The sequence below is a fragment of the Methylobacterium isbiliense genome (assembly GCF_022179325.1).
Classification (GTDB): domain Bacteria; phylum Pseudomonadota; class Alphaproteobacteria; order Rhizobiales; family Beijerinckiaceae; genus Methylobacterium; species Methylobacterium isbiliense.
Genome location: NZ_BPQQ01000044.1, coordinates 1 through 56053, shown reverse-complemented (window position 1 = coordinate 56053; position 56053 = coordinate 1). Strand labels below are relative to the sequence as shown.

Below are 56053 nucleotides of genomic sequence, written 5' to 3'. Positions count from 1 at the left end.
CTGCTCCAGCACCGCGAAGTTAGAGCGGTGCTGCTGAGTTCCGGCGCCTTCTTCGCGTTGCTGTTCTGCTGGGCTTGGCTGATTTCCTGACTAAAAGCCAAGCTTGATTGATTGTCGACGGGATCTTGTTCCTGCTGAATGCGTTGGCTCCCGGACCGTGCCGGCTCTCGGCCGGCCAGCCTGTTCAGGGAGAACGCCTGATGACGAAGATCGCGACCCTCGGTGCCATCCTGATGCTCGTGGCGGGTCCTGCGCTGGCGCAGGGCCGCCCGGCCAACAGTTCGGCCGGGGCGGCCAGCAACGCCGAATCGAACAACAAGCCGACCTCGAACAGCGCGGGCGGCGGCGGCGGCGGCAGCGGCCGCTGAGATCGTCCCAGGACGGACCGCTCCAACGAGAAGGGCGGCGGGATCGCTCCCGCCGCCCTTCTTTGGCGTTCCGTTCAGGGGCGCCTCACGCCTGGGGCTGAGGCTCGTAGCCGCCGTCGTTCTCCCGCGGCCGGCCGCGGCCGGCGGAGGGGACGGGGGAGCCGCGGGCCGGCGTCGGCGGGTAATCGCCGGTGTCGCGCACGGGCGGCTTGCCGTCGAGGAGGTCGCGGATCTCGTCGCCGCTGAGGGTCTCGTATTCGAGCAGCCCGCGGGCGAGGGCCTCCAGGTCGTCGCGGTGCTCCTCGAGGATCCGGCGGGCATCCTGCAGGCCGGCCTCGACGAGGCGGCGCACCTCGGCGTCGATCTTCTGGGCGGTGGCCTCCGACACGTTCTGCTGCCGGTTGACCTGCATGCCGAGGAAGACCTCGTCGTTGTTCTCGCCGTACGCGACGGTGCCGAGTTCGGGCGAGAAGCCCCAGCGCGTCACCATCATGCGGGCGAGCCGCGTCGCCTGCTCGATGTCGGATTGCGCCCCCGACGTCACCTTGTCGTGGCCGAAGATCATCTCCTCGGCCACGCGGCCGCCCATCATGATGGCGAGGCGCGAGGTCATCTGCTCGAAGGACATCGAGAGCTTGTCGCGCTCGGGCAGCTGCATGACCATGCCGAGGGCCCGGCCGCGCGGGATGATCGTCGCCTTGTGGACGGGATCGGTCGCCGGCACGTTGAGCGCCACGATGGCGTGCCCGCCCTCGTGATAGGCGGTGAGCCGCTTCTCGTCGTCGGTCATGACGAGGGTGCGCCGCTCGGCCCCCATCATCACCTTGTCCTTCGAATCCTCGAACTCGTGCATCGTGACGATGCGCTTGCCGCGCCGGGCGGCCAGCAGCGCCGCCTCGTTGACGAGGTTCATCAGGTCGGCGCCCGAGAAGCCGGGGGTGCCGCGGGCGATCACCTTCAGGTCGACGTCGGGAGCGAGCGGCACCTTGCGCACGTGAACGCGCAGGATGCGCTCGCGGCCGATCACGTCCGGGTTCGGCACGATGATCTGGCGGTCGAAGCGGCCGGGACGCAGCAGGGCCGGGTCGAGCACGTCGGGGCGGTTGGTCGCCGCGATGATGATGATGCCCTCGTTGGCCTCGAAGCCGTCCATCTCGACGAGGAGCTGGTTGAGGGTCTGCTCGCGCTCGTCGTTGCCGCCGCCCAGGCCCGCGCCGCGGTGACGGCCGACCGCATCGATCTCGTCGATGAAGATGATGCAGGGCGCGTTCTTCTTCGCCTGGTCGAACATGTCGCGCACGCGCGAGGCGCCGACGCCCACGAACATCTCGACGAAGTCCGAGCCCGAGATGGTGAAGAAGGGCACGTTTGCCTCGCCGGCGACCGCGCGGGCGATGAGCGTCTTACCCGTACCGGGCGGGCCGACCAGCAGCACGCCGCGCGGGATGCGCCCGCCGAGACGCTGGAACTTCTGCGGATCGCGCAGGAACTCGACGATCTCCTGCAGGTCCTCCTTGGCCTCGTCGACGCCGGCCACGTCCTCGAAGGTGACGCGGCCATGGGCCTCGGTCAGGAGCTTGGCTTTCGACTTGCCGAAGCCCATGGCCCGGCCCGCGCCGGACTGCATCTGGCGGCTGAGGAAGATCCAGGCGCCGATGAAGACGAGGATCGGCAGCCAGTTCACGAGGAGCGCGATGAACCACGGGGTGTTGTCCGAGGGAGGACGGGCCGTGATGGTCACGCCCTTGCCCTGGAGCTTCGACACCAGCGACGGATCGTTCGGCGCGTAGGTCGTGAAGGTGCCACCGCCCGTGTAGGTGCCGCTCACCTCCTGGCCGGAGATCACGACGCTCTGGATGCGGCCGGCATCGGCGTCGTTGAGGAGCTGGCTGTAGGCGATCTCGCTGCCGCCGGAGCGGTGACCCGGGTTCTGGAACAGGGTCACCAGCGCGAGCACCAGCAGGAAGATGACCACCCACAGGGCGAAGTTGCGGAAATTGGGGTTCATCGAACAGACATTCCTTGAGGAGGGCGGCACCAGCGGGCGCGCCGGGACGGCCGCTCACCCTCGGGGTCCAATGTAGGCGTCGCCTCCCCCCTTGCCAAGTAAATCGGCCGGGAGTGCGGCGGCCCGTCCGGGGGAGGACCCGGGAGGGGTCATCGCCGGCGGGGCGGCTCCGCCCTGAGCGTCAGGAGCCCCTGCGACACCGTGATCAGGGCGCCGCCGAGGGTGAGGCGCAGCGCCCGCCCCTCGGCGGCGGCCGGAAGCAGCCGGCCGAGCAGGGCCGCTTCGAGGCGCTCCAGCCGCACCGCAGGGGCGCCCGCGCCCGCCGCGGCGGCGATCGCCCGCACCGTCACCCGCAGCGCCACGGCTTGGGGCAGCGCGGCGAGACCCGGCGCGTCGAGGGCGACGGCCGAGGGGAGAGCGGGCGGCCGGGTCAGATCGCGCAGGGCCGCATCCGCGGCCGCCGCGAGCGCCGCCTCGTTGCGGCGCGTACGCTCGGCGAGCCGTCCGAGACGGGCGGGCGTGAGCCCCTCGGCGGCGAGCAGCGGCATCACGCGCCGCAGCCGGGCGCGGGCGAAGCGCGGGTCGCGGTTGCCGGGATCCGTCGCGAAGGCCCAGCCCCGCGCCGCGCAGGTCGCGACGAGCCGGGCCTTGGGGATGTCGAGGAAGGGCCGCACCAGGGCGATCCCGCCGAGATCGCGCACCGGATCGATGCCCCCGAGCCCGGCCGGCCCCGACCCGGCGCAGAGCCGCATCAGCACCGTCTCGGCCTGGTCGTCGAGGGTGTGGGCGGTGAGGATGGCCCCGGCGCCGACCTCGCGCGCGAGGTCGACGAGCAGGCGGTAGCGCGCCGCGCGGGCCGCCGCCTGCAGGCCGGTGCGGGGCTTGTCGCCGAGCCAGGCGATGCGGCGATGCGGCAAACCGTGCGCCTGCGCGGCGCGCGCCACGCCGTCCGCCTCCGCGGCGGATTCGGGCCGCAGCCCGTGATCGACCGTGGCGACCAGCACCGGCACCGCGGGGGGCAGCGACGCGGCGCAGCCCATCAGCGCGGTCGAATCGGGGCCGCCCGAGACCGCCAGCACCACGCCGGCCCGCGCCTCCCGCCCGAGCCAGGGCGCGAGGCGCTGCGCGCTCTCCGCGGGGTCGAGCGCGGCCTCGCCCGCCGCGGGTCCCGGCCTCACGCGGCGCAGCGCGCCCGCTTCTGCTCGCGGTCGACGCCCTGCTTCACCGCCGCCGAGGCCTGCGGGAACTTGCGCTCCAGCTCGGCCAGGGTGGCGCAGGCCTGCTCGCGGGCGCCGAGCGCGTTGAGCGAGGCCCCGAGCTTCAGCATCGCGTCGGGCGCCTTGCGGGAGCGGGCGTAGTCGGTGGAGACCTTGAGGAACTGCTCGGCGGCCTCGCGGGTGCGGTTGCGCTGCAGGTAGCTCTCGCCGAGCCAGTAGGTGGCGTCCGGCACCAGCGCGTCGCGCGGATGCGACTGGATGAACTGGCGCAGGCTCATCTCGGCCTGCTCGTACTGCCGCTGCAGCACGTAGGCGTAGGCCGCCTCGTAATCGGCCCTGGCGTCGCCCGTGCCGGTGGCGGCGATGCTCTCGCGCGCCCGCACCGGCGGGGCGACCGCCACGGGCGCGCGCGGCGGCGCGAGGTCCACGGGCTCGCCGAAGCCCGGGGCCGCCTCGTCGTCGAGGGCGGCGGCGGGGGGCGCGAGGGTCGCGGTGGCGCTCGGCGTCGCGGGCGCGGCGGCGACCACCCGCGGGGTCGAGGGCGCCGTGGCGCCGAGCGGCTGCGGCGCGCCCGGGGCGGAGGGGGAGAGGGTCGGGTCGAAGGCGTCGCTGCGCTTCTGCGGCTTGGCGGGCGTGCCGCCCGCCGCGGGCGCGGCCGGCCGGCCCTTGCCTTCCTGGAAGCGGTACTCGACGTCCTCCTGGAACTTGCGCAGCTGCTCCTTGAGCTGGCGGTTCTCGTACTGGAGGGTCTCGATCTGGCCCGCCATCTGGCGCGACTGATTTTCGAGGCGGTTGAGCCGCACCACGAGGTCGGCGGCATCCTGCGCCCGGCCCGGCAGAGCCGCGGCGAGAAGGAGACCCGTGGCGAGGAGCAGGCGGCGGAGCATCATGGCTGGCGGTTCGGCTGTCGCGATGGCGGCGCGCTTACCAGATGCGCCGCCTTCCGGCAAAAGTACGGCCGGCGATCCTTACGACCCGGCGGCGCCGTCGAGGACCGTGACGGCGCGGCGGTTCTGGGACCAGCAGGAGATGTCGTTGCAGACCGCCACCGGACGCTCCTTGCCGTAGGACACGGTGCGCATGCGCGAGGCTCCGATCCCGCGCGAGGCGAGATAGTCGCGCACCGCCTGCGCACGCCGGGCGCCGAGCGAGAAGTTGTACTCGCGGGTGCCGCGCTCGTCGGCATGGCCCTCGATCAGGAACGTGTAGCGCGGATAGCGCGACAGCCACTGCGCCTGCTTGTCGAGGGTCGCAGTCGCGGTCGGCGTGAGGTCGGTGGAATCGCTGTCGAAGAAGACGCGGTCGCCGACATTGACCACGAAGTCCTGGGCGCTGCCGGGCGTGGCGGCGCCCGCGCCGGCCGCGTAGGCGGAGGCGTCGGCGAGGTCCTTGCTGGACGAGCAGGCGGCGATCGACAGGGCGAGGCCGAGCGCGGCGGCGGCCTTCAGCGCGCGCAGCGAGGCGAGCGGCAGCGACATCGTTTCGGTACTCCTCTGGCGGGCGATGCGCCGCGTCGCGGCCCCGTGCCCGCCTCTCACGCTTGCGTCCTCATAGGTCCCGGCCGGTTAAGCGAAGGTTCCGTCAACCTTGACGAGCCCTTGCGGCGAAGCCTCGAAGGGCCGGCGCCGCCGGAAACCGTGGCTGAGGGTTAATCAGGCGTGAAATGCGGCCACGCTGCGGCGCCGGGCCTCGGTCGCGCCGACCGCACGCGCGTGTTGCATTGCAGCAACGCCCGCGGGCCAGTCCGGCCGACACAGCGGCCTTCAGGCATCCTTAACCATGCGGCTGCAGCCTGGACCTCGCCCTCCGGGAGCCGAGCGATGTCCGGGCCGACCGCTGACCAGACCACGATCCTCATCGTCGAGGACAACTACCTGCTGCTGGAGATGCTGGTCGCCCTGTTCGAGCAGGAGGGCCTGCGGACGCTGACGGCATCGAGCGGGGAGGCGGCCCTGACGCTGCTGCGCGAGCGCGGCACGGCGATCGGCTGGCTGTTCACGGACATCCGGCTGCCGGGGCTCATCGACGGCTGGATGGTGGCCGAGGCCTACCGATCGCTGCATCCGGGCCGGCCGGTGATCTACTCGACCACCAGCGCCACCGCCGACCAGCGCCGGACGCAGGGCGGCATCGTGCTGCAGAAACCCTTCGTGCTCGCCGACGTGATGCAGCTCGCGCTGATGATGCGCGGCGGGAGCGTCGCGGACGGCCTGCGCTGCGCCTGACCCCCGCCCGCGGCGTCAGCCGGCGTCGAACAGGGCCGTCACGGCCGGATCCGCCGCCCAGGCCCGCATCCGCGGGCCGTCGAGACGCGCCCGGGGCGTGGCGCGGTAGACCGAGAAGGAGGCCGCCAGGAAACCCGGCAAGTCGTGGAGCCGGGCCGGGCCGCGGCCCCGGACCTTGTCCTTGAACAGGTAGGAGCCCGGCAGGCCGTAGCGCTCGGCCAGCGGCGGGTAGACCGGCCAGACCACGTCGCGCACGAGGTCGTCCGGCAGGTACGCGTCCGGTTCCACGTCGCGCGCGGGCAGCCCCGCCTCGACGAGCAGGCGGCGGGCGATGTCGCCGAGGACGAACAGCTTGGGGTGGTTGATGCCGTGCATGAAGCAGCCGCGGCGGCTCCAGAGCAGGAACTCCCGCTCGACCGGGCAGCCGTCGGCCGCCGCCGCGGCGAGGAGCGCGCGCGCCGAGGCGTCCCAGCCGTCGAGGTAGCCGAGCCGGGCGAAGACGTCCTCGCGGAACAGGCGCAGGGTGCGCGCCTCGTCGAGGCCGCGCAGGAAGCCGAACACCGCGATGGCCGAGTGGTAGAGGCCGAGCGGGGAGGGCGCGAAGCCCTCGCGGCTGCCGCCCTCGCCGACGTAGATCTGGTCCGGGTGGAAGGCCGAGAACACGAAGGTCGGATAGACCGCCAGCCGCGGCAGGCCCGCCCGCACCGTCCGGAAGCCACCCGGCAGGAGCCCGTCCGGAAAGGCCTGGGCGACGACGAGGTCGTGGCCTTCGAGCGCCCGCGTCAGCGTGCCGGCGTCGCGGAAATCGCGCCTGAGGCGCGCGGTGGGCAGCGAGGTCACGCGGCTGCCGGGGCAGAGGAGTTCGATCGCCCGGGCGACTCCGCGTCCCTGGCAATTGCCGATCACGGCGATCGCCGGACCGTCGCGACGCGCCCCGCGCCGCCACGCTCCGGCCCAGGATCGGGCGGAGAACAGCGCCCGGGCCAGCGGATGCGGCGGCGCGAGCCTCAGGCGGGCGGCAACGGGCGGGAGGATCGAAATGGCGCGCAACCCCTACACGGACCTGCCTGACGCACGGTTCTGGCGCCGGGCGGTGGCCGGCGTCGCGCCCTTCGCGGTGGACCCGCGGCCGGCCGCGCCGTTCCCGATCCTGCCGACCGACCGGGTGGCGACCGGCGGCAGCTGCTTTGCTCAGCGCGTGGCCCAGGCGCTGCGCGATGCCGGCTACCATTACTACATCACCGAGGCCGCGCCAGCCGGGACTCCGCCCGAGGAGGCGGCGCAGCGCCAGTTCGGCACCTTCTCGGCCCGCTACGGCAACCTCTACTACACGCGCCAGTTCGTGCAGCTGTTCGACCGGGCCTACGGCGCCTTCCGGCCCGCCTTGCGGGTCTGGCCGCGCGAGGACGGGCGCCTCGTCGATCCCTTCCGGCCGACCGTGGAGCCGCAGGGCTTCGCGCATCCCGACGAGGTCGAGGCGGCGCGCGAGGCGCATCTCGCGCGGGTGCGCGACCTGTTCGAGACGCTGGACGTGTTCGTGATGACGCTCGGCCTCACGGAGGGCTGGCGCCACCGGGCGGACGGGGCGGCGCTGCCGCTCGCGCCCGGGGTCGCGGGCGGCGTGTTCGACCCGGCCGAGTACGCCTTCGTGAATGCGGGCGCGGCGGAGGTCACGGCCGACCTGCGCGGCTTCCTCGACCGGCTCTGGAGCGTGAACGCGGCGGCCCGGGTGATCCTGACCGTCTCGCCGGTGCCGATGATCGCGACCTACGAGAACCGCCACGTGCTGGAATCGAACCTCTACACCAAGTCGGTGCTGCGGGTCGCGGCGGGCGAGGCCGCGGCGGGCGACCCGCGGGCGGTCTACTTCCCGGCCTACGACATCGTCGCGAGCAACATCAATGCGGGCCGCTACTACGCGGACGACCTGCGCTCAATCAACGACGCGGGCGTGCGCCACGTCATGCGCTGCTTCCTCGACACCTTCACGCCGGACGAGGCCCCGCGGGCCGCCGCCCCGCCGATCGCCTCCGAGTTCGTCGGCGCGGCGGGCGTGATCTGCGACGAGGAGGAGATCGAGCGCAGCGTGGCGTGACGGCGGGTGCCTCGGCCTCACTCCGGCGGCAGGGCGGTGGCTTCGAGGGCGCGGGGCGGGCGGATGCCGGGGAAGAGCAGCGCCCGCAGCGCCGCCGCCCCCGGCCGGTCGAGCGCGGCGGCGAGCGCGTCGCGCAATCTGCCGCATCCGAGGTGGCGCGTGGGCGAGGCGATCCCGCGGCGGCGCGGGTGCGGCGGCGCCAACGCCGCATTGCTGCGCCCGGCCAGTGCACGCTCGACGAGAGTGCGGGCGGTCCCGTCCCCGGAGAGCCCGCGACGCGACAGGACCTCCTCCGCTCCCGCCAAGTCGACCTCGCGGACCAGGGCCGCGCACGCCTCGTCGTCGGGCGGCAGCGCCGTCAGCGCCGCGAGGACGAGCCGGCCGAGATCGATCACCACCGCGTCCGGCGCTCCGGCCAGCACGGGCGCGATTCCCCGGGCGCTCTCCCGCCGGATCAGGTCGAGGCCGTGCGCCTCGCTGCGGCCCTGCCGGTAGGCGGCGAGATACGCGGCGGCCACCGCGTCGAGCAGCGAGGGCGCGACGTCGGCGACGGGCCGCATCGGCGGCACGGCCCGCAGCACCGCGGCGCGCGCGCCGGCCAGCGTCGGATCGTCGTCGAGGGTCGAGTCCGGCAGGGCCTCGGTGCCGACCACCGCCGTCACCGCTCCGGCCGCGCGCAGGCGCCCGAGCGGGGGAATCCAGATCTCGGTCGCCCGCACCCGCAGGGCCTCGTCCACGAAGTCGGGCGCCACGCCGGTGGCGAGATAGATGCGGCGCTCCGCGGCGCTGTCCATCTCGAAGACCTCGCCGAACACACCCGTCTCGTAGGGCGCATGGAAGCCGAGGCGGGCCTGCGTCCCCGCGATCCGATCGCGACCGTGCAGGAAGACGAGGGTGCAGGCGGAGACGCAGTAATCCGGCACGTAGGTGGTGAGGCCGTGCGCCGCCACGAGGGCGCCGAGCGCCTCGCCCTCGTCGACGAGCCCGCCCTCGCTCGTGAGGTGGAGGCGGGTCACGCCCGGATGCGCGGCGAGGAGCGCGGCGAGGCGATCGGCGCTCCCGCGCGCGAGCGGGCCGGACAGACGGACGTCGCGGCCGTGGGGCCCGAGCGCGATCACCGTCCGGGCGACCGCCTCGGGCCGGTCGAGCAGGCCGGCGAGCCCGCGCGACAGGCCCGGATAGAGCAGAAGCGCGAGGGCGAGCCCGGCGACGGCCGCCCCGAGACGCGCGAGTGTGACGATCCCCCGCCCGCCGGGCCTGCGCGCGAGGGCGAGCATCGCCGCACCGGCGGCCAGCAGTGCGGCGACGGCGGCGGCCGCCGCCAGCCCCACCTGCACCGCCCCCTCGGGATCGACGGGCCGGAAGGCGAGGACGCCCGCGGCGCCGAGGACGAGACCCACCGGCGCCACGCCCCGCGCGCGCCACCACCCCTGCAGCCGCATCGCCCCCGTCTCGCCCCCGCCCCGATCGGACGTCCGTTGCCGGAGCCCGGCATCGCCACCGAACGAGGCAAGTTTCCGACCAGTCGCGGTGTCCCGCCGACCGGCCCTCGGGGGCGGAGGTTATGTGCGGTTAGGACGAGGGACCGGGACATGCGGTCCGGACTTCCGCGCCGGACGGTGAGGCTGGCCGACGGCCGCGCCGTCGTGCTGCGGCGCGCCTCAGTCCTTCAACGGGTCGTGGCCCCAGTTCATCAGGGAGTAGCGCCAGCGCGACCCGGCCTTGTCGGTCTCGGGCCCGCCCTGGGCGAGGTGGCGGCGCACGTAGCCGACGACCTTGCGCATGTGGGCGTAGTCGTCTTCGGTGAGGTCGGCCTTGCGGCGATGCTTGATCTCGACGATGCGGCGCCCCTCGCGGTGACCGACCGATTCGCCCTCGCCGTCCTGGCTCCAGCCGACCGATCGGCTCTCCTCGGTGGCGAGCCAGCGTTCGAGTTCGGCCGGGGCCATGTTCACGGCTTCGCCGAATTCCTTCCAGACGGTCTCGTGGTCGGGCTGGCTCACGTCGGGTCTCCGGGTTCGTGATCCGGAGCCAACGCGACGGCCGCACGGGCGTTCGCCGGCCCGCCTGCGGCGCGGCTGCGGCAAAGGCGCCGTCGGCAGCCTCAGGCGATGATCTTGTCGAGGGTGATGGGGATCTCGCGGATCCGCTTGCCGGTGGCGTGATGGACCGCATTCGCGATCGCGGCCGCCGTGCCGACGATGCCGATCTCGCCCAGGCCCTTCACGCCGATCGGGCTCACCTTGTCGTCGTGCTCGTCGACGAAGATCACCTCGATGTCGTGGATGTCGGCGTTCACCGGCACGTGGTACTCGCCGAAATTGTGGTTCATGAAGCGCCCGACATTGTGGTCGAGCATCGATTCCTCTTCGAGCGCCGCCCCGATCCCCATGACGACGCCGCCCAGGATCTGGCTGCGCGCGGTCTTGAGGTTGAGGATCTTGCCGGCCGCGACGGCGCTGACCACGCGGGTGACGCGCACCACGCCGAGTTCCTCGTCGATGCGAACCTCCGCGAACACCGCCGAATGGGTATAGGCCGCGTAGCGCAGGCTGGTGAGGAGGCTCGGCTTGGCGGTCTCGGTGGCCTCGACGGTCTCCACGCCGCCCGCGTGCATGGCGTCGGCCACCGCGACCCTGACGGAGGGATCGCTCGCCAGCCGGATCTCGCCGTCCACGAAGGTCACGTGGGCGAGATCGGCATTGGCGAGCGGAGACTCGTCGATGCGCCGCGCGAAGGCGAGCAGCTGCTCGGACACCGCGCGGCAGGCCAGTTCCACCGCGGCGCCCGAGGAGGCCGCGGTCCACGACCCGCCCGCAAGCGGCGCTTCCGGCAAGGCGGTGTCGCCGAGCTGCGTGCGCACGCGGCCGATCGGCACGCCGAGCGCGTCGGCGCCGATCTGGGCCAGGATCGTGTAGGTGCCGGTGCCGAGATCGGCCGTCGAGCAGGCGACCTCCAGGCTGCCGTCGATCGAGAGCCGGGCGCGGGCGCTCGACTTCATCATGAAGGCTTCCCAGACGCCGGTGGCCATGCCCCAGCCGATCAGCTCGCGGCCCTCGCGCATGGAGCGGGGCTCCGCCGTGCGCCGCGCCCAGCCGAATCGCGCCGCGCCCTCCGCGTAGCAGGCGCGCAGCGCCTTGGAGGTGAAGTCCTTGTTCTCGCCCTCGTCGCGCTCGGCGTAGTTGCGAAGGCGCAGTTCGAGCGGGTCAATCCCCGTCGCGCAGGCGAGTTCGTCCATCGCCACTTCGAGGGCGAAGACGCCCGTCACCGCGCCCGGCGCGCGCATGTCGGCGGGGGTGTAGGTGTCGAGCTTGGCGAGCTTGTAGCCGAGCGTGACGTTCGGGCAGTGGTAGAGCAGGCCGGACCAGTTGACGACCGATTCCTGGTAATCCTCGAAGGTCGAGGTGCCGGCGACCGCCTCGTGCAGCAGTGCCTGGAGCCGGCCGTCCTCGTCGGCGCCGAGCGCCACCGTCTGGATCGTCTCGGGCCGGTAGCCGAGGGTGAACATCTGGTCGCGGCTGAGCACCACGCGCACCGAGCGCTTGAGGTCGAGCGCGGCCGAGACCGCCAGAAACAGCTGGTATTGCGGGCGCAGGCCCGAGCCGAAGGCGCCGCCCACATAGGGCGAGATCACCCGCACGTCGTCCGGCTTGAGGTTGAACACGCTGCAGACGTAGCCCTGGGTGTTGTTCACGCCCTGGATCTTGTCGTGGATGGTGAGCTTGCCCTCGCCCTCCCACACCACCGTGGTGGCGTGGGGCTCCATCGGGTTGTGGTGCTCCACCGCCTGCTTGTACTCGTGGCGCAGCGTGATCGGCGCGGCCGCGAGCGCGCCCTCGGCGTCGCCGCGCGGGTCCGGCGGCGGCTTGATGCCGGAGCGCTTCTTGGGCGGCACGTAGGCCGCCTCGCGGTTCTTCGCGAGGTCGGTGTTGGGCACCTCCTCCTCGTAGGTCACCCGGATCAGCGAGGCGCCGTGGCGCGCGAGGTCGAAGCTCTCCGCCACCACGAGCGCCACCGGCTGGCCGCCGAAGCTGATCTCGGGACCGTGGAGCGCCCGGAAGGGCGAGCCGGGCGGTGCCACCTGATCGCGGTAATTGTAGTCGAGCCACGCGGTGCGGGGCCGGTTCTCGTGAGTGAAGACCTGGATCACGCCCGGCACCGCGAGCGCCGCCGCCGCGTCGATGGCGCTGATGCGGCCGCGGGTGATCGCGCTCGACACGACGACGCCGTAGGCGAGATCGGCCGCCTTGAACTCGGCCGCGTATTTCGCCGTGCCGGTGACCTTGGCGGGACCGTCGAGGCGGCTCTGCGCGGTGCCGACGTGGAGATTGGTGGTGGCCATGCGGCGGGAGTCCCGAAGCAGGTTTCGGAGAAGCGGTCACGGGTTTCCCAACGAAAACCTGCGACACACCGGCGGTCCGAGCAGACGAAGCGCGGGCGGGCCGCCGCTTCGTCCGCTCAGCGGATACGCTTGTCGGTCTGGGATTGCGGCGTGCCCGCGGCGGCCTGCGCGAGGCCGCGCACGATGGCGCGCCGCGCCAGCTCGATCTTGAAGCCGTTGTGGGCGTAGGGCTTGGCCTCGGCCAGGATCAGGTCGGCGGCGGCCCGGAACGTCTCGGGGCCGGCCGTGCGGCCTTCGAGGCTCCGCTCGGCCTGCGCGTTGCGCCAGGGCTTGTGCGCGACGCCGCCGAGCGCGAGGCGCGCGGTGCGGATCGTCTCCCCGTCCATCTCCAGCGCCGCCGCCACCGAGACGAGGGCGAAGGCGTAGGACAGGCGGTCGCGCAGCTTCAGGTAGGTGTAGTGGCGCGAAAAGTCCCGGTCCGGCAGGTCGACCGAGAGCACGATCTCGCCGTGCGCCAAAGTGGTGTCGCGCTGCGGCTCGTCACCCGGCAGGCGGTGGAACTCCGCGAAGGGGATCGCGCGCGGACCGTTCGGCCCCTCGACCCGCACCGTCGCGTCGAGGGCGGCGAGCGCCACGCACATGTCGGACGGGTGCGTGGCGATGCAGTGATCCGAGGTGCCGAGGATCGCGTGGATGCGGTTGACCCCGGCGATCGCCGGGCAGCCGGAGCCCGGCACCCGTTTGTTGCAGGGCGTGCCCTCGTCGTAGAAGTAGTAGCAGCGGGTGCGCTGGAGCAGGTTGCCGCCGGTCGAGGCGGCGTTGCGCAATTGCGGCGAGGCCCCGGCCAGGATGGCGCTGGCGAGCAGGGGATAGCGCGCCGTGACACGCGCGTCGTAGGCCACGGTGCTGTTGGGCACGAGCGCGCCGATGCGCAGGCCGCCCTCGTGCTCCTCGATGGCGGCGAGCGGCAGCCGGGTGATGTCGATCAGCCGGTCCGGCCGCTCGACGTTGTACTTCATCAGGTCGACGAGGTTGGTGCCCCCGGCGATGATCCGGGCCGCCGGGTCGCCCGCGAGCGCCTGCACGGCCTCGGCGACGCTCCCGGCACGGGTGTAGGCGAAGCGGTTCATTCCGCGGCCTCCCGGCGGGCGGATGACCCGTTCAGGACCGATTCCACCGCGTCCACGATGTTGGTGTAGGCGCCGCAGCGGCAGAGATTGCCGCTCATGTATTCGCGGATCTCCTCGCGGGTGCGCGCGCGGCCTTCCTCGATCAGCGCCACCGCGGACATGATCTGGCCCGGGGTGCAGTAGCCGCACTGGAAGGCGTCGTGCTCCACGAAGGCCGCCTGAACCGGATGCAGCGCGCCGGTCGACAGCCCCTCGATGGTGGTGACGCTGGCGCCGTCCTTCATCACTGCAAGCGCCAGACAGGCGTTCACGCGGCGCCCGTCCACGATCACCGTGCAGGCCCCGCACTGGCCGTGGTCGCAGCCCTTCTTGGTGCCGGTAAGGTCGAGGTCCTCCCGCAGGAGGTCGAGAAGGCTGGTCCACGGGGCGACCTGCAGCTGCCGCCGCTGGCCGTTGATGGTCAGGGTGATGGCGATCCGGTCGCCGGCATCGCGCGTGCCGCTCTCGCTGAGCATGGGCCCTTCCAGGGTGCGGGTCGTGTCGGGCCGGGCAGCGGCCCGGCAGCTCTGCGGTATCCGGAAGGGCGGCGCGCGATCGGCGCGCGACACCGCCGACGGTGCGCCTGTCCGTAACGATTCCAAGCTGCCGAGGTTCCCCGGTGGAGTATCGTTCGCGCCGGACAGGCCCTGCATCGACGGGGCTTCAAGCCCGCGGCGCTCTGGGCTACCCCTGCGCCCAATCCCGCCGGAGGTGCCGCATGCCCGCGCTCGACCCGATTCTCGCCGACATCGACCGCGACCTCGACACGTCGCTGGAGCGGCTCTTCGCCTTCCTGCGCATCCCCTCGATCTCGACCGATCCGGCCTACGCCGCGGAGTGCCGGCGGGCGGCGGAATGGCTGCGGGCGGACCTCGCCGCGATGGGCTTCGAGGCGTCGCTGCGCGAGACCGGCGGCCATCCGGTGGTGCTGGGCCACGCGCCGAAGGCGAACGCGCCGCACGTGCTGTTCTACGGCCACTACGACGTGCAGCCGGTCGACCCGCTGGAGCTGTGGGAGACGCCGCCCTTCGAGCCGCGCCTCGTCACGCTGCCGGACGGGCGCCGGGCGATCAGCGCGCGCGGCGCCTGCGACGACAAGGGGCAGGTGATGACCTTCCTCGAAGCCTGCCGGGCCTGGAAGGCGATCCACGGCGAATTGCCGGTCGGCGTCACGGTGCTGATCGAGGGCGCCGAGGAGGACGGCTCGAAGCACCTGCCGGAATGGGTGGAGGCGAACCGCGCCGAGTTGAAGGCCGACCTCGTGCTGGTCTGCGACACCGGCATGTGGGACCGCGACACCCCGGCCATTACCTCGTCGCTGCGGGGCCTCGCCTATTTCGAGGTGTTCGTGACCTGCGCCGACCGGGACCTGCATTCGGGCCTGTTCGGCGGCGCGGCCGCCAACCCGATCCGGGTGCTCTCGCGCATCATCGCCGACCTGCACGACGCGGAGGGGCGGGTGACGCTGCCCGGCTTCTACGACGGCGTGCGCCAGCCCCCGCCCGAGGTGCTGGAGCGCTGGCGCGCCCTCGACCTGACGCCCGAATCCTTCCTCGGCCCGATCGGCCTGTCCGTGCCCGCGGGCGAGCGGGACCGCATGCTGATCGAGCAGATCCAGTCCCGCCCGACCTGCGACGCCAACGGCATCATCGGCGGCTACACGGGGGAGGGGACCAAGACCGTCATCGCCTCGCGGGCGAGCGCCAAGATCTCGTTCCGCCTCGTCGACGATCAGGACCCCAAAGCCCTGGACAGGAGCTTCCGCGCCTTCGTGCAGGCGCGCATCCCGGCGGATTGCTCGGTCGAGATCGTGACCCACAAGGGCTCGCGGGCGATCGCCCTCCCGTTCGACATGCCGGCGCTCGGCGCGGCCGGCCGGGCGCTCGCCGCGGAATGGGGCACCGCGCCGGTGGCGATCGGCTCGGGGGGCTCCATCCCGATCGTCGGCGACTTCAAGCGCAGCCTCGGCCTCGACACGCTGCTGATCGGCTTCGGCCTCGACGACGACCGGGTGCACTCGCCCAACGAGAAGTACGACCTGCAGAGCTTCCACAAGGGCACGCGCAGCTGGGCGCGGATCCTGGCGGCGCTGGCCGAGGGGACGTGACAGCCAGGGGGCCGAGGATCAGACTGGCCGTGCCGGGTGGAGTTGCGCCATGAGCTTGACCGTCAAGCTGCGCCCGCTGGAGCGCGAGGACCTGCTCTTCGTGCACCAGCTCAACAATAACGACAGCATCATGCGCTACTGGTTCGAGGAGGCCTACGAGTCCTTCGCCGAGCTGGCCCAGCTCTACGAGCGCAACATCCACAACCAGACAGAGCGGCGCTTCATCATCGGCTCGGCGAGCGACGAGCGGGCCGGGATGGTGGAGCTCGTCGAGATCAATCACCTGCACCGGCGCTGCGAGTTCCAGATCGCGGTCCATCCCGCCTTCCAGGGCCGCGGCTACGCCAGGCAGGCGACGCGCATCGCCATCGACTACGCCTTCAGCGTCCTCAACATCCACAAGCTCTACCTGCACGTGGACAAGGACAACCGCCGGGCTGTGGCGATCTACGAGAGCTGCGGCTTCACCACCGAGGGCGTCCTGCGCGACGAGTTCTTCGTCAACGGGCGCTACCGGGACGCGGTGCGAATGTGCCTGTTCCAGCCGGACTACCTCGCCCGGCGCGGCGGCGGCGACGTGCAGGAGCCGGTGCTGAAGACCTGAGGCGTGCCGGCGCGGGACCTCGGGCGCGCTGGCGCGACGGGGCGCAGTTCCGTATGGAGGGCGCCCCCGAGGAGCACCGATCGTTGCGCGAGACCTTCCATATCGAAGTCACCGGGCCCGAGGGCCTGATCCAGCGGACCTCGGTGCGCGTGGCCGGCCTGGAGGCCGCCCGGGAGCGGGCGCTTCGCCTGTTCCGCCGCGCCCGGGTGCCGCAGCGGGCCGGCCCCGCCGCGGAGGCGGTGCAGATCCTCGACGGCGCCGGGCGCGAGGTCTTCCGCTGGAGCGTCTGGGACGAGGGCGGCCTCAGGGCGTGAGGCCGGCCCGACGCTTCGCCGTCAGGCCTTCTTGGCGCGCTCGATGCCTTCGAGGATGAGGCGCTGCGCCTCGGCCTTGTCGCCCCAGCGCACCACCTTCACCCACTTGCCGGGTTCCAGATCCTTGTAGTGCTCGAAGAAGTGCTGGATCTGGTGCAGGGTGATGTCGGGCAGGTCGGTGTAGTTCTCGATCCGGTCGTAGCGCTTGGTGAGGTGGCGCGAGGGCACCGCGACGATCTTCTCGTCCTCGCCGGCATTGTCCTCCATGATCAGCACGCCGACCGGGCGCACGCTCATGATGGCCCCCGGCACGATCGCCCGCGTGTTGGCGACCAGCACGTCGCACGGGTCGCCGTCACCCGACAGGGTGTGCGGGATGAACCCGTAATTCCCCGGATAGTGCATGGCCGTGTAGAGGAAGCGGTCGACCACCAGGGTGCCGGCATCCTTGTCCATCTCGTACTTGATCGGCTCGCCGCCGACCGGGACCTCGATCACGACGTTGACGTCGTCGGGCGGGTTCTTGCCGATGGCGATGGCGTCGAGACGCATGACGAATAGCTCCCCTTGGGGCGCGGCACCCCGTATTCGCCGCTGCTTAGAGACAGCCGTTCGTCAGCACAAGCTTGTTGCGGCGCGATGCGCGCCGCCGCTCTCCGCAGGCGCTCAGGCGAACAGGTACGCGACCTTCGGCAGCACGACGCCGGCGACGCGGTCGGTCGCCTCGGCGATCACCCGCCCGCCCAGGCGCTCGTAGAAGCCGCGCGCGCGGACGTTCTCGGTGAGCGACCAGACGGCGACCCGCGGCACGTCGCGGTCGGCGAGGTCGTTGCGCACGGCCCGGAACAGGCGGGTGCCGTAGCCGAGCCCCTGATAGGCCGGGTCGAGGTAGATCTCGTCGATCTCGCCCTCTGCCGCGAGGGCGCGGTCCCGGCAGCGGCCGTACGAGACGTAGCCTACCACCCTCTCGCCGATGTCGAGCACCACGAGCGGCCGGCCGCGCCCGATCGTCGAGCGCCACCACGCCGGCCCGCGCCGGGCCAGCATACGGTCGAGGGCGACCCCCGGGATGATGCCCTGATAGGCTTCGCGCCACGCCGCATCGAAGACCTGCGACAGCATCGGGGCATCGTCCGACCGTGCCCGGCGGATGCTGGTGACCTGTGTGCGCACGACCTCTCCCCCCACCTCCGAAGGACCGACCGCGCGTCGCTTTGCGTGATCGCGCGAGCCCGTCCACACGATGCGGGAAGGCGGGGAGCAAGTGCAATGCCACGCTGGTTTGCCGGCACCGAAGCGTCCGCATCGTTGCGGAGGCGACACGCGGCTGCTACATGCCGAAACCCTTCAGGAACAGCCGCCGCCCGGCGGGCAGGCCTGCCTGCCCGCCCGTCCTCTCGCCGGTCCGTCGCCCCGCGTGTTCAACCGCCTTCTCCCACCCGAGACCCGCTACGCCCGGCGCATGGCCCGCATCGCGCGCTGGGAGCAGCCGATCAGCGGCCGCCGCGGCCGGATCCGGGCCTGGGCGAACATGCTGCTCGTCGACCACGGCGTGCTGCGCCTCGCCTATCTCAACCGCCACCGGGTGGGGCGGGGCCTGCTCTGGCGCTCGGCCCAGCCGGCGCCGCACGACCTCGCGTGGTTCAAGCGCCGGGGCGTGCGCACCGTGATCTCGCTGCGCGGCGGGCGCGAGCACGGCTCCTGGCAGCTGCAGCGCGAGGCCTGCGAGCGCGAGGGCCTGCGGCTGGTGGAGTTCGTGGTGCGCTCGCGCGAGGCTCCCGACCGGCAGATGCTGCTCGCGGCCCGCGACTTCTTCGCCGGCATCGAGTATCCGGCGGTGCTCCACTGCAAGTCGGGCGCGGACCGGGCGGGCTTCGCCGCCGCCCTCTACCTCGTGCTGCACGAGGGGCGCCCGGTGGCGGAGGCGGCCCGGCAGCTCTCGCCGCGCTTCGGCCATTTCCGCTTCGCCAAGACCGGCATCCTCGACGCGTTCTTCGACCGCTACCGCCGGGAGGGCGAAGCGCGGGGCCTGAGCTTCCTCGACTGGGTCGAGACCGTCTACGACCCGGAGGCGCTGCGGCGCGACTTCCGTCCCGGCTTCTGGTCGGACGTGGTGGTGGACCGGCTGCTGCGCCGCGAGTGATACCGCTTCCGGGAGATCCCTTCCGGAAGCGGTATCAGAAGCCCGCGCGGCGTCTGAGCGAAGCCGAAATCCGCATTGCGAAGCAATCAATCGGATTTCGTATGACCGCTACCCGCGCCGGCCGGGCGGCAGGCGCAGGCCGGGGGCAGGGCGCTCCAGCAGCACCTCGCGGCGGAAGCGCATCAGTCGCGCCGGGCGCCCCCCGGTCTCGGCGCTGATCGCGTCGGTCTCCTCGACCAGCCCCTGCTGCGCCACGAGGCGGCGGAAGTTCTGCTTGTGCAGCCGCACGCCCGAAAGGGCCTCCACCACCCGCTGCAGCTGGCCGAGCGTGAAGGCCGGCGGCATCAATTCGAACACCACCGGCCGGTACTTGATCTTGCCCCGCAGCCGGCCGAGGGCGGTCGCCAGCATCCGGCGGTGGTCGAGCGCCATTGGCTGGCCGGCCGCCATGTCCGGGGCGCCCGCCTCCGGCACCAGCCCAGCCTCGAACAGCAATTCGTAACGCTCCAGCACCCGCTCCTCGTTCCAGCTCCCGGCCACGCCGAAATTGAGCCCGATGCGGTCGAGCCGGCGGCGGCGCTCGCCCGGCTCGGGCGCGGCCCGGGCCCAGGCGTCGAGGCGCCCGGCGAGGGCATCGAGGCCGGCGGGCGGACCCGCGCGCCGATCCTCGTAGGGGAAGTAGCGGTACCAGCCCTGCCACACCGCCTCGGGCGTGCGGGCCGGACGCGCCTCGCGGACCAGCGCCAGATAGGCCACCGAGAGCGCGTGGCGCCCGGCGCCGTCCGGCCCGCGGTTGCGGTCGCCGAAGGTGTAGAGCTGCTCGACGTAGCCCAGCACCTGATCGGTCCGGCGCTCGACCCAGGCGCGCAGGCCGCGCTCCAGCGTCGGGTGGGCGGCCTCCAGGGGACCGGCCGGCAGCCCCTCGGCGCGGCCCGCCGGCTGGCCCGGAACCGGCACCGTGAGCACCCGCGGCTCGCCCTTCGTCGCCGCGATGATGACGGCGGCGAGCCCGACCGACGGCGCTGCGGCGGAAACCCTCTCCGCCTCGGCCTCGACCTGCCCCGACCCCGCCATGCCGCTCCCGCCGTGCTGCCCAGGCTGTTCCACCGCCATCATGCACCGACGCGGTGACCGGTTCGGCGCACGAGACCGAGAAACCACGGTTGCGCGGCCCGCGCCACACAACCGCGTCCGGATGGTGTGGATGAGCCCGCCTGCGTCAGCGGCCGGCGCCGAAGACCCGGACGAGCTCCTGCACCTGGGCCTCGTCGAGGTGGCGCGTCGGGCGATCCCTCAGCAGGGTGACGAGCTTGGCCGTCTCCTCAAGCTCCTCGGCGGCGAACACTGCCGTGGCGAGGTCGCCCGCCGAGACCGCCGGGCCGTGATTGGCGAGCAGCACCGCCGCGTGGCTGCCGTTGAGCGCGCGGATCATCTCGCCCATGCGCGGATCGCCCGGGCGGACGTAGGGCAGGAGCTTCACGCGGCCGACGCGCATGACGACGTAGGGCGTCAGCGGCGGGATGGCGTCCTCGGGATCGGTGTCGGCGAGGCAGGACAGGGCGGTGGCGTAGGTGGAGTGCAGGTGCACGACGGCGCCGGTCCCGGGCCGGGTGTCGTAGAAGGCTTGGTGGAGAAAGATTTCCTTCGACGGCTTGTCGCCGCCGACGTGCCGCCCCGTGCGGTCGAGCTTCGCGATCCGGGCGGGATCGAGGAAGCCGAGGCAGGAATTGGTCGGGGTGATCAGGATCCCGTCCTCGACGGCGACGCTGATGTTGCCCGAGGAGCCGACCGAATAGCCACGGTCGAACAGGGACTTGGCGAATCGGGTCAGGTCTTCGCGCGCTCGGCTCTCGGTCACCGCCGTGCCTCCAGCTGGTCGATGTGATTCGACGGGGTCTCGTCCGTGGCGGTCCTTGCGGCAGGTGAACCGCCGCCCCCCGGGGATCCGGCGCCGGCCCGCAGGGCGGCTGCCCCTCGGCCATCCCGCGCCGCGCCACGTGCCCCGTATCCACCCGATCGCAGATGTGTCAATGGCTTACCATGCGAACGAACCGTCTCCGGGACGGTCCTGCCGAGGGTCCGGAGGGATGTCCGGCGACCTGCCTGCTTGCGGGCCGGAACGGCGCCGGCGAGCCCTGGCAGCACGAGATCCGCCCCGGCCTGACCTTGCCCGGACGCGCGCTCTGGGGTATCAAGCCGCCGGACGTCGAGCAGGCGTAGCATCGCGCTGCTTGCCGCGCGGGCGTAGCTCAATGGCAGAGCCGCAGCCTTCCAAGCTGAAGACGAGGGTTCGATTCCCTTCGCCCGCTCCAGTCTTTCCCGGAACTCTGCGACAGGTGGTCTCGTTCACGAGGGCAACCATCCGGGCCTGATCGGACCGGTCTGCCGCGTTGAGCCGCTGGCGTAATCTTAGGCAGCCTCGCCGCGCACGAGGGCATCGCCGGGTCAGGCTTGCTCCGAGCCGAAGGTCTCCGCGGCCGGTGCTCCGGAGGGCCTTGTCTTGCGGGATCGCCCAACGGCTCCCAGGGCGGCCCCGGGATCGGCATCGCCCCCCTCTCCGCACCCGGCCGCGCGAGACCAGCATCTCCTTCAGATCAGAAGGGGGTGACGAATGATGAACCGGCGTTTAACCATGTGCCGTCCGGCGGGTCGGCAGTGCAATGGCGATGACCCGGGACAGGGAGGCGGATGAGCGGCGGTTACGACGAGCGCTGCGCGGCGGATCTGGCCAATGTCGGCGAGGGCCGAGAGCTGTCCCGCGCGGACCGGGCGTGGCTCGCGCGCGTCGTCACCGGCGCGGTGCGGCCGAACCGCGACAAGCCGCTCTGGGACCTCGCGCACGCCCTGGCGGGGCTCGCCCGGCTGACGGGCGCGGGCGCGGGCCGCGACCTCGTCACCCTGGCGCTCGATCCGCGTCTCGCGACGCCGGAGGCGCTGGCGGCCCGCTTCGCCGGAGCCAGCGCCGGAGCGGCCGCCGCGGATGCTCGCGGCCTCACGCTTGCCGCGCCGCGGCCGTGGCGCACGACCTGGGCCGGGCTCGCGCGGCTCCTCGCCCTCGCCGAGTTCGTGCTGACCGCGGAGGATCTGGCGCAGTTCCCGCTCGTCACCGGCTGGTTCGATGATCTGGCAAAGGAGCCGGACGAGGCCGAGCGGCTCGCCAAGCGCCTCGCCCGTCATCTGGCCGCCTACCGCAGCGACCACCTGCCGCTTCTGGCCTCGGAGCGGCGCTTCCGCGGCATCCTGGGCTTCCTGCGCGGCCGCTCCGCCTTCACGGACGACGACATCCTGGCCTTCTGGCGCGCCGAGATGGCGGCGGGCGAGCGGCCGGGCTTCCGGACCGTAGCCGAGCACTTCGTGACCTTCGAGGCGGCCGCCGCGGTGCGGGAGGGGCTGGACGGCCTTTCCGCCGCCGCCTCCCTCGACGCGATGGAGGGCTGGGAGGAACGCCTCACCGCCTCGCTCTCCGACCTCGCCCAGGGCGAGCCCGCCGCGTCCCTAGCCGACCTGCTCGCGGACCTGCCGGACGGCCCCAAGGTCCTGACCGGGTCCGAGCGCAATGATCTCGCGGACTTGCTGCGCCTCGAACCGTTCCACCGCACGCGCCCGCTGACGGCGTTGCGGGCGGCGAGTTTCGGGCGGGTCCAGTCCGGTCTCGCCAACCGCCTGCGCCGGGGTGGCGGCGGGGCGGATCTCGCCGCCCGTGCCTCCTGCGCCGAGGCGGAGGAGTACCGGGCGCTGGCCGCCCGGGCGGCCGACCTGGCGCACCATCTCGGGCGGATGCTGCGCATCGCCGCCGCCCTGCGGCTCGCCGCCACCGGCCTCGCCGACGACCTCGACGCCGAGGCGCAGGCCGCGCTCCGGGAGGCGGAGGCCGACCTGCGCCGGATCCGCCGGGCCGGATTCGACGACCGCGCGCGGGTGGCGTCAGGGTTCGCCGCGATGGATGCGGCGCTGGTCCGCCTCGCCGAGGAGACCGGCCGCTTCGTCCGGGCGGCCGAGGCCCTGGACCGGCGGCAGGGCCTCGACGCGGCCTTCGCGGCGGACCGGGCGGTCTTCGCGCAGGCCTTCGCGGCGGCCTATGCGGGGGAGGCAGCATGACCGGGACCGACGACGCGGCGCGTCTCCTCGCCGAGATCCACGCGGCACGCGGGCTTCTGCGCGCCTCGGTGCCGGCCGGCGGCCCGACCCATGCGGCGCTCTGGACCCATGCGACCCGCGAGCCCGGCCGTGTGGTCGACCTCGCGGTGGAGCGGGCGATCCGCCACGATCCCGCAATTGCCCGCCGCTACCGGTCGATGCTCGCCGCGCAGGCGCTCGCGCACGCTCCCCTCGCGGTGGCGGCTTCCGACGGCCCCCTGTCCTCCCGGCGGGTCGGGCCGTTCGCGCTCGACATCCTGCCCGCGGAGGCGGATGCGCCCCCGCTCCTGATCCTGCGCGGCGAGGGCCGGATGCCGCGGGTGATCGAGGCGATGCGCGGGGAGGAGGCGGTGCGCCTCGATCTCGGCGAGCCGGTGGACGGCAGCATCGTGCTCGCCCTCGATCCCGCCGTGCCGGAGGCGGAGCGGCTCGGGCGCCTGCTCGGCGATCCCGCCAGCGCGGTCTTCCTGCTGTGACGGCGCCGGTCCGTGCATGACCGGCGAGGCGGCATGACACCGCGATCGGTGCTGGTCGTGGTGCCGACGACGGGCGGGCCGCTGCGGCTGTGCGCGCTGCAGCCGCGCCCCGGGCTGCCGGCCTCGGCGGCCTTCGCGGAGGGCGATTACCGGCCGTTGCCCTGGTCGTCGGATTACGCACGGCTCGCCGCGCCCGGCGGGCCGCTCGCGCGGCTTCCGGGGATGGCGGGCGTGCCGCACGCGTTGCGCCTCTCCGGCTCCTTCGAGGCCGGCCGCTCCTGGGAGGTTCCGGTCTGCCTCGCGCACGGCCTGATCGCGCGGGGTTTGCGCCTCGCGGCCGAGCCGGGCGAGGCCGATCTCGTGCTCTGGGCCACCGGCGCAGTCGACCTCGACCTCGCGATCCAGCCCGGCGACTATGCCCTCCTCGACAAGCTCGCCCGCTCCCGCGACCTGCTCGCCGGGGCACCGCAGGCCGATCTCGCCGTCCTGCTGCCGCAGGGGCCGGAGCGGGAGGAGGCCGAGCGGACGTTCGGCGCCCTCGGGCGCGCCCGCCCGCCCATGTTCCTGCCCTCCGGCTCCGTGCCCGCGGCCCTCGACGCGCTGACCCGGCCGGCGGCGATGGAGCCGGCCGCACCGGGTCGCAGTCGGTTCGCCCTGCCGGCCGCGGTCGCGGCCGGGCTCGCCGTCGCGGCGGCGCTCGGCACGCTGCAGGGCCGCACGCCTTCAGGGAGTCGCGCCGATGAACCGCTCGCGCCGGCCGCGCAGACGGCCGAGGCGGAGCCGCCCGGCCCGCCGGCTCCGGTCCGTGAGACCCCGGCCGCCGCCCCCGTCGTCCTCGTCGAGGAACTGATCGCGCCGGCCCGCTCCTCCTGCCGCCGCGTGGCCTTCGGGGCCGATCCGGCCGAGCGCCGTCCCGTGCCGGCAGAGGGGGAGGGGCGGCTGCGCGCGAGCCGGCTCGCACCGGACCTGTGCGGCCTCGCCTTCCGGCCCGCCGCGCCGGGCGCCCGGATCGAGGTGGGGCCGGAACTGCGCAGCGCCGCCCTGCCCCCCGCTATCCTGCCCGACGGCGCGCAGGCCTACTACCTGCGCGAGGGGTCCCGCCAGAACCTCGTCTACTCCGCCCAGGCTGTCCCGGAGACTGGCCCGCCGTCCGGGGGTCGCCTCACCCACGCGCTGATCCGCTGAGACAGGGGGCGGGCGCCCCCTTCGACGACCCGTCACACGGCCGGCCTAAACGGAAGGCCGGGAGAGGAGGACCACGATGGCCGCACGCCGCCGGACAGGCCGCCCGACGCTCGCCGTGCTGGGCCTGCTGCTGATGCCCTGCGCGGGCCACGCGCAGAGCGTCGGCTTCGATCCGGCCGATTACGGCCGCGCCCAGCTGCCCCTGCGCCAGACCACCGGCGATGCCGCGGCCTATGTCGACCAGAACAAGGGCGCCTTTGAGCCGATCGCCGAACTCGATCCCCGGGACAGCCTCGCCGCCCTGGCACGGCCGGTCGGGCGGGTCGACATCGTGCTGCGCAACGCCCGCTCCGGCCAGACGGTCGGCGCGTCCTGCACGGGCGCGCTCCTGCCCGGCGACTACGTGCTGACCAACCACCATTGCCTGCCGCAGGCCGGCGACCTCACGCCCGTCAAGGCCTCGATCCTGATGGATTACCTCACCCTCGACGGGAAGGGCTCGCGGCGCTTCGACCTAGATCCGCGCCCGGTGGAATTCGACGCGCGCCTCGACTACGCGCTCGCCCGCGTCGCCGGGAACCCGGCGGCCACCTACGGCACGGCCCGGCTCTCGGGCGAGGCGGTGCCGGGCAGCCGCTCGATGCTGGTGATCCACCACCCGCTCGGGCGGCCCAAGGTGATGAGCCGATTCCGCTGCTTCGCCCTGAAGGACCAGCCCGACGGGCCCGACCTGCGCCATCGCTGCGACACGCTCGGCGGCTCCTCCGGCTCGCTGATGTTCGACACCGAGGTGGCCGGTGTCGCGCTCCACAAGGAGGGCGGGCTCGACCCGAAGGACCCGTCGAGCTTCAACAGCGCGACGCGGCTCTCGGCCATCCTCGGCCGCAGCCGCCTGCTCGCCGAGATCGCGGCGGGGCAGAGCCGTCCGGCGGCCGCACCCGCCGCGGCCAGCGCGCAGCCGCCCCCGAGGCCGGCCGCCGACGGCTCTCTCGATCCGGGCCAGATGAACGCGATCCTGCGCGGGCGCTGAGCGGCGAAAACCGCTCTGCGGCGTCCAGGGATGGAGCGAGGGGGGCCGAAGCAAGGCCCGATGGAAACGGGAGTGACCTCATGGCGATCGATGGCGCAGCCGCGCGCGGGCGGGCCGCCCGCATCGGCCTGCTCAAGGGGCTGGGTCTGGGCGTGAGCCTGACCCTCGCCCTCGGCGGCGCCCACGCGAACCCGCTCACCGAGGCGCCGGGCCTGCGCGCGCCCGAGACCGGGGCGCCGGCCCGGGACGAGGCCGCGGAGGCGGCCGAGGCCCGCGCCGCCAACCCGTCGGCCACCGCGATCATCCGCGCGCTCGCCCCGTTCGCGGACGGCAATCCCGGCGCGCCGTCCCGGCCGCTCCGGGTCGCCCCGGACGACGGCGGACCGGCGCTCAGCGTCGATGCCGGTCGCGCGGTCGATCTCACGGTGTTCTTCGCCTACGACAGCGCCCGCCTGACGCCGGAGGCGCGCATCCAGCTCGAACCGCTGGGGCAGGCCCTCGGCTCGCGCCAACTCTCCCGCCACGGCTTCCTGATCGCCGGCCACACGGACGCGGCGGGAACGCCCGCCTACAACCGCCGCCTGTCGCTCGCCCGGGCCCGGGCCGTGAAGGCGCATCTCGTCGAGGTCTACGGCATCGATCCGGACCGCCTGCGCGTCCACGGCTGGGGGCCGAGCCGGCCCCGGGACCCGTCCGCGCCGCTCGCGCGGATCAACCGGCGCGTCGAGGTGAGCCTGATCGCGCCGCGCACCGGCGCCCTGTCCTTCATCGGCCCGGTCGCCGCCGCGGCCTGCGCGCCGCACCACGCCGATCCCCGCCACCGCGTCGTCCTCGACCTCGACGATTTCGACGCCGCCCCGACGGCGCTGCCCTGCGCCGACTGAGCCTCACCCCAGCCCATCCGGAGAAGACCCGATGATTCCACTGCGCACCATCCTGGGCGCCGCCCCGGCGGCCTTCGCCCTGATCCTCGGCCTGTCCGCCGCGCCCGCGCTGGCGCAGGGCAAGCCGAACGTCGTGGTGATGGGCGAGGACGCGGACGAGGATGCGGTGCCGCGCGGCAACCGGATCTTCCAGCGCGTGATCGCCGAACTCTCCGAGACGATGAACCTGCGCGGCTACAACGTCTACGATGAGACCGCGGTGGCGATGGGCTTCACCCAGCCCAACCGGGTGCGCCGGCGCGATGCGGAGCTGATCGAGGTCGCCCGCGCGGTGTCGAACCCGCCGCTCGACGTGGTCGCGATCTTCCAGATCTACGCCTCGGCCTCGAAATCCGCCTATTCCGACATCGTGCGCCCGTCGGTCCGCATTCCGGGACGGCTCCTCAACGTGCGCACCGGCCAGTCGCTCGGCTCCTTCGAGGTGGCGGGCGTGCAGCTGCCGCCCCTGCCGCAGGGCTGCGACCGCGAGTGCCTGCTGGAGCGGGTCGGCGCCGAGGCGAAGACCATCGCGGGCGACGTGGCCGCCGCGCTGACCGCGAAGCTCGACGGGTTCGTGGCGCCCCGCCGCGCCGCCGATGCCGGCCCGGCGCCCCTCGGCGAGGCGCCGCCCGCCGGGGCGGTGGCCGCGCCCGGCACCGAGGCCTGCGGCGGGCTGCCGACCGCCTACGTGGTGCGCCTCAACGGCTTCTCGGCCCAGGAGGTGCAGGCCGCCGAGGAGTACATGGCCGCCTTCCGCTGCTACGAGCACCACCGCCCGGTGCGCTCCGGCGCGTCCGCCGCCGAGTACTGGTACGAGACCCGCTCGGATTCCGCCCGGCTCGGCCGCAACCTGCGCCTGATGCTGGAGCACATGAGCGCACCGGGGCAGGTCCAGTTCTCCGGCAACACCTTCGTTCTCAGCCGCGTCGCCACGCGCTGATACCCCCCTCGCCAGCGGAGTTCGCCCGATGATGCTCACGCTCTCGCGCCGCGCGGCCGGCCGTCTTCTCGCCCTCGCGGTCCTCGCCGGCCTGCCCGCCGCCTCGCGCGCCGCCGAGCCGGTCTTCCCGCCCGCGACCGCGATCGGCCTCGTGCCGCCGCCCGGCATGACGCCCGCCCGGGGCTTCGCCGGGTTCGAGCACCGCTCCGGCGCCTCGATCGTCATCATGGAGATGCCGGCCGAGGCCTATCCGGAGATCAGCCGCAGGTTCACCCCCGAGGCCCTGCGCCCGACCGGCTTCGCCGTGACCGGCGAGGGCGAGGCGCTCGCGGTCGCGGGCGGGGAGGGACGGCTCCTGCGCGGCGCCCAGGCGGCGCACGGGCTCACCTATGCGAAATGGGTCGCCGTGGTGCGGGGCGGGGCGGGCACCGGCCTCGTGACCGTGCAGGTTCCCGAGCAGGCCGCCGGGCAGGTGCCGGGCGAGGCCGTCGAGGCGGCTTTGCGCACCATCGCGTTCCGGACGCCCGCGAGCCTCGACGAGCAGATCGCGACGCTGCCCTACAGCGTCGGCGAGATGGCCGGGTTCCGCCCGGTGCGCGTCGTGATGGGCAATTCCCTGCTCCTCACGGAGGGTGCGAAGGATGTCGATCCGGAGCGGACGCAGCCGATGATCATCATCGCGCCCTCGCTCGGGCAGGCGGCGGTCGCCGCCGGGCAGGAGAGCGCCTTCGCCCGCAAGGCGCTCGGCACCCTGCGCGACCTCAAGGACGTGACGGTGACGGACGAGGACCGCTCGACCCGCGGCACGACCGTGATCGTGCGGTTGCGCGCCAGCGCGACGGACCCGAAGACCGCGCGGCCGCTCGCCGTGACGCAGACCGTCCTGTTCGACGGGCCGCGATACCTGCGGGTGATCGGCATGGCCGATGCCGCTCAAGCCGACACGATCGCCCGCGCCGAGCGCGTCGCCGCCTCCGTCGCCCCGAAGTAGGCGGCGCGCGAGCCCCCGGCGTTCAGCGCAGGCAGGCCCCGTCCCGCCACGCCCCGCCCCCGTCCAGGCAGGCGTCCTGCGCCGCCACGCCGGCGAGCCAGAGCATGGCCGCGATCGCGGCGAGCGCCACCAGCCCCGATCCGACCGCCATCCGCACGCGCCGCGATCCCATGACGTCTCGTCCCCGCCGCGCCGCGGCGCCCGCCTTGCCCACGATGGTCCCTTACCCACGATGGTCCCTTGCCCACGATGGTCCGAAACGCCATGCGCCGTCACCTGAGCTTCGCCGTCCTCCTCCTCGGGTCGGTCCCCGGCGCGCTCATCCAAGGTGCCCTGCAGGGTGCCAGGGCCGAGGACGGCGCCTGCCGCGACCTGCCGGCGCTCTCCGAAGCCCCGCCGCTCGCGGTCGGCCGGGTCGGCGGGTCCGACCGCGTCCACTTCCTCAGGGATGCGGTCGAGCGGAAGGGCTGCCCGGGGGCGTCGCCCGAGTGCCGGGCCCGGGCCTACCTCGTGCCCGGCGACCGCGTGCTGGTCGGGGCGCGGCGCGGCCCGTATCTCTGCGCCACCTACCTCGCGCCCGGCGGCGGAGGACGCACCGATGCAGGCCGGTCCGGCTGGCTGCCGGCGGAGGCGGTGGCGGTCGAGCCGGGCGGAACGGTCGCGCCGGAGGACTGGCTCGGCACCTGGACCCGGGTCGAGGCGACGATCCGGGTGAAGCCGGGCGCCCGTCCGGGCACCCTCGCGCTCAGCGGCGACGCCACCTGGGGATCGGTCGATCCCGAGCGGGTCCGGCGCGGGGCCATCAACATGGGCAGTCTCGAAGGGACGGTGACGCCGTCCGGCGACGCGCTGAGCTTCGCCATGGGGGAGAGCGGCACGCTCCCGGTCGGACAAGGCGACGCCACGGCCTGCAAGGTCTGGATGCGGCGGCTCGGCCCCTGGCTCGTCGACGACAACAACGCCTGCGGCGGCCTGAACGTGAGCTTCCGTGGCCTCTACCGCCGCGCGCCGTAGCGGGGGTCCTCTCCGCTCCTCCATCCTGCACGAAAGAGCCGACCATGAAGGCGATGCTTCTCCTCCTCCCGCTCCTCGCCGGCCTCCCGCCCGCCCGGGCGGCTCCGGCCGGTGGGGAGCCGACCGCCTTGCTGCGGGACTGGGCGGCGCAGAACAGCGCCTGCCGGGGTGGCCGCGGCGACGACCCGCGCACGCAGGAGGCCTGCACGCGGCGCGACGCCCTCGACCGCCGGCTCAATGCCGCGGGCTGGTGCTACGGCCGGCCGGGGGAGGCCGGCTATCAGCGCTCCTGGCAGCCCTGCGCCGGCCGCGCGCCGCGATGAGGGGCGGGGGCGGGATGGACGGCCAACGCCTGCGACGCCTTCTGCTGTTCGGCCCGCTCGCCAGCCGGGGATGGCGGGGCCTCGCGATTGCCGCCGGCCTCGCGTGGCTGCCGGCGCTGCTCTTCGCCACGGGCTTGGCGCTCGCGGGGCTGACGGGCTGCCCGGTGAACGAGGCCGGCGTCCAGCCCTGTCCGGTCGCGGGGTTCGACATCGGCAGCCTCCTCCACGGGCTGACGATGATGGGCTGGATCGTCATCGCCCTCCTGCCGGTCATGCTGCTGACGCTGCTCGCGGGCCTCGCCGGCGCTGCCCTCGCGGTCTGGCGCGCGCGCGGGCGGTCCTGACCGCGCCATCCTCGCCGGCCCCGCGCGCTGACCGCAGCCGCCCGATTCTCCCGCGAACAGGAGCGACCCCATGCGACGCGCCCTCGTCCCCTTCGGCATCCTGGCAGGCCTGGTCGCAGGCTCCGTGCAGGCCCAGCAGGGCGGAGCGGACGCGCCGCCCGGGGTGCAGCTGCCGCCGCTCCGGACGCCCGGCGACGAGAGGGAGCGACCGGCCTCGGAGGAGGGCGCCCCGGCGCTGCCCTTCACCTCGACGGCGGAGCTGCGCGCCCGGACCGTCGCCCGGCACCTGCGGGAGCTGCAGGCCACCAACCCGATCGCGGCGGCCGAGACCGCGCGCGAGATGCGCCAACACGATCACGACGCGATCTTCCGCACCCTGCTCGACGGCACCGGCCTGCGGGCAGGCGATGCCGGGGACGTGCTGACGGCCTTCGTCGCCCTGCAATGGATGGTCGCCAACGACACCCAGGCGGAGCCGAGCCCGGCGGCGCTGCGGGCGATCCGCCGCCAGTTCGTGGCGCCGATGGCGGTGAAGCCGCCGCTGTCCGGGCCGGAGACGCGCGCGGCCTTCGCCGAGCAGGTCAAGCTGCGCGCCGTGCTGCACCATGCCGGCTGGCAGGCGGCCCGGCGGCTCGGCGTGATGCCGCGCTTCCTCGGCACCCTCTCGGGCGAGTTCATCCCGCCGGCCAAGCTGCGCGCCCTCGACATGACGGATGAGGGCTTGGTGGCGAAGGGGCGCGCCCAGATCGCTGACCGACCCCGCCCGGCCGACGATCCGCCGCGCCCCGTGGAGCCGCCCGCGCGCGGCGAGATGCCGCCGGCCGCTGGGCCCGCGACGCCGCTCCACGCCGCCAACTGGGAGCAGGTGGAAGGCGTGTACTTCCGCGCGACCACCGGCGTCGGCGTCGGCGGCATGGTTACGATCGACTACGAGCCGCTGATCCTGCTGCGGGACGGCAGCTACTACGAGATCGACGACGCGGCCCTGGAGGACGTCGATCTTGCGGCCGAGCGGCAGGCCAAGCCCCGCCGCTTCGGCCGCTGGACCCGCTCGGGCGCCGGCTTCGACCTCACCGGCACCGGCGGCAAGCCGATCTCCTACCGCCTGCAGGACGGCAGCTTCTTCAAGGCCTTCCCGGCCGGGGCGGGGGAGACCCTGTCGCGCGGCTATCGCCGGCTCTCGGGCGGCGGCAACAGCGCGCTCGGCGGCGACGTGACGATCGCCGTGTCGAGCCGGTACGATTTCCGGCCGGACGGCCGCTACGGCCGGGGCGGCTCGGTCGGCGCGACCAACTCGGGCGCGACCACCGGCGTCGGCTCCGCGCTCGGGCGGCGCCGCGCCCCCGAGGGCGGCCGCTACGCCCTCGACCGCCACACCCTGACCCTGACGGGCGCCGACGGGCGGGTGCGGCGGCACTTCTTCGCCTTCGGCTCGCAGAACGATCCGCCGCAGCCCGACCGGGACATGATCTTCGTGGGCGACCGCGTGTTCTCGACCGACGATTGAACGCCGCCCCGTGCGACCGGCCGCGCGACGCGCAGCAGGCGGATGTCAGCGCCGGCCCAGCACCCGCGCGAGGGCCTGCGCGACCGCCTCGGCCCCGCCCGTCACGCCCTGGCACGGCATCAAGTAGAGGCGGGCAGCGAGCGGGCCGCGCGGGCGCAGGACGAGCCGGTTGAGGCGGGCGGTCCAGCGGGCGCGGCGGGTCAGCGGCAGGGCGGCGTCGCGCTCCGGCCTCACGGCGAGGCTGAGCATCCCGCTGGCGACGTGGCAGCCCTCCAGGGCCGACCACGGGATCCAGGCCGTGGAGAAGCGACGGTCGAACAGGCCGTAGGCGCTGACCGACAGGACCGGGCCGCGCCGCGTCAGGTCGCGCAGCGCGACGAGGCCGCAGAGGCCGAAGAACGCGATGGCGAGGAGGGCGATTCCCGCCACGACGGGTCCCGGATGGCCGCCTAGCATCCAGGCCCCGGCCGCGACGAACACGCTTGCGCCGAGGAGCAGGCCGGCGAGCGGCCGGCGCGCGACGGGCAGATCGACGCGCCGCTCGTCCGGCGACGGCTCCCGCGCCCCCGTCCGATGCCCCGGGCGCTCGGGACGGAAGGCTCCGGCGCGCGTCATGGCTCCTCCCCGCGATCGCTCGCGCCCCGATCTTCCCGTCCCGGATGCCCGCTGCGTGAGCGCAAGGGGGTCGTCACGCCGGGCGCCGCGGCGTCCCGGCACCGAGCGCACCCAGGATCGCGACGGCGCCGAGCAGCAGGATCAGCACCGACCAGTACTGCATGGGGATCCAGAACAGCGTGTGGCGCCCGCGCAGGATCACCACCTGCCCGGTGCGCGGATCGACGAGTTCCCGGCCCGGCCGATTGTTGAGCCGGGTGCCGACGACCCAGTTCAGCGCGGCGGCGGCCACCCACACGGCGACGACGCCGGTCGGGGTCGGGATGCCGATGCGAGCGAGCGCGGGATCGACGAGCACACCCGCCACCAGCGCCGCGCCCATGATCAGCGCGGCGAGCACGCCCCAGCCGGACCAGATGATCATCCTTGTCTCTCCTCTGCCGGACCGCCGCCGCTGCGCGGGCGACGGGCCGGGCCGAACGGCCCGGCTGGATCTGGCATGGGCGGTCCAGACCCGGTTTCGCGCGCCGCTAGGCCTGACGGGCCGACCCGGCCTCGGCCGGAACCGCCGCGATGCCGGCAGAGGCCGCCCAGGCCGAGAGGTCCAGGCGCCGGATCGCCGCCGCCATCAGGTCGGGGAAGAGATCCGGCGTGCAGGCGAAGGCGGGCACGCCCAGGGCGGCGAGCCGTGCGGCGAGCGCCCGGTCGAAGGCCGGTGCACCCTCATCCGAGAGCGCCAGGAGGGCGACCATCTGCACCCCGGCGCCGACGAGGCGCTGCGCCCGGGCGAGGAGCCCCGCCTCGACCCCGCCCTCGTAGAGGTCGGAGATCAGCACCAGGATCGTGTCGTCGGGCCGGGTGAGGCGCGATTCGCAATAGCCGACCGCGCGGTTGATGTCGGTGCCGCCGCCGAGCCGGACCGAGAACAGCACCTCGACCGGATCGTCCATCTCGTCCGTGAGGTCGACGACTTCGGTGTCGAACACCACGAGACGCGTCGAGACCGCGGGCAGCGAGGCCATCACGGCCCCGAAGATGCTCGAATAGACCACCGAGTTCGCCATCGAGCCGGACTGGTCGATGCACAGGATCACGTCCTTGAGGCTGCCGCGGCTCTTGCGGCCGTGGCCGAGGCGGGTCTCCGGGATGATGGTGCGGTACTCCGCCTGATAATGGCGCAGATTCGCCCGGATGGTGCGGTTCCAGTCGATCTCGGCATGGCGCGGGCGCCGGTTCACGCTCGCGCGGTCGATCGCCCCGTTCACCGCCTGCCGCAGCGGCTCCTCCAGCCTGCGCATCAGCGCCTCGACCACCTTGCGCACCACCAGACGGGCGGTCTCCTTGGTGCGCCCGCCGAGCAGGCCGCGCATGGAGATCAGGGTGGAGACGAGCGAGACGTCCGGAACGACGGCCTCCAGCATCTCCGGCTCGGTCAGCATGCGCTTGAGGTCGAGCCGTTCGAAGGCGTCGCGCTGCATCACCTGCACGACGGAGGCCGGGAAGTAGTCGCGGATGTCGCCGAGCCAGCGCGGCACCGAGGGGGCGGAGGAGCCGAGGCTCGCCCCGCGGTCGGAATCGTAGAGGGCGCCGAGCGCCCGGTCGAGGCGCTGGTCCCGCTCCCCAAGGGCGCAGCCGGTCCCGTCGGCGGGGCCGCCGCCCAGCACGAGGCGCCAGCGGCGCAGGCGTTCGGTCTCGCTCACCGCACATCCTCCTCGGGCGCAGCCCACTCTCGGGTCTCGGAGGCGGGGCCGAGGAGCAGGCGCAGGATCGGCAGCACCCTGGCGGCGCGCTCGGCGTCGAAGGTCCGGCCGGGCGCGGTGTCGCCGGAGGCGCCGCCGCCCGGCCGCGCCAGGGCCTCGCCGATCGCCCGCCGCTCGGCCGGTGCGATCGTCGCGAAGGTGCGCCGCACCAGCGGCAGCAGCTCCGTGAAGGTCTCCTCGTCGAGGCCGCAGAGCCACTCGTCCACGACGGGAAGCAGGCCCCGGCCGTGGATCAGCGCCGTGCCGCTGTGTTCGAGGAAGCCCTCGATCCAGGCCGCCGCCGCGGGCGCCGCCGCGGCCCGCGACAGCGCGAGCCGCATCCGGTCGCCCGCCTCCTCGGCCGCCACCGCGCGGTCGTCGAACAGCAGGCGCACGGCGCGGCCGACCACGCGGCCATGCGCGTGCTCCTGGTCGGCCAGCCCCCGCAGGGCCTCCTGCCACACGGCCGTCAGCTCCGGCTCCTCGATGAGCGCGATGGCGCCCGAGACCGCGACGAGGCGCGCCTTGGCGGCCGCAGCCGCCTCGTCATCGAGGCTCTGGCAGGCCGCCACCAGCCCGGCGGCGACCCGCGGCACCAGCCCCCGCACCACCGCGAGCACGGGCGCCGTATCGGAGGAGCGGACCGAGCCGTAGCGGGCGAGTTCGGCCAGGGGCGGCAGGGCCTCCATCAGGTCGAACACGTCGGCCGAGAGCGCGGCGCGGTCGTTGAGCACCCGGATCACCTCGGCGCCGGCCTCGGCGAGGTCGGCATCGAGCAGCGTGCCGATCAGTCCCGACAGCTCGGAGACGCGGGCGGCGGCGCGGGCGCGCGTCCGCACCCGGCCGGCGGCGGCTTGCGCCACCGTGCCGCCCTCCGCCGAGGCGGCGACCAGCTCCACCACCCATTCGGGCTGCCAGGAGAGGAACCACGCCTCCTTGAAGGTGCCGCGCCCGCGGGCCTGCCGCCTGGTGCCCCACGGGATGCCGATGAGCTGCAACCGGTTGAGGAAATGGCTGCGGGCGAGATCGGTCTCCTTGCGCAGGTCCAGGGTGAGTTCGCCCGCATCCGTCCCGGGTTTCAGGCGCAGGCGCCGGCACTGCGCCTCGAAATCCGCCTCCACCGGCGTCGAGGGACTGTCCGGCGGCGTCGCGCCGAGGCGCTCGCCGATGACGAGCTTGCGGCGGATCAGGGCCATCGGCGCCGGATCGGCGAAGCAGAGCGTCGCCTGCACCGCCTCGTCGAGATCCTCCAGCGAGGGGCGCGCCCGGCCGCGGAAGCCCGCCAGCGCCTCGGCGAGGCGCGCGGCCTCGATCACCGAGGCCGGGGAGGCGTCGAGATCCTCCTCGCGCAGGAGCGCGGCCGCCCGGGCGAGCCAGCGGGCGGCGACGCGGGCCTCGTGGTGCCACAGGGTGTCGTACCATTCCGGCGAGAGCACGCCGGCCCGGTAGCCGCTCGCGGTGGCGAGCCGCTCGTAGGACCAGGGCGCCCAGGCGCAGGCCACCTTGGTCTTGGGGAGCCCCTTCAGGGTCGCCGCATCGGCCGCCGCCTGTCCCTTGGCGTCGTGGCGGGCGAGCGCCGGCCCGTGCCACGCGCCGCAGACGACGGCGATGCGCGCGAAACCGTCCTTGGCTGCCCGGCGGATGGCGGTGCGCATGTGCGCCTCGCGCGCCTCCTCGCCGGGATCGGGCCCGGCGCCCTCGCGCAGGGCCGCCATCGCCTCGGCGATCGCCGCGAAGACGTCGCCGTCCTCGCCGGCCCGGCTCTCCACGAAGGCGTCCCACCAGCGCTCGCCGTCCGGGAAGCCGGCGGCCCCGGCGAGTTCGCCGAGCGGATCGCGCCGGATCGCCGCCGGGGCGGCCGGAACCGCCTCGGCCGCGGAGGCGGCGGGCGCGGCGACGGGCTGCGGAGCGCCGTCGCCGGGAGACGCCTCGCCGTCCGCCCCGAACCCGTCCGCGAGCTGGATCGCATGCGGCAGGTCGATGAAGCGCAGGGCGGCGCCGGCCGCGATGCCGTGGCGCATCGCCACCCATTCGGGCGAGAAGGCCGCGAAGGGGAAGAAGGCGCAGTCGCGCGGCCGGTCCGGCCGGTAGACGAGGAGCGCCACGGGCGGCGCCATCGCGGCATGGCCGGCGAGCGGGATCAGCGCCTCGGCGTCGGGCGGTCCTTCGATCAGCAGGCAGTCGGGCCGCCATGCGTCGAGCGCCGCTCGCAGCGAACGCGCCGAGCCCGGCCCGTGGTGGCGGATGCCGAAGATCCGGATCTCGGGCATCGCGCGGTCAGGCGGTCTCGCGGGCGGCGCGATAGAAGTCCTTCCACTCCGTCCGCTCCTTGACCACGGTCTCGAGGTACTCGCGCCAGACGATGGCATCCTGGACCGGGTCCTTCACCACGGCGCCGGCGATGCCGGAGACGAGGTCGTGGGCGGAGAGGCGGCCGTCGCCGAAATGGGCGGCGAGGGCGAGGCCGCTGCCGACCACGCTGATCGCCTCCGCGGTCGAGAGGGTGCCGGAGGGCTGCTTCACCTTCGCCTTGCCGTCCGCGGTCACGCCCTCGCGCAATTCCCGGAAGATCGTGACGACGCGCCGGATCTGGTCGGCCCCCGGCGGCTCGGCCGGGATCTCGAAGGCGCGGCCGAGGGCGGCCACCCGGGTCTCCACGATGGCGATCTCGGCCTCGATGGTGGCGGGCGGCGGCAGCACCACGGTGTTGAAGCGGCGCTTGAGCGCGCTCGACAACTCGTTGACGCCCCGGTCGCGGTTGTTGGCCGTGGCGATGAGGTTGAAGCCCTTCCGGGCCGGCACCTCCTCGTTCAGCTCGGGGATCGGCAGCGTCTTCTCGGACAGGACGGTGATGAAGCTGTCCTGCGTCTCCGAGGGGATGCGCGTCAGCTCCTCGACCCGGGCGATCCGGCCCTCGTTCATGGCGCGCATCACCGGCGAGGCCACCACTGCCTCGCGGCTCGGACCCTTCGCGAGGAGCAGCGCGTAGTTCCAGCCGTAGCGGATCGCCTCCTCGCTGGCGCCCGCCGTGCCCTGCACGATCAGACGCGAGGTGCCGCAGATCGCCGCCGCCAGATGCTCGCTGACCCAGCTCTTGGCGGTGCCGGGCACGCCGAGCAGCAGCAGGGCCCGGTCGGTGGCGAGCGTCGCCACCGCGACCTCCATCAGGCGCCGCTCGCCGATGTATTTCGGCGTGATCTCGAAGCCGGAGGCCAGCCGCCCGCCCATCAGGTAGGTCACGACCGCCTGCGGCGAGAGCTGCCAGTTCGGCGGGCGCGGCCGGTCGTCGGCGGCGCGCAGCGCGGCGATCTCCTCCGCGAAGGCATCCTCGGCGGCTTGACGAAGCTGGGCGGCTTCTCTCGGCTGCGCGGCTTGGCTCCCGTTGGTCTGCGGCATGTCTCAGGCTCCCTCCGGTCCGGTGAAGTCGCGCCGCATGGCGACGCGCACGTCGAGGATGTCGGCCAAGCCGGCGCATTGGCGGCGCAGGCGCTCGTCGGCATCACCGGGCAGGCGCGCCAGAATGGCGGCGGCCTGGGCGGCGGCGTCCTCGCCCGGCCAGGCCCGCTCGCCGAACCGGTCGATCAGCCAGGTCCGGCCGAGCGCGTCGCGCATCCCGGCCGGGCCGCGGGTGACCGCGGCGAGCCAGTCGAGCTGGGCGAGGGTGAAGCGCTCCGACACAGCAGGCGGCGCATGGGCCAGATGGGCGAGGATCACCTCGACGGCGGCCTTGCGAAACAGGTCCTCGACGAGGCGCTCCCACTCCGCATCGGGCAGGAGGGCGGCCGCCCGCGCCCAGTCGTCGCGCAGCTCGTTCGTCGGCCGAACCCCCGAGAGGCGACCGGAATGGGCCTCGCCCAGCACGGCGGTCAGCGCGCGCGCCCAGTTCGGGTCGTCCTCGCGGCGGACGGCCGCGAGGAACCCTTCGAGGATCGGGGCCGCCCATTCGCCGCGCAGGGCCAGCTCGATCCACAGCCGCGGCGGGTGGTCGGCGAAGGCATGCAGGGGCGTCTGCGCCAGGATCTCCTGCAGCAGGCCCGCCCGCGCCCCGCCCGCCTTCTGCCGATAGGGGCGCGGCTCGATGCCGTCGCGGGCAAGCGCGGGCGCTTCCTCCGGCAGCGTCACGGTCAGCGCATGCGTCGTCCCGCCGAGCAGGCGCCGCTTCGTCTCGACGGCGAGCGCGGTCCTGGCCCGCGCCGCCATGCGCGCGGCGAAGGGCGAGCGGGTGAGGCGGGCCAGCAGCCGCTGCGCGGCCGCCCGCACCCCGCTCGCGCGGTCGTCGAGGCAGGCTTCGAGGAACGGCGCGTCGGCCTCGCCGAGAGTCACGTCGAGCGTATCGACGAGGGTCTGGCGCATCTCCGCCTTCTCGCTCCGGAAGGCCGCCTCCAGGGCGGCGCGGGCGCCGTCCGGGTCCCGCTCCCGGAAGGCCGCGAAGGCGTCCCGGCGCACGGCGGGGGTGCCCTCCGTCCAATCCTGCGCAGGCGGTTCCGGCTCGGCCGCACCACCCGCGCAGGCCCGGTCGAGCCATGCGATTTCGGGGCCGGCGATCCGTTCGATCGGCCGCGGCCAGAGGCTGCGGTACGGTGCGAGCGCCGGGAGCAGCCATGCGGGCGCGCGGATCCCGGCCTCGGCCGCGAGGTCGCACCATTCCTCCAGCCGCGACCGAGCCGACGGGCCGGCGGCGAGGAGGAGGGCGAGGCGCGCGGCCGCCGCGGGCGGGCATTCGGGTCCGGGCAGGTCCCGCGGCGGCACCGGGGTGAGCGCCTCGGCCGCCAACCCCGCCCCGGCGAGGCGGTGAATGCCCTGCGCGGCGAGCCGCGCCAGCAGGCTGCCGGCCGGATCCCCGGCGGGGCCGAGATCGGCGAAGGCCTCGTCCTCCGGGCCGGGCGGGGCGCGGTCGGCGCCGATGAGGGCCGCGGCGAGCGTGGCCTCCCAGCCGTCGGCGGCCGGGGCGGTGGTCCGTGCGACCATCAGGCCGCCCGCATCAGGATCGGCCGCGGATCCTGGGCCGGCACCGCGTAGAGATGGCCCTGCGCCACCAGGGCGAGGACGCCGAGGCCGAAGCCGTCGTAGAGGCCGAACAGGTCGACCGGCTCTCCGGCCGCCACCGCCAGGAGGGCCGGCAGATGCGCATCCGTCCGCAGGGCGAGGCAGCCGGTCTCGTCCCCGACACCGAGGAGGGGCGCCTCCGACGTCGAGCCCGGGAGATGCCCGAACCGCACTCCCGCGAGACGGAGGGGCCAGCGCTCGGTCCAGGGCGCCCGCGCCAGCACCGCGGCGAACCCGTCGAGGGCCGTGCCGATGCGCGTCGCGCCCGCGAGCGGCCCGGCGGGCGAGGGGCCGGCGCGCCCGTCGCGGAAGACGGCGCGCAGGGGCGGCTCGCCCGGCTGGAAGGCGAGCGCGCCGGCGAAGTCCTGGCCCGCCGCCGGCGCGGGCGGCAGGGCTGAGCCGGGCGCGCCGTAATCGACCACCTGGGCCAGGGCGCCGGTGCGGCGCCCGGCCAGCCAGACCGTGCGGGCGGTGAGCTTGTCCTCGTCCTCCACCGCGTGGGCGAGCACGGCCCAGTCATCCGCCGCGTCCGGCCGTGCCGCCATCTCCTCCGCGGTGACCGGATAGCCGACCGCCGCGCGCACGGCCGCCGCCTGCTCGGCTGTCAGATGGTCGAGGCGCCGCATCGCCCCGACGAGGAGGGCGAGCCGGCCGAGTCCCAGCGCCAGCGCCTCCTCCGGCCGGGGCGCGCCTGCGGGCGGCGCCGCGGCGGCGAGGCCCGGCAGGGCGCGCACCCGCCGCGCGAGGCCGGGCGCCTGACCGTCGACGAGGCGGCCGGCCATGCGGTCGAAGACGGCGTAGGGCTCGGCCCGCACCCCCGCGAGGCCGCGCCGCATCAGGTCGCGCAGCCAGAGATCGAGTTCATCGACGGCGGCGGCGACGCGCTCCTTCCGGGCCTGCCGGCGCTTGGCCTGCGCCCTCTCGTCGACCGGCTTGGCGGGCTCGCGCGCCCGGGTCTCCGCCGCCGTGGCGCGGCTCTCCCGACCCTTGGCCCAGGCGGCAACCCAGTCCGGCGGCTCGGCCTCGGGCAGCCGCGCGGCGGCATCCACCAGCATCAACCCCAGCGCGTGCTTGCAGGGAAACTTCCGGCTCGGGCAGGTGCATTTCGAAGCCGGGCCGCTCAGATCCGCGACGGTGCGGTAGGGGCTCGCCCCGCTCCCCTTGATCTCGCCCCAGACGACGTCCCCGGACCGGCCGAGGGCGCTCCATTTGCCGGGCTTGGCCTGATCCTGGCCGGCCTTTCGGCTCGGCGCATCGGGCGCGAGGTCGAGGATCTGGGTGGCGGTCAGGCTCATGCGTCGGGAGGTCGTCCGGCGGGGGGCTGTAGCGCTGCGAGACTCTAGACAACGCAGCGCATGGCGCAAGACTTTCCCGGCGATTTCGGCCTGTCGACCCGAACATGCAGGATGTTTCCAGACGGTATCCTTAAAATTATTTCAGTTTCATGACACCGTTCGGCCTGCAAGGAACGGTCCAGCTTGCTTTGGTGGCCGACTCGTCCTGCCGCATCGTGGCGAAGCGGCCTGCTTCTTGGGGAATGACCGGTTGCGTCGACTCCCGCACGGAGCAATACGCTTCTGCACGAGGACAGGCGCATGCAGGGGGAGGACCCCGAGGGAGGAGTGGTGCAGCCGACCGCGCCGAGCCTGAGCGATGAGCGGACCAGCACGGCGCGCCGGGTGGCGCGCGAGCTGCGCCGGCTGGAGGCGCTCGCCGCCAAGCGCCGGAGGCGGGTGCGGCTCCTGCGCGGCGTGCGCGGGGGCGCCGGCGCCGTCGGCACCCTGGCACTGCTCCTGAAGCTGAAGCTCGCGGGGTCGCTCGCCGTCAAGCTCGCGGTCGCGCTCTCGGTGGGGCTGGTCTTCGCCTGGCCGGCGCTCGGCCTCGCGCTGCTGCTCGTGCTGGCCGCCGTGCTGTGGGTCGCCAGCTTGGCCGACGGGGATGGCGGACGGCCCGGACCCGAGGGTCCCTGGGACCTGTCCTGCGACTGCGCGCGGCGCGAGAAGCGGGCGCTCCGGCTCGCGACCCTGATCGAGCGGCGGCGCTCCTGGCTCGACGACCCGTCGGGCCCGGCGCCGAGCCCGCGGGTCGAGGCGGCAATCCGCCGCCTCAAGCGGTAGGGCGGGCGCCCGCGACGTGCGCGGCACCCGCCCGCCGGCTCACTGCACGACGTTGCCGTCCGGGCCGATCTTGATCTCCTGCGTCTTGTCGGCGAGCGCCACGGTGATCTCGTACACGACGGAGCTGCCCTCGCGCTCCACCTCGGCCTCGAAGGCCTTGCCGCCGGTCTTCTGCTCGGCGATTGCCAGGGCGTCCTTCAGCGAGGTCTTGGCGTTCTGGAAGTCGCTGACCTTCAGCCGGGTGAAGTAGCGCTCGAATGGCTGGTTCTCGGACTTGATCAACGCTCCGGTGTCGGCGTTGATGTAGTGCTCGACCAGCTTGCCGTCCGGGTAGACGACCTTGATCTCCCAATGCGTGGGGGTGCTGCCCTCGGCCTTCTCGAAATCGGCGTCGATGGCGCGGCCCTGACCGCCCTGGCTCTCGGCGGTCGCGAGCGCCTGCGCCAAGCCGATCTTGGCCGCCTTGGCCGCATCGATCTCGTTCATGGCGTTGTCGGTGCGCGCGGCGGGCGCGGCCGGGGCCGTGGGGGCGGGCGCGGTCGGCTGGGGAGCGGTGGTCTGGGGCGCGGCCGTCTGGGCGGTGGCGAAACCGGCGGTGAGCGCCAGCAGGGCGGCGGCGCAGGTCGTACGGGTCAACATGACGGTCTTCCTCTCCGAGCGGACATCCGGGTCCCCCACAACGTGCTTCGCGGAGGTTGGTTGCTCGCCCGGATGCGGACCGCTCGGGCCGGTCCGCCTCAGGCCGGCGCGCGGCGGCGCCGGGCGCGGATGACCCGGTGCAGCACCCGCGAGAGTTCGTCGGCGGCGTAGGGCTTCTGCAGCAGTTCGAACCCGTGCCGTCCCTCCTCGGCCAGCACGTGGCTGTAGCCCGAGGTCAGCAGCACCGGCAGGTCGGGATGGCGGCGCCGGATCTCCTGGCCGAGCTCGATTCCGCTCATGCCCGGCATCACCACGTCGGTGAACACCGCATCGAATCCGCCCGGGCCGGAGAGCAGGGCCAGCGCCTCGTCGGCGTTCACCGCCCACACGGTCTCGTAGCCGAGATCCTGCAGGATCTGGGTCGAGAACCGGCCCACGTCGAGATTGTCCTCCACCACCAGCACCCGCCGCCCGCTTCCATGCTCGGCCGGCTCCTCGCCGCCGGTGGCTGGGCCGCCGTCGATCGGGCAGGTCCCGTCGACCCGCGGCAGGTAGAGGGTGAAGGTGGCGCCCCGGCCGAGCGTGCTCGCCACCGCGACGTCGCCGCCCGACTGCTTGGCGAAGCCGTAAACCTGGGAAAGGCCGAGGCCGGTGCCCTTGCCCACCTCCTTGGTGGTGTAGAAGGGCTCGAAAATCTGCGTGAGCCGGTCCGGCGGAATGCCCGTGCCCGTATCGGTGAGCGACACCGCCACGAACCGGCCGGCACTGCCGGCATGGCTGCGGATCGCGGGCATCTCCGACACCGCCTCGGCCCGGATCGTCAGCACGCCCTCGCCCCCCATGGCGTCGCGGGCGTTCACCGCCATGTTGATCAGCGCCGTCTCGAACTGGCTGACATCGGCCACGACGCAGCACGGATCGCAGGCAAGTTCGGTCCGCACGGTGATGCGCGCGCCCACGAAGGTGCGCAGCATGTCCGTGACGTTGCGCAGCCGCTCGGCCGCATCGAACATCTCGGGCTTGAGGGCTTGACGGCGGGCGAAGGCAAGGAGCTGCCCGGTGAGCTTGGCGGCCCGGTCCACCGTGTCGGAGATCGCCTCGACGTAGCGGGTGCGGCGCTCCTCGGCGAGGTCCGGCCGGCGCAGGAAATCGACCGAGGAGCGGATGATGGTGAGCAGGTTGTTGAAGTCGTGGGCGACGCCGCCCGTGAGCTGACCCACCGCCTCCATCTTCTGCGCCTGCCGCAGCGCCTCCTCGGCCTGCATCAGTTCGGCGGTGCGCTCGGCGACCCGGCTCTCCAGCGTCTCGTTCAATTCGCGCAGGCTCGTCTCGGCGAGGCGGCGGTCGTGGATGTCGATCACCGAGCCGAAATAGCCGAGGAACTCGCCATCCGCGCCGAAGCGCGGGGAGGCGGCATCGATCGCCCAGCGATAGGCCCCGTCCCGGCGACGCAGCCGGTACTCCAGGCGGAAGGATTCCCGCCGCGCGTTGGCCGCCAGGAAGGTCTCGCTCGACCAGCCGCGATCGTCCGGGTGGACGGCATCGAGCCAGCCGAATCCCTCCGCGGTCGCGGGCGTCTGGCCGGTGAACTCGTACCAGCGCCGGTTGAGATAGGTGCAGGCGCCCGACGAATCGGTGATCCAGGACATCACCGGCGCGTCGTCGGACATGGTGCGGAACCGGTTCTCGCTCTCGCGCAGCCGGCTCTCCGCACGGGCCCGCTCCACCGCCGCCCAGGTGCGCTCGGCCACCTCGGTCACGAGCCCGGTCTCGTGCTCGGTCCAGGGCCGCGGCGTGCGCGCATGCACGTAGAGGGCCGCCCGCATGCGCCCGTCCTTCACCAGCGAGGCCGTGATGGCGGCCCGGGTGTCGATCGCGTCGAAGGCCGCGAGGCTTTCCGGGGCGCAGGTGCGCGGGTCGCGGGCCGCATCGGCGACCAGCAGCGGAATGCCGGCGCGCAGGGAGGCCAGCACCTCGGGGCCGAACCCGGCGAGGTCGTGCATGCCCTCGCGCGAGGGCACGCTCCCGTCGGTCCAGTTGCGCCGCGTGGTGAAGTAGCGCGCCGTCTCGTCGACCTCGCCGTAGCCGACCCGGTTGGCGTGCAGGAAGCGGCCGAGCGCCTCCTGGGCCGCGGCGATGATCGCCTGCGGGTCGGACAGGGACCGCAGGCGGTCGCTCAGCTCGATGACGAACCGGTTCCGGCGCTCGCCGAGGACCCGGTCGGTGGTCTCGTGGCCCTGGTTGAAGATGCCGATCACCGATCCGTCCTCGCCGCGGATCGGCGTGATGCTGTAGTTCCAGTAGGTCTCCCGGCGGACCCCCTGCCGGATCATCGGCAGCATCTGGTCGTAGGTCGAGAATCCCGTGCCGGTCTCGACCACGCGGGCGAAGTGCGGCCCGACGACGTCCCAGATGTCCGCCCACACCTCGCGGCCGGGGCGCCCGAGCGCCCAGGGGTGCCGCTCGGCCGGGATCGGCGCCCAGGCGTCGTTGTAGAGGAGGCGCAGCTCAGGCCCCCAGTAGATCGCGGTCGGGAAACTGGAATGGAGGCAGATCGAGAGCGCCGAGCGCAGCGATTGAGGCCATGTCCCGGGCGTCCCGAGCGGCGTCGCGGCCCAGTCGTGGCCGCGGATCAGCGCGCCAAGATCGCCGCCGCCGTCGAGAAAGCCGAGATGCATCGGCCCGCCCGCCTCGACCTCAGCGGCCATCGCGCCCTCGACGCGTGGGGGAGGGACCTGCCGGAGGCGCCGTGCGGGGGCGCGCGGATCCGGAGGGCGTGTAACGTTGCGGACGGGGCCTGACGCACGGCATGCCCGTGCGCTCCCATGCGGGGCGCAGCTTGTCAAACGGTGTGTCCGGTCCCTGCGAAACGGTCGCAGAGGGTCCGGGATGGCGTCACGCCACGGGATTGGCGGAGGCGGGGCGATGACGCGTGCAGCAGGCGACGCGGCGATGTGTCGGCCGGTTCTGCCGGCCCGCATCAATCCTCGGTTTGCGCCGGGGCCTGGGCCAGGACCTTGTCGACCCGCCGGCCATCCATGTCGACCACCTCGAAGCGCCAGCCGCCGATCTCGACGGCCTCGCCGGTGCGCGGCAGACGCCGCAGCGCGTCGATCACCAAGCCGGCCACCGTCTCGTACTCGCGCCGGGCCGGAAGCGGCACGCGCAGCTGGTCGGCCATCTCGTCGACCGGCATGCTGCCGGCCAGGAGCCAGGACCCGTCCTCGCGGCGGACGGCCTCGGGATCCGGGTCGTCCGTATCCGCCCGGAAGGCGCCCGCGATGGCGTCCAGGATGTCGGCCGGCGTGATGACGCCGTCGAAATGGCCGTACTCGTCGTGCACGAGCGCGAAGGGCACGGGGGCCCGCCGCAGCACCGAGAGCGCGTCGAGCGCGCTCAGCCGGTCCGGCACCACCGGCACTTGGCGGATATGCGCCCGCAGGGACAGGGGCCGCCCGCGCATCAGGTCGGGCAGCAGGTCGCGGACCTGGACCACGCCGAGGATCTCGTCCTGCCCCCCCTGGCCGACCGGCAGGCGGGCATGCGTGGTGGTGAGCAGGGTGTCGCGGATCGCCTCGTCCGTGTCGTCGAGGTCGAGCCACGCCACGTCGGTGCGGGGCGTCATCACCCCGCGCACGCTGCGGTCGCCCAGGCGCAGGACCCCGCCGATCATGGCGCGCTCGTGGGTCTCGATGATGCCCGCCGTCTCGGCCTCCGCCACGACCGCGCGGATCTCCTCGTCGGTGACGCCGGCGGGCGCCTCCGCGCCGCGCCCGACCAGCCGGAAGATCGCCCGGGTCGAGGCGTCGAGCAGCCAGACCACCGGGCCGGCCACGCGCGAGACCATCGTCATCGCCGGGGCGACGAGGCAGGCGATGCGCTCCGGGTTCTGCAGGGCGACGGTCTTGGGGACCAGTTCGCCGACGACCACCGACAGATAGGTGATGACGCCGATCACCACGCCGTAGCCGAGGGGTTCGGCGAGCCCCGAGGAGACCCCCCAGGCGCCCAGGAGAGCGGTCAGCCGCTCGCCGAGGGCGGCGCCCGAGAAGGCCCCGGCGAGAACGCCGATGAGCGTGATGCCGATCTGCACCGTGGACAGGAAGCGGCCGGGTTCCTCCGCCAGGGCGAGCGCCGCCCGGGCGCCGGCCCTGCGCTGTTCTGCCAAAACCTGCAGCCGCGGCCGGCGCGCCGAGACCACGGCGAGTTCGGAGAGGGAGAAGACGCCGTTGAGGAGGATCAGGACCAGCGCGACGGCGAGTTCGAACACGGACGGGATGCTCTGGGTGGGGGACGCGGCACCTTGATCGGAGGCCATCCCGGGGTCAATCGGTCGCCCGTGCGCGCGCCGCCGCAGGGACCCGTTTCGCGGCATCCGGCCGCGCCGGCGCGGCGTCGTGCCAGGCATTCCGAACGACAGATCGGCGGCGAGGCCTGCATGCCGCGGTCGCCCGGCGATGGCTCACTAATGAAGGACGATCATCCGCCGGTTGATCCGGCTGCGCCCGGTTCAGGCCCGGTTCAGAAGCCTGGCCGTTTACTGGGGCTCGAAACGTGCAAGGGATGGTAAACGTGAAGAAGTTGGCTCTCTCGGCTCTCGCCGCGGCCGTCGCCGGCTCCCTGCTCGCCGCACCCGCGGCCGAGGCCCGGCCCGGCTACCGCGGCTACGGCCATCATGGCGGATATGCCGGCTACGGCCATCGGGGCTACCGCGGCTACGGCTACCGCCGCGGCCCGAATGTCGGCGGCGCGCTCGCCGCGGGCGCGGCCCTCGGCATCATCGGGGGTGCGATCGCGGCCTCGCAGGCCCCGCGCTACTACTATCCCGCCCCGGCCTACGGCTATTACGCACCCGGGCCTTACGATTACGGCTACTGACGGACCGCAGATGAGCGATCGAAGGGGTGCCCGCGGGCACCCTTTTTCGTGACCGGCCGCCATCGAAGGCGACCGGATCGGAATCACCGCCGCCGGACCGGCGGCGGATCCTAGCGCTTCACCCGGGCGAGCTGCGCCCGCGCCGCCTCCAGCACCTTGGCGGAGGTGAAGCCGAACTTCGTCTGCAGATCCTTGATCGGCGCCGACGAGCCGAAGGTGTGCATGCCCAGGATCGTGCCGGCGCTGCCCGCGTAGCGGTCCCAGCCGATCACCGAGGCCTGCTCCACCGCGACCCGGGCCGTGACGGCGGGCGGCAGCACGCTCTCGCGATAGGCCTCGTCCTGGCGCTCGAACAGCTCCCAGGACGGCATGGAGACGACCCGCACCTTCGCGCCCTCGTCCGTCAGGGTCTCGTAGGCGCCGACGCAGAGCTGCACCTCGCTGCCCGTGCCGATCAGGATGAGATCGGGCGTGCCCTCGCAATCGGCGAGCACGTAGGCGCCCTTGGCGAGACCGGAGGCCGGCGCGTAGCGGCTGCGATCGAGGGTGGGCAGGGGCTGGCGGCTCAGCGCCAGCACGGCGGGCTGGTGCTTGAGGCCCATGATCACCCGGTAGGCCTCCGCCACCTCGTTGGCATCGGCCGGGCGCAGGGTGATCAACCCGGGAATGGCGCGCAGCGCCAGCAGGTGCTCCACCGGCTGGTGGGTCGGGCCGTCCTCGCCGACGCCGATCGAATCGTGCGTGAAGACGTGGAAGATCGGCAGCTCCATCAGGGCCGCGAGGCGGATCGGCGGGCGCATGTAGTCGGAGAAGACCAGGAAGGTCGCCCCGTAGGCGCGCAGGCCCACCAGCCCGAGCCCGTTGACGATCGAGCCCATGGCGTGCTCGCGCACGCCGAAATGCAGGTTGCGCCCGCCCGGCGTGAACGGGCCGAGGGCGGCCTCGCCGTCGAGCTTGGTCTTGTTCGAGGGCGCGAGGTCGGCGGAGCCGCCGAGCAGCCACGGCATCCGGGGCGCGATGGCGTTGAGCACCTTGCCGGAGGATTCGCGGGTGGCGAGACCCTTGGCGTCGGCCGGGAAGGTCGGGATGTCGGCGTCCCAGCCCGCGGGCAGCTCGCCCTTGAGGTAGGTCTCGACCTCGGCGGCGAGGCCCGGGTCGCCCGCGCGCACCTCCGCCATCAGGGCCTCCCACTCGGCCCGCAGGGCAGCGCCGCGGGCGCCGATCCCGTCGCGGAAGTTCTCGTAGACGCCGTCCGGCACGAGGAACTCGGCCTCCTCCGGCCAGCCGTAGGCGCGCTTGGCGCCCTTGACCTCCTCGACGCCGAGCGCGTCGGAATGGGCCTTCGAGGTGCCCTGCTTGGTCGGCGCGCCGTAGCCGATCACCGAATTCACGATGATCAGGGTCGGGCGGTCCTGCGACTGCAGGAAGGTCTCGATTGAGCCCGCCAGCGCGTGCACGTCGTTGGCGTCGGCGACCCGCAGCACCTGCCAGCCGTAGGCGAGGAAGCGCGTCGCCACCTCCTCGCTGAAGGCGAGGTCGGTGTGGCCCTCGATCGTCACGGTGTTGGAATCGTAGATCCAGCACAGGTTGGCGAGGCGCAGGTGACCGGCGATCGAGGCCGCCTCGCCCGAGACGCCCTCCATCAGGTCGCCGTCGCTGCACAGGGCGTAGACGTTGAAGTCGAACAGCGGCCGGTCGCCGTAGGCGAGCCGGTCATTGAGGTAGCGGGCGCCCATCGCCATGCCGACCGAGTTCGCCACGCCCTGCCCGAGGGGGCCGGTCGTCACCTCGACGCCGGTGGTGAAGTGGTATTCGGGGTGGCCCGGCGTGCGGCTGTCGAGCTGGCGGAAGCGCTTGATGTCATCGAGGCTCAACGCCGGCACGTTGGCGCCGTCGCTCGAAGCCACCCCCGCGAGGTGGATGAGGGCGTAGAGCAGCATCGAGGCGTGACCAACCGAGAGCACGAAGCGGTCGCGGTTCGGCCAGGTCGGATGCGCCGGATCGTAGCGCAGGTAGCGGTTCCAGAGGGTGAAAGCGACGGGCGCGAGCGCCATCGGGGCGCCGGCATGGCCGGAATTCGCCTTCTGCACCGCGTCGATCGTCAGCGTGCGGATGGTGTCGATGCTGCGCTGGTCGATCTCGCTGATGCCGGCCTTCTGGGGCGTGTCGGCTGCGCTCATGGGGACCTCGTGTTCAGACGTTCGCGGTCACGACGGACCCGCCGCGTCCTGGCTTCCGGCCCGCTCCATAGCGGGTCCGGTCGCCCGACTGAAGTTCAGAAGCGTGTTGACGAGGGCGACGTGGCTGAACGCCTGCGGAAAGTTGCCGACCTGGCGGCCCGCCACGGGATCGTACTCCTCGGCGAGCAGCCCGACATCGTTGCACACCGCCAGCAGCCGCTCGATCATCGCCCGCGCCTCGGCGCACCGCCCGAGGCGGATCAGGTTGTCGGCGTACCAGAAGCTGCACGGCAGGAAGGCGCCTTCGCCGGCCGGCAGGCCGTCGGTGGTCTGGTGCTCGGTGTCGTAGCGCAGGATGAAGCCGTCCCGCATCAGGTGGCGGCCCACCGCCTCGACGGTGCCGATCACCCGCGGGTCGTCCTGCGGCAGGAAGCCGACATGGGCCATCAGCAGCAGGCTCGCGTCGAGATGGCGCGAGCCGTAGGCTTGCACGAAGCTGTTGAGGTCGGGATCGAACCCCTTCTCGCAGACCTCGCGGTGGATCTCCGCGCGCACCGCGCGCCAGCGCGACACAGTGGCGTCGCGCGCGCCGTTGCGGCTGTGCTTGTCGTAGTAGCGGATCGCCCGGTCGAAGGCGACCCAGGCCATCACCTTCGAGTGCACGAAGTGGCGCCGTCCGTCGCGCACCTCCCAGATGCCCTCGTCGGGCTCGTGCCACACCTTCTCCAGATGTTCGAGGAGCGCGAGGCCGACCCGCACGCCGGTCTCGTCACCCTCCAGACCCCGCTCCTGGGCCTGGAACAGCGCGTCGAAGATCTCGCCGTAGACGTCGAGCTGGAATTGCTGCGAGGCGGCGTTGCCGATGCGCACCGGCCGCGAGTTCTCGTAGCCCGGCAGCCAGTCGAGTTCGATCTCCGGCAGAAGGCGCTCGCCGCCGAGGCCGTAGAGGATGTGCGCCTGTTCGGGGCTGCCGGCCACGGCGCGCAGCAGCCAGTCGCGCCACGCCCGGGCCTCGTCGAGGTAGCCCGCATCCATGAGCGCCAGCAGCGTGAAGGTCGAGTCACGCAGCCAGCAATAGCGGTAGTCCCAGTTGCGCACGCCGCCGATCTGCTCGGGCAGCGAGGTGGTGGGGGCCGCCACGATGCCGCCGGTGGGGGTGTAGATCAGCGCCTTGAGGGTCAGGAGCGAGCGGCCGAGGATCTCGTCCCAGGGCGTGCCGCCCTGGCAGCGCCCCGACCATGCCAGCCAGGTCTCGGTGGTGCGCCGCAACTCCCGGCGCGGCTCGATCGGCGCCGGATCGTCCTCGTGCGAGGGGCCGTAGCTCAGCACGAAGCTGTGCGAGCGGCCCTCGTCCACCGTGAACTCCGACACGGTCGAGCGGCCGACGCCGCGCAGCGGCACACGGGTGCGCAGCACCAGCTTGTGGGGTCCCACGATCGCCCTGAGGTCGTCGTGCTCGTTGCGCGACACCCAGGGGACGGCCGAGCCGTAATCATAGCGCACCACGAAATCCATGCGCATCGCCACGCTACCGCTCAGGCCCTCGACCAGACGGATGAGGTGCAGCCCGTCGTTGACCGGCATGTAATCCGTCACCCGGACGCGGCCGGTGGCGGTCTCGTGCGTGGTCTCCAGCACCAGCGTGCCGGGGCGGTAGCGGCGCACGGCGCGGCTCTGCGGATCGCCGGGGGCGATGCGCCAATGGCCGTGCTGGGACGTGCCGAGCAGGGCCGCGAAGCAGGCCGGGGCGTCGAAGCGCGGCCAGCACAGCCAGTCGACGCTGCCGTCGCGCCCGATCAGGGCCGCGCTGCGCCCGTCGCCCACCAGGGCGTAATCCTCGATCCGCAGCGCCATCTCGCTCCCCGGGCCGACTCGACCGAGGTCGCCTCGGCGCGGCCAGGGCCGCACCGACCGGCATCGCCTCCGTCGACTGCGCATCATGGACCGCCGCGTCGGATGCGAGCGGCCAAGATGCCGAGGGAGATAGGCGGCGGCGGGTCGCGATCCAGCCGTGCGGCGGCTCAGCGCCGCCGGTCGATCAGGTCCAGCACGGCGCCGCCCGCCTGGGCCATGCCCTCGCCGAAGGCCGCCACGTGACGCACCACGTCGCGGCCGGTCTCGACGACGGCCGGCAGCGCCAGGAAGGGGCGCGGCGTCTCGGCCGCCTCGGGCGCGATGGTGACGGCCGCGACGCGCAGGGATTCGGGCCGCGGCGGCGGCCGCACGCCCGCGAGCAGCGGCGCGTCGGGAGCCCGGCGCGGGCTCGCTGCGCGGCGGCGGGCGGGGCTGCGCCCCTCGCCGGCCGATTGCATCTCGTCACGGGCGGGCAGCACCGGCACCGCGTCGCAGATGGCCGCCGGGGCGGCGTGCGGGGCAGCGTGGGCCGGCAGCTCCGGCGCGGCGGCCGTGGCGATCAGCGGGAAGAGCTGCTCGAACTCGATCGGGTAGGGTGCCCGCACCCGGCCGTCGAGGCCGTCCGCCACCACCTGGAAGGGGTCGCCCGAGGGCAGCGGCAGCACGGTCGCGATCGGGCCGGCGGGCGCCCGCGGCGGGGCCTCGCGCCAATAGAGCGAACCGGCGGCGAGGCATGCGACGACGCCGAGCGTCGGCAGCAGCGGCAGGTAGCCGAGCGATGCGGAGCCCCGGGCGATCCCTGCCGCCCGCTCGCGCCGGCCGTCGATCTCGCTCATCGAATCTCACCCTCCGTTGCCGCCTCGCATCACAGTCAGCCGCGGTTTTGCGGCCGAAGCGGGGCCTTTTCTTTGCAGCGATGTTTCTGGCGGCCCGGGACCCGCCGCCACCGCGATGACCGGCTGGTTGACGCGCCGCTCCGGCGCGCCCTAGACAACGGCAATCCGGATGCGCGCTCGCGCGAGCCGGTCCGCACCGGATGCGGCGCCAGCCCTCCGGAAGGGTGGCCGAGTGGTTTAAGGCAGCGGTCTTGAAAACCGCCGTGGGGGCAACTCCACCGTGGGTTCGAATCCCACCCCTTCCGCCAGTTTTCTATCTGAACTATCCGCGGCGGTTTGGTTATTTGGTTTGACGCACAGTCGCCACCAGCTTGTAGCGTCCCGTGTGGGCCTCATCGGCCGGTTGCCTGGGCGGCGATCCTCAGTGCTGCCGCCCCACACTCCCGAAATGGGCCACTCGACCGAGCGTCCGCCGGCTGGCCAGCTTGCCGAGTGCCCCCCCGATCTCGGGCTCGCTGCTGCCATGGGAATCAGGGGCCGGCGTGACCGATGCTCCACCGTTTGGGTGATTCCCTCGCTTTTTGCGTGGATCAGGCAGCCAGGAGGAGCCGGCGGCGGAGAAGCGCGAAGTTGGCGCAGCATCACGGGTTGGCCGAGGCACGGCAGAGCGGCGAGATGGCGATGATGGCGGCTGCGAAGGGCGGAACCGGGCGTGCCACAGGCCGGACATCGCGCATGAGCGCGGCACACATGGGCGCGGATGACAAGGTGATCGGCGCTCCAGGTAACGCTCTCGATGGCGCAGCCCGGCAGGGATGAGGGGAGGGTCATCCCGTCCGTGAGTCAGTCAGCGCCCCCTCCCTGCGGCCGTTCCACGCCAAGGGCGGGGGAACCACCACCGCGAGGCAGGATCAAGCTCCGGGACATGCCTGCGCGCTTGGGGCTTCACTGCGTCCCTGTCGCGCGTCAGCAGGTCCGCGAGTGTCTTGCAGGCGAGCAACTGGGCACCGGCTTGCGCGCCCGTGACCGGCTGAGCCTCCGAGGCATCAAGCTCGTTTCACCATCGCGAATCCACCGCCCGGCCTCTGGCTTGATCGAGATCGCGTCGGGCTCGCGACGGATGACCGGTCCTGCGGACCTGCGCCTGCCAATTGCCGTTCCGCTAGCGGACGGTGGCCATCGGCTTTCCTCGCAGCTGGGACCAGCCGATGCTGAGGAGCTTGTCCGATGCTCACGATAGGGCCTTCGGCCCGGCCATTACGAGAGGAGCTTGTGGCGCACCCGACACGATTCGAACGTGTGACCTTTGCCTTCGGAGGGCAACGCTCTATCCAGCTGAGCTACGGGTGCCAGCCGCGGGCATTCACTAGCGCATGACGCGGCGGGGCGCAACGGCACGGCGGACATTGAATCCGCTCAATGGGATCCGAGCGAGCCCTCCGACGGCAATGGTCACAGGTTCGAATCGTGTCGGGTGCGCCGGGGAGGGGAGGCGGAAGGCCCCAGGGGCCGGCATTGCGCCCCGGATGCGGACGGATTGAGCCCCGGCTGACAGCGTGTGCCGCGCGTCAGCCTCGGCGTTACCTGCCGCTGAAGGTCAGAGGAGGCCGGCAGCACTCAGCAGACGATGCCAATGCCGGCTCACTCCGCCTCGCGGAGCGAGGAGCCTCACGCTGCCGACACCCCGACGACGAACTCATGCACAGCGTGGCGAAGGCGCACCGTCTCGACAGTGACGTCGGAAGCGGAGCGGCGCACGTCGTCGATCGCCTCGGCGGTGCGCTGCATGCCGCCCCGCGCCACGCCCACGCTCGCCCCGACCCGACCCGTCAGCGAGGTCGCGTGCTCGGCATTGCGGCTGATGCTCGCGGTCTCCTGCTCCTGTTGGTGGATCGCCTGGGTGATCTCGGAGGCGAGCGCATTCAGGTCCTCCATGGCGGCGCGGATCGCCTGAATGGCCTGCACGGTGCCGCCGGTTGCGCTCTGGATGCCGCCGACCTGCCGGACGATCTCGTCGGTGGCCCGGGCGGTCTGGTCGGCGAGCGCCTTGACTTCGCTCGCCACGACCGCGAAGCCGCGGCCCGCCGCGCCGGCCCGTGCCGCCTCGATCGTCGCATTGAGCGCGAGCAGGTTCGTCTGCGCGGCGATCTGCTGGATCAGTCCAATCACGTCGCCGATGCGCTGCGCCGCGTCGGCGAGCCCCGCCACCGTCTCGCTCGTGGCGTAGGCCTGGGCCGTGGTCTGCGTCACGCGCTCCGAGGTCTGCTGCAGTCGCCCGGCGATGACGCGGATCGAGCGGTTCAGCTCGCCCGCGGAGGCAGCCACATCCTCGATGTTCTGTCGGGTCTGGTCAGAGGCGCCGGCCGCGTCGGCCACTTGGTCCTGCGTGTCGGCGACGACGCCGGTCAGCGCGTCGGCCGAGGCCGACATGCCGGAGATGCTTTGGTCGACTTGGCCGAGCGCTGCCTGCACCGAGGCCTGGAAGCGGCGGACGTGCTCCTCGACGCGGCGCGAGCGGTCGAGCTGCGCGGCCTGTTCGGCCCCGGCCCGGGCGGTGAGCTGCGTGCGCTCCACAACTCCGTCGCGGAACCCCGCGATCGCGCGGGCGACGCCGCCGATCTCGTCGCGGCGCTCCAGGCCTACGAAGCGAACGCCGACGTCGCCCGCTGCGAGCCGCTCGGCGTCGGCCACGAGGCGCACAAGCGGCCGGGCGAGATTGCTGGCGAGCCACACCGCCCCCGCCGCCCCGGCGAGTGCCGCGAGGCCCGCGACACCAAGGACGAGGGCGATCTCTGACCGCAGCGCCGCGCTGGAAGCCGCGATGTGGGACCGCGCATCGGCATCCGCCGCCGCGACCGCCTTCTCGAGGAGCCCGCGCAGCTGGGAGCTGTGACGGCTCATCAGCTCGGTCGTCGGGATCTCGCGCGCCCTCTGCAGGCCAAGCAGCACCGCGGCATCGGACCGCCAGCGCCCGAACTCGTCCGAGGCGTGGCCAGCGATGTCGGTCATGCCGGGCGAGAGGGAGGAGTCTCTGAGGCGGCCGAGTTCGTCCGCGAGCGTCGCCGCGAGCTGCGTGAACCGCGCCTCGACCGCCTTGGGCTCGACGAAGCCCGTCATGGCCAGCACCTGCCCGAGCAGCTGCTCGCCTTGCTCGAAGGTCTCGCGGGCGCTGCGGCTCGCGGCGTTGGCGGCGAGCGCCGTCTCGGACAGGGCGGCGAGGTCCCGGTGTGCCGAGAGGCTGCGGCTACCGACGAAGCCTGCGAGGGAAGCGGCAAGCCCCAGGAAGGCAAGGAGCGGCAGGAGGATCTTGATCCGGATCGACATGGGGGCTCTCAATTCGGCAGGTTCGGCAGGGCGGTCTCGGTCTTCTCGGCGGTTAGCGCGCGCAGGAAGGCGAGGAGGTCGGCCCGCTCAGAAGTGCTGAGTGATAGAGGGCGCATCAGGGGCGACCTCGAGGGCCGCTCGACGCCGCCCGTCTCGTAGAAGGCGAGAATGGCGTCGAGGTCGGCGAACTGGCCCTTGTGGCCGAATGGGGCTCGATAGGTGAGGTTGCGCAGGCCTGGCGTCTTGAAGGCGTGGCGGGCGAGCGGATTGCTTGGCTCGATCTTTGCCCGGCCAACATCCTCGGTGGGAATACCGATGTCGTGAAATTTGTTGTCGGTGAAGTTCCAGCCGGTATGGCAGCCCGCGCACCCCGCCTTGCTGTTGAAGAGCCGGAAGCCGTTCACCGCCGAGGCCGATATCGCCTGCGCGTCGCCCTCGACCCAGCGGTCAAACGGCGCCCAGCCGGTTACCACTGTGCGCTCGAAGGTGGCGATGGCCGTAAGCAGGTTGTCCTTCGTGACGCCCCTGCCTGGAAACAGTCGGTCGAACCACGTCTTGTATTCTGGGATACCCTTCAGTCGGGCGACAATCTCCGGGAACTGAGCGTTCATCTCCACGTCGGCAGTAATTGGCCCGGCCGCCTGCTCCTCGAGGGTCTTCGCTCGGCCGTCCCAGAACAGGGGCGCGGTCCAGGCCGCGTTTAGCACGGTCGGAGCCTTGCGGGCGAGCGGAGTGTTGGCCGCGCCGATTGCCCCCTTTACCGGGACCTCGTAGCCGAAGGAGGGATTATGGCAGCTGGCGCAGCTGAGATTCTGCGCGCCACTGAGGCGGGGATCGAAGAACAGCATCTTGCCCAGGGTCGCGAGCTGGGGCGAGTAGGGTGTTCTCTCGGGGAAAGGGATGGTTGTGGGCCGTCGATACTGTTGCTTTAGTGCGCTGAGATCAAGTTCGGCCGCCAGAATTCCAGGTAAGCACATGAATGTAAAAATCATAATGGCGCCAAAGGCAAATAGTCTTGATGAATTCATTAGGCTATCCCCCGACGATTTTGTTCCTAACTGCCGTCGTCAGTATTTATAATCAGTAAATACACATGAGGTGGTGCGTTAATTTGCGTTATATCAATACGTTTAGTGGTTGAATGTGCAATATGGAAATCATGCATGCAGGTTGTAAGCCTGCAGCGTGTTGTTCTAGATCGCGCTCGGCGTGCCCTCGACGCTACAAGGCAGGCCTATGCTTTCCGTTCGAGGCGGAAGCCGAAAGAGGCCCGCATTGCACCCCGAGGTGCGGCCGGATTGCACCGCCACTGAACCTGGTGCGCCGCTCGCGGGCGGCATCCATGCTAGTGCATTGACGCATT

50 protein-coding genes and 3 tRNA genes are annotated in these 56053 nt (G+C 73.1%); 22 read left to right on the top strand and 31 right to left on the bottom strand.

The features are described 5' to 3' along the window. Positions 1-200: 200 nt before the first annotated feature. Complete coding sequence (locus tag MFF61_RS19505) at positions 201-368, top strand: hypothetical protein (protein WP_238237196.1); 168 nt, start codon at positions 201-203, stop codon at positions 366-368. Positions 369-453: 85 nt separating this feature from the next. Here MFF61_RS19505 and ftsH read toward each other — a convergent pair whose 3' ends face one another. The 4 genes from ftsH to pal form a co-directional block, all read right to left on the bottom strand. Next, the gene (gene ftsH, locus MFF61_RS19500; protein ID WP_238237195.1) at positions 454-2376 is read right to left on the bottom strand and encodes an ATP-dependent zinc metalloprotease FtsH; all 1923 of its coding nucleotides are present in this window, start codon (positions 2374-2376) and stop codon (positions 454-456) included. 149 nt (positions 2377-2525) lie between these two features. Next, a complete protein-coding gene (gene tilS / locus MFF61_RS19495; RefSeq protein ID WP_238237194.1) occupies positions 2526-3554 on the bottom strand; it encodes a tRNA lysidine(34) synthetase TilS in 1029 nt (342 codons plus the stop codon). Beyond that, positions 3551-4480, bottom strand: a complete 930-nt coding sequence (gene ybgF / locus MFF61_RS19490; RefSeq protein WP_238237205.1) for a tol-pal system protein YbgF — start codon at positions 4478-4480, stop codon at positions 3551-3553. The genes tilS and ybgF overlap by 4 nt, the downstream gene beginning before the upstream one ends. 81 nt (positions 4481-4561) lie before the next feature. Beyond that, the gene (pal, locus tag MFF61_RS19485; protein ID WP_238237193.1) at positions 4562-5071 is read right to left on the bottom strand and encodes a peptidoglycan-associated lipoprotein Pal; all 510 of its coding nucleotides are present in this window, start codon (positions 5069-5071) and stop codon (positions 4562-4564) included. Positions 5072-5413: 342 nt separating this feature from the next. On the opposite strand from pal, the gene MFF61_RS19480 reads away from it, so the two are divergent. After that, positions 5414-5818 (top strand): response regulator, encoded by a 405-nt coding sequence (locus MFF61_RS19480; RefSeq protein ID WP_238237190.1) that lies wholly within the window; start codon positions 5414-5416, stop codon positions 5816-5818. Positions 5819-5833: 15 nt separating this feature from the next. On the opposite strand, the gene MFF61_RS19475 is transcribed toward MFF61_RS19480, so the two are convergent. Further along, positions 5834-6724, bottom strand: a complete 891-nt coding sequence (locus tag MFF61_RS19475; RefSeq protein WP_238237189.1) for a WcbI family polysaccharide biosynthesis putative acetyltransferase — start codon at positions 6722-6724, stop codon at positions 5834-5836. Positions 6725-6857: 133 nt separating this feature from the next. Between MFF61_RS19475 and MFF61_RS19470 the strand changes: the two genes are divergently transcribed. Continuing rightward, a complete protein-coding gene (locus MFF61_RS19470; RefSeq protein ID WP_238237188.1) occupies positions 6858-7913 on the top strand; it encodes a GSCFA domain-containing protein in 1056 nt (351 codons plus the stop codon). Between the two features lie 17 nt (positions 7914-7930). Here MFF61_RS19470 and MFF61_RS19465 read toward each other — a convergent pair whose 3' ends face one another. The 5 genes from MFF61_RS19465 to MFF61_RS19445 all read right to left on the bottom strand — a co-directional run bounded on the left by MFF61_RS19465 (position 7931) and on the right by MFF61_RS19445 (position 13900). Continuing rightward, positions 7931-9355, bottom strand: a complete 1425-nt coding sequence (locus MFF61_RS19465; RefSeq protein ID WP_238237187.1) for a hypothetical protein — start codon at positions 9353-9355, stop codon at positions 7931-7933. A 219-nt stretch (positions 9356-9574) separates the two neighbouring features. After that, the gene (locus MFF61_RS19460) at positions 9575-9916 is read right to left on the bottom strand and encodes a DUF3140 domain-containing protein (RefSeq protein WP_283206014.1); all 342 of its coding nucleotides are present in this window, start codon (positions 9914-9916) and stop codon (positions 9575-9577) included. Positions 9917-10017: 101 nt separating this feature from the next. Beyond that, on the bottom strand, positions 10018-12255 hold the full coding sequence (locus tag MFF61_RS19455; protein ID WP_238237185.1) for a xanthine dehydrogenase family protein molybdopterin-binding subunit: 2238 nt from the start codon (positions 12253-12255) through the stop codon (positions 10018-10020). 116 nt (positions 12256-12371) lie between these two features. Further along, complete coding sequence (locus tag MFF61_RS19450) at positions 12372-13385, bottom strand: FAD binding domain-containing protein (protein WP_238237183.1); 1014 nt, start codon at positions 13383-13385, stop codon at positions 12372-12374. Further along, positions 13382-13900, bottom strand: a complete 519-nt coding sequence (locus tag MFF61_RS19445; protein WP_238237182.1) for a (2Fe-2S)-binding protein — start codon at positions 13898-13900, stop codon at positions 13382-13384. The genes MFF61_RS19450 and MFF61_RS19445 overlap by 4 nt, the downstream gene beginning before the upstream one ends. 242 nt (positions 13901-14142) lie before the next feature. Between MFF61_RS19445 and MFF61_RS19440 the strand changes: the two genes are divergently transcribed. The 3 genes from MFF61_RS19440 to MFF61_RS19430 all read left to right on the top strand — a co-directional run bounded on the left by MFF61_RS19440 (position 14143) and on the right by MFF61_RS19430 (position 16449). Further along, positions 14143-15531, top strand: a complete 1389-nt coding sequence (locus MFF61_RS19440) for a M20/M25/M40 family metallo-hydrolase (protein WP_238237181.1) — start codon at positions 14143-14145, stop codon at positions 15529-15531. Between the two features lie 55 nt (positions 15532-15586). Further along, positions 15587-16135 carry a spermidine N1-acetyltransferase gene (gene speG, locus MFF61_RS19435; RefSeq protein ID WP_238237201.1) on the top strand — a complete coding sequence of 183 codons (549 nt, stop codon included), beginning with the start codon at positions 15587-15589 and terminating at the stop codon, positions 16133-16135. Between the two features lie 83 nt (positions 16136-16218). Further along, entirely contained in the window at positions 16219-16449 is a 231-nt protein-coding gene (locus MFF61_RS19430; RefSeq protein WP_238237174.1) for a hypothetical protein, read from the top strand. A gap of 21 nt (positions 16450-16470) precedes the next feature. Here MFF61_RS19430 and ppa read toward each other — a convergent pair whose 3' ends face one another. Both ppa and MFF61_RS19420 read right to left on the bottom strand, forming a co-directional pair. Then, positions 16471-17001, bottom strand: coding sequence for an inorganic diphosphatase (gene ppa / locus MFF61_RS19425; protein WP_238237172.1), 531 nt, complete (start codon positions 16999-17001; stop codon positions 16471-16473). Positions 17002-17115: 114 nt separating this feature from the next. Then, positions 17116-17622, bottom strand: a complete 507-nt coding sequence (locus MFF61_RS19420) for a GNAT family N-acetyltransferase (protein WP_238237171.1) — start codon at positions 17620-17622, stop codon at positions 17116-17118. Positions 17623-17866: 244 nt separating this feature from the next. On the opposite strand from MFF61_RS19420, the gene MFF61_RS19415 reads away from it, so the two are divergent. Further along, entirely contained in the window at positions 17867-18592 is a 726-nt protein-coding gene (locus MFF61_RS19415; RefSeq protein ID WP_238237170.1) for a fused DSP-PTPase phosphatase/NAD kinase-like protein, read from the top strand. Between the two features lie 108 nt (positions 18593-18700). Here MFF61_RS19415 and MFF61_RS19410 read toward each other — a convergent pair whose 3' ends face one another. Then, positions 18701-19666: an NUDIX hydrolase gene (locus tag MFF61_RS19410; RefSeq protein ID WP_238237169.1), complete on the bottom strand. Its 966-nt coding sequence runs from the start codon at positions 19664-19666 to the stop codon at positions 18701-18703. A 145-nt stretch (positions 19667-19811) separates the two neighbouring features. Next, a complete protein-coding gene (otnC, locus tag MFF61_RS19405) occupies positions 19812-20450 on the bottom strand; it encodes a 3-oxo-tetronate 4-phosphate decarboxylase (RefSeq protein ID WP_238237167.1) in 639 nt (212 codons plus the stop codon). A 380-nt stretch (positions 20451-20830) separates the two neighbouring features. Here otnC and MFF61_RS19400 point away from each other — a divergent pair. The 8 genes from MFF61_RS19400 (at position 20831) to MFF61_RS19365 (ending at position 28274) form a co-directional block, all read left to right on the top strand. Next, positions 20831-20904, top strand: a tRNA-Gly gene (locus MFF61_RS19400). Positions 20905-21280: 376 nt separating this feature from the next. Further along, a complete protein-coding gene (locus MFF61_RS19395) occupies positions 21281-22690 on the top strand; it encodes a hypothetical protein (protein ID WP_238237166.1) in 1410 nt (469 codons plus the stop codon). Next, positions 22687-23205, top strand: a complete 519-nt coding sequence (locus MFF61_RS19390) for a hypothetical protein (protein ID WP_238237165.1) — start codon at positions 22687-22689, stop codon at positions 23203-23205. The genes MFF61_RS19395 and MFF61_RS19390 overlap by 4 nt, the downstream gene beginning before the upstream one ends. 33 nt (positions 23206-23238) lie before the next feature. After that, complete coding sequence (locus MFF61_RS19385; protein ID WP_238237164.1) at positions 23239-24390, top strand: hypothetical protein; 1152 nt, start codon at positions 23239-23241, stop codon at positions 24388-24390. A 76-nt stretch (positions 24391-24466) separates the two neighbouring features. Continuing rightward, positions 24467-25420 carry a trypsin-like serine peptidase gene (locus MFF61_RS19380; protein ID WP_238237162.1) on the top strand — a complete coding sequence of 318 codons (954 nt, stop codon included), beginning with the start codon at positions 24467-24469 and terminating at the stop codon, positions 25418-25420. An 80-nt stretch (positions 25421-25500) separates the two neighbouring features. Next, the gene (locus tag MFF61_RS19375) at positions 25501-26304 is read left to right on the top strand and encodes an OmpA family protein (RefSeq protein WP_238237160.1); all 804 of its coding nucleotides are present in this window, start codon (positions 25501-25503) and stop codon (positions 26302-26304) included. A gap of 31 nt (positions 26305-26335) precedes the next feature. Continuing rightward, positions 26336-27283, top strand: a complete 948-nt coding sequence (locus MFF61_RS19370) for a hypothetical protein (protein ID WP_238237158.1) — start codon at positions 26336-26338, stop codon at positions 27281-27283. Positions 27284-27311: 28 nt separating this feature from the next. Then, on the top strand, positions 27312-28274 hold the full coding sequence (locus tag MFF61_RS19365) for a hypothetical protein (protein ID WP_238237156.1): 963 nt from the start codon (positions 27312-27314) through the stop codon (positions 28272-28274). A 22-nt stretch (positions 28275-28296) separates the two neighbouring features. Here the strand turns inward: MFF61_RS19365 and MFF61_RS19360 are convergent, their stop codons facing one another. Continuing rightward, a complete protein-coding gene (locus MFF61_RS19360) occupies positions 28297-28446 on the bottom strand; it encodes a hypothetical protein (RefSeq protein WP_238237153.1) in 150 nt (49 codons plus the stop codon). Between the two features lie 92 nt (positions 28447-28538). Here MFF61_RS19360 and MFF61_RS19355 point away from each other — a divergent pair, with 92 nt between their 5' ends. The 4 genes from MFF61_RS19355 (at position 28539) to MFF61_RS19340 (ending at position 31462) form a co-directional block, all read left to right on the top strand. After that, positions 28539-29288: a hypothetical protein gene (locus tag MFF61_RS19355; protein ID WP_238237151.1), complete on the top strand. Its 750-nt coding sequence runs from the start codon at positions 28539-28541 to the stop codon at positions 29286-29288. Positions 29289-29332: 44 nt separating this feature from the next. Beyond that, positions 29333-29611 carry a hypothetical protein gene (locus MFF61_RS19350; RefSeq protein ID WP_238237150.1) on the top strand — a complete coding sequence of 93 codons (279 nt, stop codon included), beginning with the start codon at positions 29333-29335 and terminating at the stop codon, positions 29609-29611. Positions 29612-29625: 14 nt separating this feature from the next. Then, positions 29626-29955, top strand: coding sequence for a hypothetical protein (locus MFF61_RS19345; RefSeq protein WP_238237149.1), 330 nt, complete (start codon positions 29626-29628; stop codon positions 29953-29955). A 70-nt stretch (positions 29956-30025) separates the two neighbouring features. After that, a complete protein-coding gene (locus MFF61_RS19340; protein WP_238237148.1) occupies positions 30026-31462 on the top strand; it encodes a hypothetical protein in 1437 nt (478 codons plus the stop codon). A gap of 45 nt (positions 31463-31507) precedes the next feature. Here MFF61_RS19340 and MFF61_RS19335 read toward each other — a convergent pair whose 3' ends face one another. The 7 genes from MFF61_RS19335 to MFF61_RS33875 all read right to left on the bottom strand — a co-directional run bounded on the left by MFF61_RS19335 (position 31508) and on the right by MFF61_RS33875 (position 40157). After that, entirely contained in the window at positions 31508-32077 is a 570-nt protein-coding gene (locus MFF61_RS19335; protein ID WP_238237147.1) for a hypothetical protein, read from the bottom strand. Between the two features lie 73 nt (positions 32078-32150). Beyond that, entirely contained in the window at positions 32151-32501 is a 351-nt protein-coding gene (locus MFF61_RS19330; protein ID WP_238237145.1) for a hypothetical protein, read from the bottom strand. Between the two features lie 106 nt (positions 32502-32607). Beyond that, entirely contained in the window at positions 32608-33777 is a 1170-nt protein-coding gene (locus MFF61_RS19325; RefSeq protein ID WP_238237143.1) for a VWA domain-containing protein, read from the bottom strand. Continuing rightward, the gene (locus MFF61_RS19320; RefSeq protein ID WP_238237141.1) at positions 33774-36086 is read right to left on the bottom strand and encodes a DUF5682 family protein; all 2313 of its coding nucleotides are present in this window, start codon (positions 36084-36086) and stop codon (positions 33774-33776) included. The genes MFF61_RS19325 and MFF61_RS19320 overlap by 4 nt, the downstream gene beginning before the upstream one ends. Positions 36087-36093: 7 nt before the next feature. After that, positions 36094-37212 carry an ATP-binding protein gene (locus MFF61_RS19315; RefSeq protein WP_238237140.1) on the bottom strand — a complete coding sequence of 373 codons (1119 nt, stop codon included), beginning with the start codon at positions 37210-37212 and terminating at the stop codon, positions 36094-36096. Between the two features lie 3 nt (positions 37213-37215). Next, positions 37216-38784 (bottom strand): DUF5691 domain-containing protein, encoded by a 1569-nt coding sequence (locus tag MFF61_RS19310; protein ID WP_238237139.1) that lies wholly within the window; start codon positions 38782-38784, stop codon positions 37216-37218. Next, positions 38784-40157, bottom strand: a complete 1374-nt coding sequence (locus MFF61_RS33875) for an SWIM zinc finger family protein (protein WP_283206013.1) — start codon at positions 40155-40157, stop codon at positions 38784-38786. The genes MFF61_RS19310 and MFF61_RS33875 overlap by 1 nt, the downstream gene beginning before the upstream one ends. A gap of 300 nt (positions 40158-40457) precedes the next feature. Between MFF61_RS33875 and MFF61_RS19300 the strand changes: the two genes are divergently transcribed. Further along, positions 40458-40979, top strand: a complete 522-nt coding sequence (locus MFF61_RS19300) for a hypothetical protein (RefSeq protein ID WP_238237138.1) — start codon at positions 40458-40460, stop codon at positions 40977-40979. A gap of 39 nt (positions 40980-41018) precedes the next feature. Here the strand turns inward: MFF61_RS19300 and MFF61_RS19295 are convergent, their stop codons facing one another. From MFF61_RS19295 to MFF61_RS19285, 3 genes are all read right to left on the bottom strand, one after another. Further along, positions 41019-41618: a PepSY domain-containing protein gene (locus MFF61_RS19295; RefSeq protein WP_238237137.1), complete on the bottom strand. Its 600-nt coding sequence runs from the start codon at positions 41616-41618 to the stop codon at positions 41019-41021. A gap of 98 nt (positions 41619-41716) precedes the next feature. After that, complete coding sequence (locus tag MFF61_RS19290) at positions 41717-44326, bottom strand: GAF domain-containing hybrid sensor histidine kinase/response regulator (RefSeq protein WP_238237133.1); 2610 nt, start codon at positions 44324-44326, stop codon at positions 41717-41719. 272 nt (positions 44327-44598) lie between these two features. Beyond that, positions 44599-45888, bottom strand: coding sequence for a hemolysin family protein (locus MFF61_RS19285; protein ID WP_238237200.1), 1290 nt, complete (start codon positions 45886-45888; stop codon positions 44599-44601). Positions 45889-46181: 293 nt separating this feature from the next. Between MFF61_RS19285 and MFF61_RS19280 the strand changes: the two genes are divergently transcribed. Next, the gene (locus MFF61_RS19280) at positions 46182-46496 is read left to right on the top strand and encodes a hypothetical protein (RefSeq protein ID WP_238237131.1); all 315 of its coding nucleotides are present in this window, start codon (positions 46182-46184) and stop codon (positions 46494-46496) included. Between the two features lie 110 nt (positions 46497-46606). Here the strand turns inward: MFF61_RS19280 and tkt are convergent, their stop codons facing one another. The 3 genes from tkt to MFF61_RS19265 all read right to left on the bottom strand — a co-directional run bounded on the left by tkt (position 46607) and on the right by MFF61_RS19265 (position 51366). Next, positions 46607-48676: a transketolase gene (gene tkt, locus MFF61_RS19275; protein ID WP_238237128.1), complete on the bottom strand. Its 2070-nt coding sequence runs from the start codon at positions 48674-48676 to the stop codon at positions 46607-46609. A gap of 27 nt (positions 48677-48703) precedes the next feature. Further along, positions 48704-50530 carry a glycoside hydrolase family 15 protein gene (locus MFF61_RS19270; RefSeq protein ID WP_238237127.1) on the bottom strand — a complete coding sequence of 609 codons (1827 nt, stop codon included), beginning with the start codon at positions 50528-50530 and terminating at the stop codon, positions 48704-48706. Between the two features lie 167 nt (positions 50531-50697). Continuing rightward, complete coding sequence (locus tag MFF61_RS19265) at positions 50698-51366, bottom strand: hypothetical protein (protein WP_238237126.1); 669 nt, start codon at positions 51364-51366, stop codon at positions 50698-50700. Between the two features lie 218 nt (positions 51367-51584). On the opposite strand from MFF61_RS19265, the gene MFF61_RS19260 reads away from it, so the two are divergent. Beyond that, positions 51585-51674: transfer RNA gene (locus MFF61_RS19260), tRNA-Ser, on the top strand. A 965-nt stretch (positions 51675-52639) separates the two neighbouring features. Here MFF61_RS19260 and MFF61_RS19250 read toward each other — a convergent pair. From MFF61_RS19250 to MFF61_RS19240, 3 genes are all read right to left on the bottom strand, one after another. Continuing rightward, positions 52640-52716, bottom strand: a tRNA-Arg gene (locus MFF61_RS19250). A gap of 318 nt (positions 52717-53034) precedes the next feature. Further along, the gene (locus MFF61_RS19245; RefSeq protein ID WP_238237125.1) at positions 53035-54690 is read right to left on the bottom strand and encodes a methyl-accepting chemotaxis protein; all 1656 of its coding nucleotides are present in this window, start codon (positions 54688-54690) and stop codon (positions 53035-53037) included. Between the two features lie 8 nt (positions 54691-54698). Beyond that, positions 54699-55682: a cytochrome-c peroxidase gene (locus MFF61_RS19240; protein ID WP_373324765.1), complete on the bottom strand. Its 984-nt coding sequence runs from the start codon at positions 55680-55682 to the stop codon at positions 54699-54701. Positions 55683-56053: the final 371 nt, after the last annotated feature.

Bases quoted from the DNA above. Each gene is read 5' to 3' on its own strand.
- pal (WP_238237193.1), bottom strand. From the start codon at position 5,071: ATGTCGCTGCCGCTCGCCTCGCTGCGCGCGCTGAAGGCCGCCGCCGCG.
- MFF61_RS19330 (WP_238237145.1), bottom strand. From the start codon at position 32,501: ATGATCATCTGGTCCGGCTGGGGCGTGCTCGCCGCGCTGATCATGGGC.
- MFF61_RS19480 (WP_238237190.1), top strand. From the start codon at position 5,414: ATGTCCGGGCCGACCGCTGACCAGACCACGATCCTCATCGTCGAGGAC.
- MFF61_RS19350 (WP_238237150.1), top strand. From the start codon at position 29,333: ATGAAGGCGATGCTTCTCCTCCTCCCGCTCCTCGCCGGCCTCCCGCCC.
- MFF61_RS19505 (WP_238237196.1), top strand. From the start codon at position 201: ATGACGAAGATCGCGACCCTCGGTGCCATCCTGATGCTCGTGGCGGGT.
- MFF61_RS19440 (WP_238237181.1), top strand. From the start codon at position 14,143: ATGCCCGCGCTCGACCCGATTCTCGCCGACATCGACCGCGACCTCGAC.
- MFF61_RS19390 (WP_238237165.1), top strand. From the start codon at position 22,687: ATGACCGGGACCGACGACGCGGCGCGTCTCCTCGCCGAGATCCACGCG.
- MFF61_RS19385 (WP_238237164.1), top strand. From the start codon at position 23,239: ATGACACCGCGATCGGTGCTGGTCGTGGTGCCGACGACGGGCGGGCCG.
- MFF61_RS19310 (WP_238237139.1), bottom strand. From the start codon at position 38,784: ATGGTCGCACGGACCACCGCCCCGGCCGCCGACGGCTGGGAGGCCACG.
- MFF61_RS19450 (WP_238237183.1), bottom strand. From the start codon at position 13,385: ATGAACCGCTTCGCCTACACCCGTGCCGGGAGCGTCGCCGAGGCCGTG.
- MFF61_RS19410 (WP_238237169.1), bottom strand. From the start codon at position 19,666: ATGGCGGGGTCGGGGCAGGTCGAGGCCGAGGCGGAGAGGGTTTCCGCC.
- MFF61_RS33875 (WP_283206013.1), bottom strand. From the start codon at position 40,157: ATGAGCCTGACCGCCACCCAGATCCTCGACCTCGCGCCCGATGCGCCG.
- MFF61_RS19320 (WP_238237141.1), bottom strand. From the start codon at position 36,086: ATGCCCGAGATCCGGATCTTCGGCATCCGCCACCACGGGCCGGGCTCG.
- MFF61_RS19335 (WP_238237147.1), bottom strand. From the start codon at position 32,077: ATGACGCGCGCCGGAGCCTTCCGTCCCGAGCGCCCGGGGCATCGGACG.
- ftsH (WP_238237195.1), bottom strand. From the start codon at position 2,376: ATGAACCCCAATTTCCGCAACTTCGCCCTGTGGGTGGTCATCTTCCTG.
- MFF61_RS19365 (WP_238237156.1), top strand. From the start codon at position 27,312: ATGATGCTCACGCTCTCGCGCCGCGCGGCCGGCCGTCTTCTCGCCCTC.
- MFF61_RS19345 (WP_238237149.1), top strand. From the start codon at position 29,626: ATGGACGGCCAACGCCTGCGACGCCTTCTGCTGTTCGGCCCGCTCGCC.
- MFF61_RS19340 (WP_238237148.1), top strand. From the start codon at position 30,026: ATGCGACGCGCCCTCGTCCCCTTCGGCATCCTGGCAGGCCTGGTCGCA.
- MFF61_RS19380 (WP_238237162.1), top strand. From the start codon at position 24,467: ATGGCCGCACGCCGCCGGACAGGCCGCCCGACGCTCGCCGTGCTGGGC.
- MFF61_RS19360 (WP_238237153.1), bottom strand. From the start codon at position 28,446: ATGGGATCGCGGCGCGTGCGGATGGCGGTCGGATCGGGGCTGGTGGCG.
- MFF61_RS19465 (WP_238237187.1), bottom strand. From the start codon at position 9,355: ATGCGGCTGCAGGGGTGGTGGCGCGCGCGGGGCGTGGCGCCGGTGGGT.
- MFF61_RS19290 (WP_238237133.1), bottom strand. From the start codon at position 44,326: ATGGCCGCTGAGGTCGAGGCGGGCGGGCCGATGCATCTCGGCTTTCTC.
- MFF61_RS19270 (WP_238237127.1), bottom strand. From the start codon at position 50,530: ATGGCGCTGCGGATCGAGGATTACGCCCTGGTGGGCGACGGGCGCAGC.
- MFF61_RS19370 (WP_238237158.1), top strand. From the start codon at position 26,336: ATGATTCCACTGCGCACCATCCTGGGCGCCGCCCCGGCGGCCTTCGCC.
- ppa (WP_238237172.1), bottom strand. From the start codon at position 17,001: ATGCGTCTCGACGCCATCGCCATCGGCAAGAACCCGCCCGACGACGTC.
- tkt (WP_238237128.1), bottom strand. From the start codon at position 48,676: ATGAGCGCAGCCGACACGCCCCAGAAGGCCGGCATCAGCGAGATCGAC.
- MFF61_RS19470 (WP_238237188.1), top strand. From the start codon at position 6,858: ATGGCGCGCAACCCCTACACGGACCTGCCTGACGCACGGTTCTGGCGC.
- MFF61_RS19455 (WP_238237185.1), bottom strand. From the start codon at position 12,255: ATGGCCACCACCAATCTCCACGTCGGCACCGCGCAGAGCCGCCTCGAC.
- ybgF (WP_238237205.1), bottom strand. From the start codon at position 4,480: ATGCTCCGCCGCCTGCTCCTCGCCACGGGTCTCCTTCTCGCCGCGGCT.
- MFF61_RS19295 (WP_238237137.1), bottom strand. From the start codon at position 41,618: ATGTTGACCCGTACGACCTGCGCCGCCGCCCTGCTGGCGCTCACCGCC.
- MFF61_RS19265 (WP_238237126.1), bottom strand. From the start codon at position 51,366: ATGAGCGAGATCGACGGCCGGCGCGAGCGGGCGGCAGGGATCGCCCGG.
- MFF61_RS19240 (WP_373324765.1), bottom strand. From the start codon at position 55,682: ATGATTTTTACATTCATGTGCTTACCTGGAATTCTGGCGGCCGAACTT.
- MFF61_RS19245 (WP_238237125.1), bottom strand. From the start codon at position 54,690: ATGTCGATCCGGATCAAGATCCTCCTGCCGCTCCTTGCCTTCCTGGGG.
- MFF61_RS19300 (WP_238237138.1), top strand. From the start codon at position 40,458: ATGCAGGGGGAGGACCCCGAGGGAGGAGTGGTGCAGCCGACCGCGCCG.
- MFF61_RS19395 (WP_238237166.1), top strand. From the start codon at position 21,281: ATGAGCGGCGGTTACGACGAGCGCTGCGCGGCGGATCTGGCCAATGTC.
- MFF61_RS19375 (WP_238237160.1), top strand. From the start codon at position 25,501: ATGGCGATCGATGGCGCAGCCGCGCGCGGGCGGGCCGCCCGCATCGGC.
- MFF61_RS19280 (WP_238237131.1), top strand. From the start codon at position 46,182: ATGGTAAACGTGAAGAAGTTGGCTCTCTCGGCTCTCGCCGCGGCCGTC.
- MFF61_RS19355 (WP_238237151.1), top strand. From the start codon at position 28,539: ATGCGCCGTCACCTGAGCTTCGCCGTCCTCCTCCTCGGGTCGGTCCCC.
- MFF61_RS19445 (WP_238237182.1), bottom strand. From the start codon at position 13,900: ATGCTCAGCGAGAGCGGCACGCGCGATGCCGGCGACCGGATCGCCATC.
- MFF61_RS19315 (WP_238237140.1), bottom strand. From the start codon at position 37,212: ATGCCGCAGACCAACGGGAGCCAAGCCGCGCAGCCGAGAGAAGCCGCC.